The organism is Candidatus Babeliales bacterium (assembly GCA_036260945.1).
Lineage (GTDB): Bacteria > Babelota > Babeliae > Babelales > JACPOV01 > JACPOV01.
This window is the reverse complement of record DATALT010000002.1, coordinates 115,344-173,014: the sequence shown is the minus strand read 5'-3', so window position 1 is coordinate 173,014 and position 57,671 is coordinate 115,344. Positions and strand designations below refer to the sequence as shown.

Sequence of the window (57,671 nt, the reverse complement as noted above, 5' to 3'; positions counted from 1 at the left end):
CTCAAGCTGATAGTAAACCTGGTTTATTAAAAGATGCGTATTCAGCCGCGATGGAAAAAAAAGTATCGACAAGAAAAGGCACCCAGGAACGTACAGCGATCAATGAACAGCTCCGATTTCTTAATAAAGAAATCGAAAAAATGCCTTGTGATCAATATGCCTTGATAGCAGCAACAATGGATGCCTATAAAGGCATGGAGGTTAGTGGCGATGAATCTATCGGAAGCTATGACCCTTTTAACATTAAGAGACAACAAGAAAAGAAAGTAAAAAGTTTACAAGATAGTAAACAAACAGAGCTCAAGCTTCTTGAGGACCAATCGACTGAGCTTGATAAGCAAATTGTAGCTCTTCAGAAAGAACAAACTGAGTTAAACAAGCTTTATAAATCGAAAAATGCGGAAGCTGATTTTCTCGGCCGCGCTATTGTCACTTTACACGCTCTCCAGCTCAAAGATCGCGAACAATTACTTGAACTAAAAAACCAAAAAATTAAACGACTGAGTAAAATAGAAGAAGAAACCAAAATTCAGTCTGAAGCACTCAAAAAAGCTGACAAAATTGCAGATTTAACGCAAAGAACACAGGACGTGAGAAAGATTAATGAACAAATAGAAGCACTGACGCAAGAAAAAACAACTCTAAATAATGATCTTGCAACTCATACAGCAGATTTACTTAAAATGAATCAACGCTTACATCCAGAGAAATATCCAACCTTTACTACCAAAGTAACAACTGCTATTTCTTCTACGCCAAGCGCGGTAACGTCTGCCGTTTGGGGAACCATGTCTGTTCTTAAAAATGCGGTGGGCTTAGGAGCAAGCGTAGAACAACCATCTGATGAAAAACCAGACAATAAAGCATAATTTATTTAATTAATTTTCAAAGCGGTCACAATTTTTTGTGGCCGCTTTTTTTTTCACCGGTATACTACTTTGTATGAATCACGAAACAAATCCAACTCATCAACCATTTTCGCATCAATTAAATGAACGCCAATTACAAGCGGTGCTTCATAAAGATGGGCCGCTTCTTGTTATTGCAGGCGCAGGCTCTGGAAAGACACGCGTCATTACTTCGCGCATCGTACATTTGCTCACCGAGCGAAACGTACCGCCACATGAAATCGTTGCGCTCACGTTCACTAATAAAGCAGCGGGCGAAATGAAAGAGCGGATTGCCAAATCGATCGGCAAAGGAATGCATGGACTATTTATTGGCACATTCCATTCCTATTGTTTATTTTTACTCAAAATTCATGGCCATCGATTGGGATATGAAACGTTTAGCATCATCGATGCGGATGATCAACAACAACTGGTGAGCTCAATACTAAAAAGAAGCGGCAGCGATAAACGTTACTCACCAAAACAATTAATGTATCAAATCAGTATGCTTAAAAATAAAAGCGCTGATGATGTTTATATCGATCCGTTTGTAAAAAATGTATGGCAAGCGTACGAGCATGAAAAGAAATTAAGCAAATGTTTCGATTTTGACGATCTTTTGATCGAAATTTTGCACCTTTTCAAAACTAATCCAGAATTCAAACAAGCCCATCAAGAACGCATTCGGCATTTACTTGTTGATGAATATCAAGATACGAATAAAGTACAGCATGAATTGCTTAAATCGATGGCGCTTAAAGATGATGGTACTTTTGCGGTCGATTCACTTTGCGCGGTTGGTGATGAAGATCAATCGATCTATTCATGGCGGGGTGCAACGGTCGCCAACATTTTAGAATTTAAAAACGATTTTCCTGCGACGATAATAGTCACCATCGATCAGAATTATCGCTCTGCAGAACCTATTTTAAATGTTGCCAACCAAGTTATTAGAAATAACACGCAGCGCAATCCTAAAAAATTATGGTCTTCAAAAGAAGGCAGCGATCGCGTGCGCATTGTGCACTGCGCTTCTGGTTACCAAGAAGGTGAATTGATTGCGCTTGGCATCAAACAGCTGCGCAGTTTGCCAAACTATAATTCAATAGCTCTCCTTTACCGTGCACATTATCAATCACGAACACTTGAAGAAGCACTTATACGCCATTCGATTCCGTACGTTATTATTGGCGGCATTCAGTTCTATGAACGAAAAGAGATTAAAGATCTTCTTGCGTATCTCCGTTTAGCAGTTAACCCGTTCGATCGAGTGTCTTTTATGCGCGTCGTCAATTGCCCGAGTCGAGGCCTTGGCGATGTTTTCATTGAGCAATTTTTGACCGAATGGGATAAGCAACCATTTTTAGATTGCCACGGAATCGCGCAGCATCTGATTAATGAACAAGCTATTCCAAACGCAAAGCGATCTGCACTTGAACGATTTATGAAAACAATTGCTGCCGTTGCCCAAATGCAAAAACCTCACGAAGCGCTTGAAAAAATTATTACGCAGATTCATTACTTTGAATATTTAAAGCATGCATACGATCTTGAAGAAGCACAGGAAAAGATCGAAAACTGCAAAGAGCTTTTACGCGCGACTAAGCATTTTGATGAAATTGGTGTTTCTACACTGATGGATTTCTTGGCAGAAGTAGCGCTCATGCAAGAAAAATCGCAAAACAAAGAAACGGAGCATCATGTCTATTTGATGACGCTTCATGCAGCAAAAGGATTAGAGTTTGATGCTGCCATGCTTACTGGCCTTGAAGAAGGAATTTTTCCAAGTAATCATTCGCTCCAAAATCCTGATGGGGTTGAAGAAGAGCGGCGACTTTTATACGTAGGCATCACGCGCGCTCGAGAACGACTCTTGATGACCCACGCTCGGTATCGTTCTACATTTGGCACAATGACCGATCAAACTCCGTCCCGCTTTTTGCATGAGATTCCTGAGCGGCTTGCGCATCGCACCGATGCTTCTTTTTTTCAAGAACACCAACTCTTACAGTTCTTCCATGAATGGCTCGGCACAAAATCGCAACGCGCTGCAGTGCAAACCTTTGGTACCGCAAGCAAGAAACCTTCGTTTGATATTGGTTCTGCAACAATAAAAGAAACAATCAAACCGACGCCATCAACTGCCAAATTTAAACTTAATCAACCGGTAAAACACGCTCAGTTTGGCATCGGCATAATCAAAAATATTGAAGAACGGGGCGAGGAAAAAATTATAACCGCCCAATTTAAAAACGGCCTCAAGAAGGTAAAATCCTCCTTCATTCAAGGGATTTAGTCGTCTTAATCCCTTTTTTTCCGACTGGGTAGATAATTTGAAATCTAATGATTCCTACGGTATTTCTTTAGGAATTTCCATCGCATTAAGCTGTACCATCCTGAAAGCAATAAGGATAAGTAGGCTTTTTTTATTGTTCACTCTTGTGCTCATTCTTTTTTTTCTCTTCAATTAATTTTTGAAATATTTGTGTATCAATCTTGTAGCATTTACCGTCGCCACTTTTGAGCATAATTGATTCCTCGCTCCAGAAAATCTTTCCTAATCCATTTTGACCCTGGATTTTGAAGGGATCAGTTATCTGGCTTGTCCAAAGCTTCGTATTTTTTTTAATATCCCATAAATGAACATAACCATTATTCGTTTGGGTCATAAGATGTTTTTTATTTGGGGAAATTCCAATCGCCGCAACAATTTGTGGTGATTGATCGCCACTTTTATGCTCAAACTTTTTGGAATCTTGATCATTTGATTCAAAATCAATAACTATAACAGTATCCCGATCTTTTTCACCACTCCCCCTACTTATATCTACCCCAGCAACCATTGAGCCATCTGGTGTAACTACTTTCGACCACCCAATTCTGTGCGGGTAGTTTTTCTCTACAGCGCCCAAACAATAAGTTAATGAAATATCACCCTTATAACCTTGGCATATCGATAATCCTTTTGAAAGATAGATGCCAAGTAAACCCGGCAAAGAAAAGAATTGGCCACCAACGCCTTCCATCTGCTTTAGTGATCCATCAGCAGATAAAGCAAATTCCAGCTCTGTGGAACACGTTGAAAACATTGAATCTTTTTTGTTTGTGAATCCTAACATGAGATTAACGATTTTCGCATTCCCTGTGGCATATATTTTCTTGTTATCTTGCAAATCATAAATGATAAATTGCTCTCCATTAATAAATCCCAAATATTTGCTGTCTACAGAAAAAGAGACATTCCAAATTGAACCCAAACTGATCGGCTCTTTATCCCTGATATAGAGATCAAAACCTTCATCTGTTGTTCGCTTTATTATCGTTTCATGGTTGGGCGAAATGTATTTAAACGCTTCTATCTGCTTAAATAGTTCTTCTTTTTTTTCTTGGCGCTCAATTTCCATCGCATTTAAACACAATGAAAAAATCGGAAGAAAAGCGGCTACATACTTATTTATCATATAAGCACCAAAAAAACGATCTATTATCCCACATCCAATGCATCGCTGTTCCATTCCTGAAATAAAACTTTTTTGGCAACTTTACTCATTGAAACTGGCGCAGCAAGAGCTTTTCCTTTGAAATTGAGCATCTTTTCATCTGCCATCATTGCAGGAATATCTGCATTTTCATCGAGAACTATATCTTTGCCAATAACTTTTCCATTGCTGAGTTTTACGCCATTGCCCGGAACTATGAAGAATCCTTTTTTAGTGCGTACAACTTGATAATTTTGTTCTTGCACCGTCGGATTTTCTTTAAGATAAGGCCCTTGCCATTTATCTGGATACGCCAAATTCATAGAGCCAACTTCTGATCCAGAAAACGATTTTACATTGAGAAAATCGATATAGTTTTTCTGATGATCAAAATCCATAATACCCGCATCGTCATTGATCTTTGTAAAAATAGCGCTCAATTGAGAAATGTGATTTACAATAACAATATCGGTCGCCGCCTTGGTTTGATACCAAGTTGTTAACGAACTTATCAATACGAGCAAAATTAATGCAGCAACGATCGCTATTGATGCAATCGCGATATGTTTTTTATGCTTTACCATTTTTTCTCCTTAAATAATAATGCGTTAGCATTATATAAAATAGTCTAGGTGCATTGCTTTCTTTACATGCGCAAGTGTTTGCGCTGCAACTTCACGCGTTTCTTCCGTACCTTTTTTGAGGATTTGCATCACCGCGTTTTTATCTCCAGCAAGCTCTGCGCGACGACGGCGTACCGGTTCTAAAAATGCTTGCATTACTTCAAGCAAGCGACGCTTAACGACCACATCGCCAAGCCCACCTTTGCGATAATGCTCTTTCATTTTCTCTACGCTCACTACATCCGGATCGAACGCATCGAGATATTCAAAAACAGTGTTTCCCTCTATCTGGCCCGGATCTTCAACGCGTAAATGATTTGCATCGGTGTACATGCTCATCACTTTCTTTTGCACAACGTCTGCAGGATCTGAAAGATAAATAGCATTGCCAAGCGATTTACTCATTTTTGCCTTCCCATCAATTCCTGGCAACCGCGCAAATTTTGGCACCATCGCTTCTACTTCTACAAGTGCTTCGCTGCGATAAATGCGATTAAATGTGCGTACAATTTCATTTGTTTGCTCAATCATCGGCAGTTGATCTTCGCCAACGGGCACGATATTTGCTCGCACGCACGTGATATCTGCAGCTTGGCTGACCGGGTACATTAAAAATCCAGCAGTAACATTTTCGCCATACCCTTTTTGCTGAATTTCAGCTTTCACCGTCGGGTTTCTTCGCAATCGATTAACCGTTACCAAGTTAAGATAATAAATCGTCAGATCCGCAATTTCAGGAATCATCGATTGAATAAATATAGTTGTTTTCTCAGGATCGATACCGACAGCTAAATAATCGAGAGCTACTTCAACGACATTTTCGCGCACTTTTTGCGGCGTTTCAAAATTATCGGTGAGTGCCTGCACATCAGCAATCATTACATATTGCTTGTATTTTTGCTGCAAGATGAGCCGATTTGCGAGTGAGCCAACATAATGGCCAATATGCAGCGGCCCCGATGGGCGATCACCCGTCAGAACAATTTTCTCTTTACTCATTAATATCCTTTCAGCGCACAATTTTATTAAAAAGTTTTATATGAGCTAAAGTATATCGCGCCCCGAAATCGTTGGCACTAAAAATTGAACTCATTTAATTCTTGAATGAGCATATTTGAAAAAAGACTTTGCTAATTTTGTTTGAAAGAGCGATTAATCAAGCCATCCAACTTCCTTGAGCCAGGTTTCGCACTGAGCAGACCATTCTTGTGCCGTTTCATCAGTTATTTCTTGAATTAAGATTGGTTTATAATTTTTCGCAAATTCTTCGTATGAAATAAAATCGGTATCAGAATCCTTTCGCTCTCGACTATGCCATTTATAGATATATCCAATCTCCAAGTATATTTTGCCATTTCGCGTATATACGAACGATTGCGCCCCACCAGCCGTCGACCACAGCCAAAAATTGCTGAAATCTATATCTTTATATTTTTGCTCTGCTCCATCCTCATGCGATTCGTTTAAACAACGAACCAAATCTCCAATCTCAATCCAACAAGGAAGTTCGCAAGTTTTTTGCTGCACACTTTGCAAAGTTAAATATAAAGCATTTGGCCCATCATCGAGAACATCATGATAAAGATTAATGGAACCCCCATTCCGATAATCGATCGTTATTTCATCAAATCTATGGAATCTCTCTGTCGGTTCATAATAATAGTTAAACTTGTTTTCCATATCTGGAAAATATATCTCAATAAATTTGTTTTCATCAATTTCCAAAGTAATCAATACTTGTTTCATTCTCAGCGTTACCTTATACAAACCACCTAGTCCCGTTTCAAGATTTCTTCAACACAGCCAATCCAATCATTCCAGGCAGCGGGGTCAGCAGTTTTACCATCTTTTAGAATTTGTAAATCGCCGAGCAATGAGCCCACTTCATCTGAGCTTGTTTGTGTATAATATAGCTCTAAGAATTTTCGCATTGCATTAAATGCCTGTAAGCTTGTCAATTTATTTTGCATTGCTTTAGCATGTTTATTTTCAGTTCTCAATTTTGGTTTTTCTGTCTTTTTAAACGATCGGCAACCTTTAATACATCCTGGGCCCAGCCCTGTTGCAGTTCCATTATATATTCGCCCAAAGCTCCTTTGTTACTCAATTGCTTTTTGATTGGAGAATTAACACTCAATACCATCTTTGCGTATGAGATAAGCTCATCGCTTTCGGGATTTTTACTTTCAAGATCATAAAAGCATGATTCTTGATAAAGAGGATTTTGAGGCTCTATATCATGCGCTTTTTCTAACATTCTACGATAGTCATCATCGGTTATTCCAAAGAACCATTCGCTCATGACCGCAGTTTTTGCTGTCAAATACAAAAATTCGGCGTTTTCACAAAACTTTGAATATGCTTCATCAAAATACCATTTTGCTAAAGTCTTATAATACTTCTGCTTGCTTTTATCATATTCTTCTTCAACTAATAAATTTATTAATAAGTAATTTATAAAGAGATATTTATCAATAATGTTTGGGTCTTCGCTAATTGCACCTTGCATAAATTGAATTGCAGCGTCCCAATTTTTAGCAAATTCCATTTTTTTTAAATGATCTTTCCAACTCATTCTATACCTACAAGAGAACGATTAACAAAGATCATTTGCGCTGATGAGTACTTAATTTAGAAGCGTTATATAATACTCCCTCACACCATCCTTCTTTTAATCCAATAATATATTTACCAAGTGAGCCTTTGTCTTGAAATTGTTCTTTGATGGGAGAATTTTCACTTAATATCATCTTGCAATATGCAATAAGTTCAGGGTGTTGGGCATTTTGTGATCGTAGATCATAATAATACAAATCTTTATAAACGAGGTTATTAGAGGCGAGTATATTTGCTTTTCTAAACATTTTATCAATGTCTTTTAGATCAAGCTTCCAAAAGAAATCTCCGATTACCCCAATAGTTGCGGTAATGTACAAATATTCGGCATTTTCAGAAAATTTTGCGTATGATTCATCAAAATACCATTTCGCCAGCGGCGCATATTTAGCAACGTATGAAATATCCCGATCTGGATCTTCAACGAGTAAATTTATAAGTAAATAGTTCATAAACATATATGCATCCATATTATCTGGATTTTTATCTATAACTTTTTGCATAAAAGCTATCGCTTCATCCCACTCTCTTGCATCTTCTAGTTTTTTTAGTTCCTCTTTCCAATTCATTTCATGTTACCTTGTTTATTCGAGGCTTAAATTTTGTCTTAATAAACATCGTGCTAATTTTCAATACCTGATCCCCACTGAAGCATCGCACTGTAATTTTTTCACCATACAAATTTACTTCGACTTCATTCCAACTACCTTCGAACGGAAGACTCCCTATTCTCATTCTTTCCAGTATAACTTCTTCAACCAATTTTGTTTGAGCTGCAATATCATTTCGTCCACCTAATTTATCTAACATTTCATCGAATCCGTGGTCGTGTTGACTATTTTCAAAATAATGCCTTAATTTATTTGGATTCCTGGCATATTCTAATGCTTTCTTAAATTTTTCAGTTTCTGATTCATCAAATTTTTTTTTCTTTTTCTTATTTTTCCAATTATTAGGATCATTAGGATCTGGCGGCATGCCACCATCGCAAGCGGCACTAACGACACGGGAATCGCTATCGCTATCCTCATTTCTTGGGGGATCCATTTTCTTTTTGGCAGGATTTTGATGCCCCATTGTTGTGTGCACCAAAATCTTCATCTTCTTGGGTGGCGCATTACTTTCAATTACCTGGAGAGCATTGGCATCTTTCAACTGCTCATTTTCTCCATCTTCATTCGGCTCATTTGATACTTGGCTAACTGGTTCTTTTTCTTTAGCAGGAACACTTTCTTGAGTTGATTCAGAAGCTGAATGATTCGGTGTATCTATTTTTTTCGGCGGCTCAGTTTGTTGAGAAGAAATTTGGTCTCCATACAGAAATGGTTTATTTAAATAGTCAGGTTTAGGAAAAACTGCTTCATATAGATTTCCATCGTTCCTATAAGGCGCTATCAGAGTAAAACCATTTGGGCCGGGATATAATTGGTTCGACCGTTCTAAATCGCTCAACGTCATAGGGACTGGATAGATTGGAGATGATTCATCAAGGATAGGATTACCTTGCGCATCAACTGTCAATATCCGCGAATCAACTCCTTTTACCCGCAGTTCGTAAATTTCCTCTGTGGTATACACCTTATCGACTTTATCAGTGGCCGAAAGGCTTGAATTGGTATAACCGTGATCGCGATTATAGGTATGCAATGCTGCATGCGCAGCACTTTTAACCGATGTGGTGTTGTTATTATAAGAATTATAGGCATGGTCCTGTTTATTCTTGCTCGTACCATAAACTATTGCTGCGCCCGCAGCAGTTGTTTTAATAACTGACCAGTATTTATCTGCTAGCTCAAGCGCTTTATAACCTATTTCGAATGCAGCCTGCGGCGAGATACTGTTATTAACTAGTTCAGATTCAGGTCGCGAGTTCGCGTTGCTATTTCTCGAAGCACTCGCAGCAGCAATATACTTGAAAAAAACATCGCGGTAAGAAGTATTATTTTTGTAGCCCCCATATACATCCTTTGAAAGATTATTTGAGATGCTGCTTTGTCTATTGCTAACCCTCTCGAGAAAATCTTCATATTTCGATTTTGCCGAAGAACTTACCTCAGCTTTGGCAATGTCCGCTGCTTTTTGCGCTGCAATTCTGTCTTCAGCGATTTTCCAATATTTATCCGCAATATAATTATCAATCGCTGTATAATTTGCTTTGGAACTACTACTCTGTGCTTTGCACATCACCATTACGCCTGAGTAGGAATTTCTGCTAGAATTAGCCTTCCCTGATGAAGATGAATCGGAATCATCACTTCCATAGTTTTTATTTTTATCAGTGGACGACTGTTTCGATTGAGCTTCTAGCGCCGCGGCCTGGCTTGATTGAACCGCTGCCGTAGTCGACTGATTTGATTGAGTAGTATTTGATGCTGCTGGACTAAAGTTAGCAGAGCTTCCTTTTTCTTCAGCTCCAAGAGTGCAAATAAAAAATGAGAATACAATAATTATTTTGTTGTAGATATATTTCATTATATTCCATCGCAATATGTTTGCGTCAGAATATTATAAAAGCTTGCTTTTTTTCCGGTCGAATCAATTGATTTTCTTGCATAAGAGCACAGACCCTTATTTTTGCATTCTTCAGGATCTTTCTTACTATCTAAAAATCGCTTTAGAATCGTTGTCGTCGCTATGTATTCCACATCTCGATTAGAAAATTCTTTAGCTGTAACAGCTGCTAAGCATTGCGCAAATTCTTCATCAATTTCCATTCCTCGATCTAAAAAAGCTTTTTGATACAATTTTGCCTTTTCAACTTTATCCAATTCCTTGATCTCACACACCGATCCTGAAAATCTATCTTTAACTGCTGGATCTAGTGCTTCTAAATCGTTGGTTGCGACAATAAAAAAAATATTTTTATTATCTTGCAGCTCCTGTAATTCAGTAAGCAAAGTTATTAACGTAGCTCTGTGCTCTTCATGCGTATTATCTCTTCTTTTAGTGGCAAGAGCATCAATCTCATCAATAAAGACCAGAACGGGACTATATAAATTTTTTGCTGCTTCAAATGCACGTCTGATTTTTCGTGATGATTCACCGATATATTTATCGCCAAAAAATGATGCAGAAAACGATAATAGAGGAATTTGCAATTCTTGAGAAAGAACTTTAACCAGATGCGTTTTGCCCGTGCCCGGCTTGCCATGTAAGAGCAACTTATTATGTATAGAAACGTTTTGCTCTACACATTCTTTATGGTATTTAAAGTACGAAACCAGATCCTCGACATGTGATGGTAATGTACCTATATATTTTCTTGCTATTCGTTTATAGACATCGAGCTTTTTTTCTTCACTTGAAAGTTCGGCCGGGAATTTTGGCGAATAATAATGCGCTTCGCTATCTTCCGGCTTTTGAGTTTCCGTAGTTTTAGCTATAGCTTGGACCGTCTTCCATTTTTGCCTCTCAGCCAACGCCCTCAACAACTCCTCTTGCGGCAAATTTTTCAAAATATGATCAAATCTATTGAGCCATTCATCTGTTTCTAATTTTGGCATCCCAGCCGACTCCGCATTAATAGTGCTTGCAATTAAAAACATAGTAAGTAAAACGTTTTTTTGTGTACTTCTGATGATGCTCATAATTTTCCTGAAGTTTATAAAATCCGTCTAAATAAAATAACAATGTAATGAATCTGCCCTGCAGTATAACGCTTTTGAAAAAAAGTTCACTGAAAAACAAACCCACCATTGCAGGCATCATTTTTTTTAAAATCGATAAGATTGCACTCGGTAAATTCTTCTTGTAGGAATAGAAAAGAAAAGATAGGCTCTCACCAAAAAGCAGGAGTAGCAATGAATATGTGGCATACCATGATCATGATTATTAATCAAAGTAATATCTATTGCCTCAAAGATGTTTTTGAGATTTTCTTCTTTGCAGCCATTATTTTTTCCATCAGCACGTGGCTCAAAAAAGATCGATCGTCCCCTCTTCTTTTTTCCTTTATTGCTTCATGCGTTTTAATGCTCGTTGCTGCGTACGCACAACTCGATACCATCATGACGTTTATTTTATTGTATAGCCCCGGCATCATCATGCTTTTAATGCTCGCGCACCAACAATCATTACAAAAACAACTCATCACGTTCAAAAAAACTCAACCGCTCATGCCCACAGCGCACGATGATTGGATCGATTTAGTAGTACGCGCGGCGCTTCATGCTCGTTCTCTTGGAAAATCTTTTTTATGCATTATTGAGCAGCGAGATGCATTGCATCCGCTTCTTGAATGCGAACTACACATCAATGCGCCGCTGCAACCATCACTCTTACCATTCGTGGTAGAAAGCGGTTTATTTGATCAAAGCTGCGCATTACTCATTTGCCAATCGGGTATACTTTTTGGTATTAATGCATCGTTCAATGCACATACTACACAGCGCACCGGCAATCCCCATGATATTCACCATTTTATTGCAAGCGCTGAAATGCTGACGCAAAAAACCGATGCGCTCGTACTTATTATGCAACCAGCATCGGCAGGATGCACCGTCGTAGCAAATGGATCGGTAATGGAACAATTAACTACTAAACAAGCTCATTTATTTTTGAAGCAACAACTGAGCATTGTTCACACGGCACATAAAGTTCAAGGAGAATCGTATGAAATTCGTTCAGATAAAACAGGCGTTCACGAGCAACCTCGTTCTTAAAACTTTTTCACTGCTCACCGGCTACGCGTTTTGGTATCTTTTAAGCCAATCGCATATGATCGAACAATCAATCACTATGCCAATTGCATGGTTTGATGTTCCTGAAGGACTGTGTATTCAAGCACCGCAATCGATTACACTTACAATCGCAGCAAAACGAAACGTTTTGAAAAAAACGGCGGCGCATTTTGATGCTATTCATTTAAGTGGTCGCGATCTTGTTATCGGCACGCATCATATTGCAATTACACAAGATAATTTTTTTGTACCTGATGAAGTTAAACTGCTACACTGTTCTCCGTCATTAATTTCGGTCAATGTCAGCGCACAGGAACAACCAGCATGAACTCATTTTTTGGCACCGATGGCATTCGCGCGAAAGTAGGAGATGAACCGTTTACGGTCGAAACGTTATTATCGATCGGCTACGCACTCGGCGCATGGGCAATACAACGCTATGGCCCCACACCGACGCTTTTGCTCGCGCACGATACGCGCATTTCTTGTTCGCTTGTTAAATCGGTAATAAAGAGTGGTTTATTTTTGCATCCCATTGCAGTGCACGATGCGCAGGTACTTACAAGCCCTGCAGTCCTGGCGCTGATGCGCAAACAGCAACAGTTTGATGCGGCTATCATGATTTCAGCTTCACACAATCCGTATCACGATAATGGTATTAAAATTATTGATGCAACGACTGGGAAATTAACCGCTGCGGATGAAAAGGCGCTTTCTGAACTCATCATTGCACCAAAAGAATTTAATTACGCAGCGCTTGGCACGCAATACGTGATGGATAATGCTATTCAAGAATATCAATCGATAATTAAGCATCATTTTGATGCATCACTTCTTGCAGGAAAAAAAATTATTCTTGATTGCGCGCACGGTGCAGCTTCAGGGATCGCCCCGGAAATTTTCAGCACTCTTGGTGCGCAAGTAATTACTCTTTTTGATCACCCAAACGGTATAAATATTAATAAACAATGCGGCGCATTGCATACGCAAGCACTGCAAAAAGCGGTTGTTGATCACCAAGCAGATATGGGATTTGCTTTCGATGGGGACGGCGATCGGGTTATGGCGGTTAACATGTACGGCCAATTGAAAAACGGTGATGATATTTTAGCGCTCCTCCTGAGCCATCCGCTTTATAAAAAAACCAAAATGGTTGTCGGCACCGTCATGACCAACCAAGGGTTTGAAGTATACCTTAAAGAGCGATCGATCGAATTATTGCGCACGCCAGTTGGCGATAAATATATTGCGGAACAATTAGCGGCGCGAAAACTTCTTATTGGAGGGGAGCCATCTGGCCATATTATTTTGAACGACTATTTACCAACGGGCGACGGCATATTTACTGCACTGCGCGTCGCGCAAGCAATAATTCATTCCGGCAATTGGGAAATGAATACGTTCACAAAATTTCCGCAAATTATTATTAATATTCCGGTAAAAAATCGGCGCGATTTATCTGAGTCGCCATTGCGAGATATTATTGAACACACGACAAACCAACTTCATAACGGAAGACTATTAGTTCGCTATTCAGGAACTGAACCACTCCTGCGTATTATGATCGAGGATGATGATTGCGATCACGCGCAAACCCTTGGTAGACTATTATCGCAAACGTTGCAAAAAGAAATTTCATAAATTTCTCCAAAATATTTTTTATAGAGAGCGGGTACAGAATCTTAATTTTAGATTTATAGGGGATACAAATGGAAAAATCGTTCATTGCCAACTTATTCGATTTTTTTAAATCGATTTTCTTTAATGGTCTATTAGTTTTACTCCCCATAACGCTCACGATTGGGGTATTTAATGTCGCTTTTAGATTACTTAAGGGATGGCTCGCGCCTATTTATCGCGTTGAGCCTGCGTACCTGCAATCGATTCCGCATTCAGAAATTATTTTGGTACTCTTGCTTATCTTGCTTGTCGGCGCAATTTTTAAAATCTTTTTCTTAAAGAGATTTTTGCTTTTTTTAGAATCGATCGTTGCGCGCGTTCCACTTTTTAATCCGGTCTATTCTGGCATTAAACAGCTTGTTCAAGCGTTCACTGGTCAAGATAAGTTGACGTTTCAAAATGTGGTGATGGTTGAGTTTCCGCGCACAGGGGTCTATAGCATTGGATTTTTAACAAGCGAAGTTCCCACAGAAATTAGCCCAAATAAGGCACAACGTTTTTTCAAAGTATTTATTCCTACAACGCCAAACCCAACCACTGGATTTCTTATTGCGGTTCCGGAGCAAGAAATACGCACCGTAGATCTTTCGCGCCAAGAAGCGATGAGTCTTATTATTTCTGGCGGCATTATTCAGCCAGATCGATTTGCAAAAAAATAAGTGTTTTTATCGCGAAAGCTCGCCTTCTATTTTTTCTATACGCTCCTGAACCTGCCCCGCTTGGCGCTTAAGTTTTTTAATTGCGACCGGGCGTGAACGGCGTTTTATCTGATTGCTCATCTTCTTTATTTGTTCATCGATTGTTTCAAGTTGTTTTTTTAATTGCACTATTTCTTTTTGTAAATCGTTTCGATTAACTCTTTTTGGTAAAAGATCTACCTCAGCGGTATCTTTTGCCTCCTGTATTTTCTGCTCATCTTTTAAAGAGCATTTATTTGTGCACGATAAAATTAGGATTGCTGTAAAAAGTATCTGTTTAGAAAATTTTTTTAATGCGTGCTTCATTTTTTCTCTCATTGTAATTTTTAATCCACATTTTTATACTACACAAGCAAACATTATAATAGTCAAAAGTAAAATCAAACCAAAAGCCGAACTGTTTTATGAAAATTCTGACCTCCTTATTATTCCTTCTTTTCTCTGTAAATATTTTTTCCATGGATAATCAAAGAAAATTACCACAAAAGTCAACCAATAACCAAATACCGCAAAGAAAACAGCTTTTTTCGTTCAACAATCCGGCTGTGCTCGTTGCTCACACGATATACTTAACACAGATCGTAGTACTTAAAGAAAATAACGTAATCAATCCAGATTTAGCGCAAAATATTATCGAAGCTTATGAGAAAGGCTCGAGCGAAGAGTTAACGAAGCCGTACCTTTTTTAGAATATTGATGGTATGCTACGGATCTGGGGGAATGCATCATTAAGGAGCACTCTATGATGAATCGTTCTTTTCGTTCTCTTTTTTTCACATTTATTTTAATAACCCACTCCACTTTGCCACAAAAAGCTTTTATCATTGTGCCGGTTGCTAATGCAGTCGGAGCACCAATTGATGCTGAATCTGCTATTAATGATTATAATTGCATGTGCGCTTCTTGGGGACCATCAGCAGAAGACAAAATCATTTGTCCGCGTATTCATCAATTTCTTTTCAATGAACAAGTCACCATTATAAGAGAACAAGATCAACAAGTGCTCGTTGAATCGCCCGCCGCTATCTATGAAGATAAAAATTCAAATGAATCAAATCAATATTGGACGCTCAAACGATACATTTTGCCACTTACAGAATTAAAACGCCGAAATTTATCAGCATCGTATATTCCAAAGTCTTTTGGGCAAGAAACAAACTCTGCAAACGATTTGATCACGATTACGCTCAAGCTTCCCTTCTATGATGATGCGACCAACCGTACCTATTCGGCTGGAACTCGCTTTATAGCTGTGCCGCATAAATCATCGTTCATCGCCTGGATTTATGATCCGAGCCATCATTTTTTCCAAACGGTGCATATTCCAGACAAGGTGATTGCCCCAATTTCATACGAAAAAAGCTCTGATAAACTAGAAGCATTTGTTTCGCTCCTTTCCGATTGGGCTCATCGGCCAGAGGGAAAAGTCCCTTTTATTTGGGGCGGCGCATCGCTCACGCATTTCTATCCACGCTTTCAATTTTCGCTCAAAGAAAAACTCAGCCCCACAGGAAAAAAAGCATGGTATTGGTCGATCCACCATCAACTTTATCCGCTTGCCGGCTTTGATACATCAGGCCTAATACTGCGCGCAGCGCAGATTTGCCAAATTCCTTACTTTTTCAAAAATACGACAACTGCCCGCACTCATCTAAAAAAGGTGCCCGAATATGAATCGTTAAAGAAAGGTGATTTACTTTGGATCCCAGGCGGATTATTGGTTATCAGTAGTGTCCGGCATAATAAAATCATTGCGATTGCTGGGTATCAATTTGGCTACGGCGCATTGAAAGAGTTTAAGCTCGCTGAGCTTTTTCAAGACGTTTGGACGTACAAAGAATTACAAGAGCTTATGGCAAATAACGGCACGCTCATTATGAAAAAAGCTGATGGATCAATCGGGCGTGAAATAAAAGAATATGAATTTCTCTCGTTGCGACCGCTACTTGAACGTTTTTAATTTATTTAAATTCTTGTAAGAAAAATTTTAAATAAAAAAGTTCGAGTGAAAAAGGCTGGCCGCCTTGCTTGAAAGAACCATCAACGCGATACAAAAAATCGTGCGCTTTTTGCAATTGCGTAACGCTGTATTGTTGCCATGCACCTTTAATAAAGGTAAATGGCAAACGAAATGCGATTTTTTTGGCTTGCACCTGTTCATTTGCTCGCATTAATTCAATAAATGAAGCGGCACGAAAAAGTTGCTCCGACCAAAACGTAATCCAAAAAATATCTGGATACGTTTCACGCAGCAACTGCCATTGAGAAAAAAAAGATTTTTTGGTTTCCTGAAAAAAAATGGCCACTGAGGGTAAAAAGCGAACTTTCTCCGGCGACAAGCTGCGTTAACCATTTTATTTGAAAATCGTGCACCATGGGGCGACTCATAATACTTGCATATTGAATCAGCAAACAGCCAGCTTCAATCGAATACGTTTCATGCTGCGTTAAAAGTGCTTCAAGATGTTTCGTGTCGGTTGAATTCATTACGCAAACAGCAAGTGAGGATAATTCTTCACGCGTAACTTTTTCTTTTAACTCGATAATCAACTGTTGGTTTGATGATGACTCAATCAAATCGCTATAAAAAGCAACCAAATGCGGCCCGCGGTATGCAGAAAAAAATTGAAGAAGTGCTTTGTGCCGCTTATTTTCTAAACGACTCAAATCCCCAAGCCAATAAAGAACACGCTGCCCTAAAAAACCGACTGAAATCTCTGCTTTTAAGCTCGCATCCTCACGCTCTTCAAGATCGAGCATAATGCATTCTAATCCGGTTTGTTGTTTTATTTTTTTGAGCAGTGCGCTAGAAAAAAGAAGTGGGTATTCGGGTGCCTTGATCGCAAGCGTCGCATAATCTTGATAGATCTGCGCCTGCTCGATCGTGCGCATAAAAGTGGTAAGATTCATGCAACATTTCTCTCGTTTAGAAATTGTGCTCGAGAATTTTTTGCCCCAGCGTTTCGGCCGATGGTGCACTAGAAACTGAAGGTTTACACGATTCAAAAAGCGTTTGCGTTCCTTGCCAAGCAAGTTCTCGCATTCTTTCTATCTCATGCCAAGATAGTGGTTCACGCTCAGCAGTTCCTTGAATTTCAATAATTTTACCAGATTTGGTGAACACGAAATTAAAATCTGCAGCAACTTGGCTATCTTCAGCAAAATCTAAATCTACTAAACAGGTACCGTTTTGAACGCCAACCGACAATGCTGCAATCTCATCGCTCATGACCGGCTCTTTAATCACATGCCCCGAAAGCCAACGATCTTGTGCAATGCGCAATGCGATGCTTGCGGCAGTTATACACGCAGCACGCGTACCACCATCAGCTTGCAGCACATCACAATCGACATTGATCGTGCGCTCACCAAGAACGGAGAATTTAATAATAGTGCGCAGCGATCTACCAATCAAACGAGAAATTTCTACCGAACGTTCATTGCGCTTTGCAGCACTTTCACGCTCAATACGATTTTTTGTTGAAGTCGGCAATAGAGAATAAGAAGCAGTGAGCCAACCTTGCTGTTTACCTTTAAGAAAATGAGGAACACCTGAAGATAAGGTGACCCCGCAAATGACACGCGTTTTGCCTATTTCAAGCAAAACTGAGCCATCGGCATAATCAAAAACGTTATAGGTAACTCGAGTAGGGCGAACCTCATGAGAAAGCCGCTGATACGAACGATGCATATGGCGGCCCTCTCTAAGGTTTTTTTATTTTTTATTGATCAAGCAATTTTAGACGAATTCTGCCGGTCGCTGGATCGTAATCAACAACTTCGACTTTAACGTCGCTATCGATCGGATATTCACGTTGCAGATCGCGTTGTTTTTCGCGTGGAATCATAGAAATATGTACCAATCCGTCTTGGCCAGGAACCAACTCAACAAAGAGTCCAAATTCAGCAACACGTCTAACTTTGCCTTCGTGAACACTACCCTTCTCGATCAAGCCGCCAAGCAATTTAACCCAGTTAATTGCTTGCTCAACTTTAGCATCCGGGCCACCGTAGATTTTAACCAAGCCATCATCTTCAATATCAATCGTGGTGCCAGTTTTATCGATAATATCACGAATAACTTTGCCACCTGTACCAATAATCGCACCGATTTTATCAGTTGCAACTTTGAACATAATAACTTTTGGTACTAAATCAGATAATGGATTTGGGGTTGTCATCACTTTTTGCATTTCGCGCAAAATGTGTAAACGCCCTTTTTTAGCTTGCTCAAGAGCAGCTTCAAACACTGAACGGGATAAACCACCTTTGTATTTGATATCCATTTGGATAGCGGTAATACCCTCTTGGGTACCAGCTACTTTAAAATCCATTAATCCGTACGCATCTTCGGTACCGTTAATATCGGTCAATGCTTGGAATTTACCGGTTGGGCTGCCAAGCAATCCCATAGCGATACCACTGACCATTTTGCGAATTGGAACACCAGCATTCATAAGCGCCATTGTTGAACTACAAACAGTTCCCATAGAGGTTGAACCATCTGATTCAAGAACGTCCGCTACAACACGAATCGTATAGGGGAATTGTTCTTTATCTGGAAGCATTGGGCTCAAAGCCGATGCCGCTAGATAACCGTGGCCAACTTCGCGGCGACCTGGCCCGCGATTTGGGCGAACTTCGCCTGCAGAGAATGATGGGAAGTTATAATGAAGCATGAACGATTTTTCTATCGTATTGCCCATGAGATCTTCAACTTTTTGCTCATCTTGACCGCCACCCATCGTCACGCTTGCAAGAACTTGCGTGCGACCACGTTTGAATAAACCTGATCCGTGAGCAAACGGCAAGAGGCCAACTTCTACTGAAATCTGACGAACTTGTTCGAAATCTCGTTCATCAAGACGTTGCCCTTTTTCAAAAATAAGGCGCGTAATTTTTTCTTTAAGAACGTTGTCATAAACATAGTCGACAACTGCCATTGAAACTTTTTTCTCTTGAGCAATTGGCTCAAAATGTGCTTTTGCTTGATCGTAAAGAAGTGACATCACTTGATCGCGTTTAATTTTATCAGCGATGAAGCATGCTGAAACTTTATCAGGCGTTAAGAACACTTCAATTTGCTCTTTCCACTCAGCCCATGCAATACCGTCGGCAATGCTTTCTTTCATCACACCAACTTCACGGCAAATTTCTTCTTGCCATGCAACTTGTTTTTTAATTTTTTCATGCGCTTTGAAAAGAACGTCCAGGAATTGCTCTTCAGAAATCTCGTTGGTGCAACCTTCCACCATACAAATACCTTCTGCAGTTCCCGCGACGATAATTTTCACATCAGATTCTTTTGTTTGCGAATAGGTAGGATTAAAAATCCATTCACCATTCACGCGGGCAACTTCCACCGCTCCAACAGGGCCCATGAAAGGGATTTTGGAAATGGTGAGCGCTAAAGACATCGCAACAAGAGAAATAGTGTGCGGAGAATGTTCTTTATCAACAGAATAAACGGTTGCCAAACTTTGAATTTGGTTAAAATAATTTTCTGGGAAAAGTGGACGAATCGCGCGGTCGATAAGGCGACCGGTCAAAATCTCTTTATCGGTAAATCTTCCTTCGCGCTTATAATAGCCACCCGGAATTTTACCCGCAGCAGCAAACTGCTCACGATAATCAACCGTCAATGGTAAAAAGCCTGGAAACTCCGGTGAAGGAGCGGAAACAACGGTTGCCAATATGACGGTACCACCTTGTGCAAACCACACAGCTCCGTCAGCTTGTTGGGCAAATTTGTTGAGGGTTACTTCGTATCCAAACTCTTCTAACCTAAATTTTTTTACCATTTATTTTGACCTTATATCGTTTATAGTAAAGCGATTGTTGAACTTATTATAATTTATCTGAGATTCAAACGTCCGACCAACGCTTTATATTGTTCTTCATCATTGTGCTTAAGATACTCTAAGAATCTACGTCTTTTGTTAACACTCTTAAGTAAACCACGCTTAGATGAATAATCTTTTTTGTGACTATCAAAGTGCTCTGTCAAACGATTAATATGCTCTGTAAGAAGCGCAATTTGAACTTCTGCAGAACCTGTATCGTTTGCATGTTTACGATTTTTTTCAATTATTGAACTTTTTGTAACTTCCGCCATGGATAACCTTTACTCTAGTTGATCGTTTTACTGGTAGGCGCGAACGGGATTGAACCGTTGACCCTTGCTACGTCAAAGCAATGCTCTGCCACTGAGCTACGCGCCTACACGTTTTATATTACGATTCTCTTATTCTTTGCATTTCATTCATTTCTTCGATGCGGGCCTGACGTTCAAAATCATGTTCATCGGTACCTAAGTACTTATCTTTGAACTGAACGACGCCAGTACCAGCAGGAATTAATTTACCAATGATTACGTTCTCTTTCAATCCATACAAGTAATCAACTTGACCCTCAACTGCCGCAGCAGCTAAGATTTTAGTTGTTTCCTGGAACGAAGCGGCAGAAATAAAGCTTTCAGTATCCAACGATGCAAGGGTCAGACCCATGAGCGTTGGTTTACCTGAAGCAACTTTCTTGCCCTCAGCTTGAAGGAGACTGTTGACCGCTTTAAAGTGAATTCGATCGACGCGATCACCTACCAAGAAGTCTGAATCACCTGGTTCAACAATGCGAATTTTACGCAACATTTGTCGAACAATTAATTCAACGTGTCTATCGTTAATATCAACACCTTGCAGCAAATAAATCTCTTGAATCTGATTTACGAGATATTTTTGCAATACTTCAGGGCCCATGATGCGCAAGATATCGTGAAGAACTGGAGTCCCTGTTGTAAGAGGATCGCCAGCGCTAACTTTATCGCCATTCATGACCATAATCTGCTTACCGCGCGGTACAAAATAGTCATGAGTTTCATAACCATTGCTTACCGTCACTTTACGCAAACCACGATGCAAGCCACCAAATACTACTTCGCCATCGATATCGGAAATAATAGCTGGGTCTTTCGGTACACGAGCTTCAAAGAGCTCAGCAATACGCGGCAAACCACTCGCGATATCCTTGGTTTTTGAAATTTCTCGAGGCATTTTCACAAGCACGTCCGCAACACTCACTCGCTGACCATCTTCAACAACAAGATAAGAAGCCGGTGGTAGATAATACTGTGCTAGTTCATTGCCTTCATCATCAACAATGTTGATTGCAGGTTGATACTTATCATTTTTATGCTCAAGAATAATTTTTGAAGATTTATTCGTTGCATCATCAAAAATATCTTGAACCGTAACATTTTGTACTAAATCAACATATTGTACCTTACCAGCACGCTCTGTCAGAACAACGCGGCTGTTTGGATCCCACTCAGCAAGAACGGTACCAACTTTTACTTCTTGTTTATCTTCAACAAGCAATGTGGTGCCATATTCTAGTTCATGTTGTTGCAATTCACGACCATCTGGCGAAGTAACCACCAATCGCGATTTACGGCTCATATTGACCGCTTTACCATCACGATTTTCAAGGGTACGAACACCGCGTAGTTGAATAATACCAGCGTGTTTTGTAACTATAGATGATTGCTCACCCGCGCCAGAAGCGGTACCACCAAAGTGGAACGTTCTCATGGTCAGCTGGGTACCAGGTTCACCGATCGATTGCGCTGCAATAATACCAACGGTTGTGCCTATGTCCACAAGTCTACCTTTAGAAAGGTCGAGCCCGTAGCACATTGAGCAAATTCCACGTTTTGCTTGGCAAGTAAGCACCGAACGAACCGGTATTTTACTTACTGCAGAATTTGCAATTTTATCAACATCATCTCTTCGTACCAAATCACCTTGTTTGAAAAGAAGTTGGCCACTCACACGGTCTTTGATATCGATTGCAACAATACGTCCATACGTTCTGCTTGCTAGAGAAAGAAGTGTGTCGCCACCTTCTTTAAGATCTTCAAGCTCAACATAGCCAAGTGATTTGCAATCGGACATCGTAACAACCACATCTTGCGCAACGTCAACAAGTCTTCTGGTCAAATAACCAGAGTTTGCTGTTTTGAGCGCCGTATCGGACTGCCCTTTACGAGCTCCGTGGGTAGATACAAAATATTCAAAAACGTTTAATCCATCTTTGAAGTTACTCTTTACCGGTGTTTCCATAATTTCGCCTGTTGGAGTAGACATCAATCCACGCATACCAACAAGCTGCTTAATTTGATCCTTAGAACCACGGGCTCCAGAGTCTAACATCATGAAAATCGGGTTAAATGGCTTAAATTCTTTATCTTTATTCAAGAATGCAGAATCGTTCTCTTGCTCTAGATTACGCGTTACTTCTTTTGCAACATCAGCTGTCGCATGACCCCAAATACTAATAACTTGGTTGTAACGCTCTCTATTGGTGATAACACCATCCATATAAAGATCTTCAATACGCTTAACGCTCTTTTCAGCCTTGCCAACGATCTCATTTTTCTGTTTAGGAACCATGAGGTTTGCAAGAGAGAACGAAACGCCACTTTGAGTCGCGTAATAGAAGCCTAATTTCTTAATTCTATCAAGACATTCAACAGTTGCTTGCGTACCAAACTGATAGTAAATACGCTCAACCATTTTGGTCAAATCACTCTTGGCAATAACTTTATTTACCCAATTAAAATCTGCACCTACAGGAAGCGCGTTATATAGAACAACGCGACCAGTAGTTGTTTCAGCTATTTTGCCAGATGCTAAGCGAACTTTAATTTTCGCATGCAGCGCTACTTGATCATGCTGATAAGCAGTAATCACTTCTTTCACACTTGAGAAAGAAAGGCCTTCGCCTTTAGCATTGCAACGAACCTTAGTAATGTAGTGCAAGCCAAGAACCATGTCCTGACTTGGAACTGCGACCGATTTACCATTAGCAGCAGAAAGAATATTTTTCGTTGAAAGAAGCAATGTTTTTGATTCTTCTTGTGCTTTATCGCTCAATGGAATGTGTACTGCCATTTGGTCACCGTCGAAGTCAGCGTTAAATGCTGCGCAAACGAGCGGGTGAATTTTAATAGCTTTACCATCCACCAAGATCGGATAAAACGCTTGAATACCTAAACGATGCAACGTAGGTGCACGATTGAGAAGAACCGGGCGGTCTTTTACAACCCCTTCCAGAACATCCCAAATCTCTTGTGCTCCCTCTTCAACCATTCTTTTTGCAATGCGAAGGTTTGGCGCCAATTCGCGTTCCATCAAGCCTGCATAAATATAGGGCTTAAAAAGCTCAAGCGCCATAATCTTTGGCAAGCCGCAGTGATCCATTTTCAATTCAGGATCAACAACGATCACAGAACGACCAGAATAGTCAACACGTTTACCAAGTAAGTTCTGACGGAATCGACCTTGTTTACCGCGAAGCATTTCGCTCAACGATTTTAAAGGACGGCGATTAGTACCACGAACTGGTTGTCCACGACGGCCATTATCGATCAACGCATCAACCGATTCTTGAAGCATCCGTTTTTCGTTTTTAATGATAACGGACGGCGCTTCAATCTCCATCAAGCGTTGTAAACGAATGTTTCTGTTGAGCACGCGGCGATAGAGCTCGTTCAAATCTGAACTTGCAAATCTACCACCTTCAAGAGGAACCAATGGGCGCAAATCTGGTGGTAATACTGGCAATACGCCAAATACCATCCATTCAGGTTTAATATCTGCTTGGATCAAACCAGTAAGCACTTTTATTCTGCGCATAATTTTATGACGCAATGCTACTGAGGTCGCCTTTGCATATTCATGCTTTAGTTTTGCAACTTCAATGTTTAAATCAAAGCCAGAAAGGATCTCTTTTATAGCTTCAGCACCCATATCAGCTTTAAACTCAGTGTCTTCTGGATGAGCTTCCATATAGCGCTCATAATCGCCACTGGTTAAAAGCGTCTTAATTGGGTACGGTGATTTTCCCTGCTTAATAACAATATAAGCATCAAAGTATATCACACGCTCAAGATCTTTAACCGACATATCAAAAACAAGGCTCAAATAACTTGGAATCCCTTTAAGGAACCAAATATGAGCAACTGGCGCTACTAATTCGATGTGCCCCATACGCTCACGGCGAACGCGTGATTGAATTACTTCAACACCACATTTTTCGCACGTTACACCACGGTGTTTCATTCTCTTATATTTACCGCAGTTACATTCCCAGTCCTTTACAGGACCGAAAATGCGCGCACAGAAAAGCCCATCGCGTTCAGGCTTTAATGTTCGATAGTTAATCGTTTCTATCTTTTTAACTTCGCCATAAGAAAGCGAGCGTATCTTCTCAGGCGATGCAAGCCCAAGCTTCATCGCATTAAAGTGAGTTCCGCTGATATATTCTCGAAAGCGTTCTAAAACCTGATTACTCACTGATTTCCTCCTTGCCAGTCTTAAACAGATCCACTCGCAACCCTACACTTTGGAGTTCCTTGATCAATACGTTAAACGCTTCTGGCAATCCAGGCTCAGGAATTCTTTCGCCTCGTACAATTGCATCGTACACTTTAGGTCTACCGTTAACGTCATCAGATTTATAGGTCAATAACTCTTGCAAGGTATATGCTGCACCATACGCTTCTAATGCCCACACTTCCATTTCTCCAAGACGCTGACCACCCATTTGCGCTTTACCGCCAAGAGGCTGTTGCGTAACGAGCGAGTATGGCCCGACAGAACGAGCATGCAACTTATCTTCAACCATGTGGTTCAGTTTCATCATATAGATTGAACCGACAGTGACCGGCTGATCAAAATATTCACCAGATCTACCATCAAGCAATCTAAATGAGCCGTTATCAGGCAAGTTTGCATCTTTCAACATTGGTCTAACGTCAAGGTCCAGTGAGGCACCATCAAACACTGGCGTCTTATAGTGAACCCCTTCTTGCGCTGTTTTTTCAGCAAGCTGGGTAATTCCCTCTTTACCATAAAGCTCTTCGTAAGAAGCAACCAATTCCTTGCCGTAGCACGCTTCAAGCTCTTTTTTCAATACAGATTCTTGAGCATCCGCAACAAGCACACTGAACTTCTTACCAATTTCGCGGCCCACAAGCCCTAAAGCTGTTTCAAGAATTTGTCCCACGTTCATACGAGATACGATACCAACCGGGTTTAAAACGATATCTACAGGAGTACCGTCTTCCAAGTAAGGCATATCTTCGCGAGGAACAATAATAGAAACCACACCTTTGTTACCGTGACGACCAGCAAGTTTATCACCCACTGAAACGTGACGTTTGCTTGCGATATAGACCTTCACCATCTTAATAACACCTGATGGCAATGGGTCTCCGCGCTTCAACTTATTAATGCGCTCTTCTTTCAAACCAATTAAAATACGTTTTTGGTTTTCAAAAGAATGCTGCAGATGCTCTATAGCTTCATTGATCTTTTTATCTTCAGCACGAAGAACGATCAATTCGTCAAAAAGCAATCCAGCTAACGCATGTTCATCATATTTCTTATTTTTAACTAACTTAGCAGCAGTTTTATTTGCAGCGTCTACACCAGCAAGCATTGCTCGAATTTTTTCGCTAATCATTAGCTGTAAAAATTCGTTATGCTCACGGAATTCAGCTTCAAGTTTTTCTGTTAACTTCGTAACCATATCTTTGTAGCGCTTATCTTTACGAATACCGCTTCTTGAGAATACTTTTACGTCGATAACAGTACCTTCAACACCAGGTGGTACGCGTAACGAAGTATCACGAACTTCTCGAGATTTCTCACCAAAAATTGCTCGCAATAATTTCTCTTCAGGTGAATATTGAATATCACCTTTGAGTGTTACTTTACCAACTAAGATATCGCCAGCTTTAACGCGAGTACCAACACGTACAATGCCCTCTTCATCCAGACAAGCAAGTGCAGTTTCACTTACGTTTGGAATATCTTTCGTAATTTCTTCAGGCCCAAGCTTGGTGTCTCGTGCATCTACAATGTACTCATCAATATGAACTGATGAAAGTACATCTTGTGCAACTAATCGTTTACTTACAACGATTGCGTCTTCAAAGTTGTATCCGTGCCATGGCATAAATGCTACAAGAAGATTTGTACCTAGCGCTAATTCACCCTCTTTAATCGCTTGCGCGTTGGAGAGAATATCACCCGTTTGAACACGTTGTCCGCGCTTAACGAGTGGCGTATGGTGAATCCAGGTACTATAGCTTGAACGTTGATATTTTCTTAAATAGTAAACATCAACACCGTTTGCTATCCAATCTTCTGTATTTGCAAAGCCGCCTTCGTCTGCACGAACTACTATTTTTTCAGAAGAAACGTAATCAACAAGTCCAGGACGGCGCGCCATTAAGACAGCTCCCGAAGACTTACAGATCTCTTTCTCCATACCAGTACCAACGAGTGGCGATTGGCATCGAATAATAGGAACCGCTTGACGTTGCATGTTTGATCCCATAAGTGCACGTGTTGCGTCGTCGTGCTCTAAGAATGGGATCAAGGCAGTAGAAACAGACACGAGCTGCTTAGGAGATAAATCGGCGTAATCGATTTTTTGCGGTTCTTCATACAAAAAGTTCCCTTCATGACGAGCGACAACTTTTGCACCTTCACCTTTATTAACATGATGGAAGCCGAAATCTGCCTGTGCAATATACTTATTTTGTTCTTGGAACGCATCCAAGAATATAACTTCGTCTTTAACCTTCGCCTTTTGTACAGGACGATACGCCGTTTCGATAAATCCTAAATCGTTAACCAAAGCATACGTAGCTAATGAAGAAATCAAACCGATAGTTTGACCTTCAGGTGTTTCGATAGGACAAATACGGCCGTAGTGGGAAGTATGTACGTCACGAATTTCGTACGTAGCACGATCCTTCATAACGCCACCGGGCCCGAGGGCAGAAAGACGTCGTTTATGCGCAATTTCAGCAAGTGGATTTGTTTGATCCATAAACTGAGAAAGTTGCCCTGTACCAAAGAATTCACGCAATACAGCACCGAGTGGTTTTATATTGAGTAAATCTTGAGGCATTAAGCCTGTATGTGCATCTTGGGTTCTAAAGCGTTCACGAATGATACGCTCAATACGCAAGAATCCAACATAGATTTGGTTTGTGAGTAATTCACCAACAAGACGAACGCGACGATTGCCCAAGTGGTCAATATCATCAAGCTCACCTTCTCCAAGCTCACGTAAATTAATAAGATATTTTACTGTCGCAAAAATATCTTCTTTTGAAAGAACATGAACGTCTTGATTGACGTCAATTCCTAATTTACGATTCATACGAATACGGCCGACGCGAGTCAGATCGTATAAGCGGCTTGAAAAGAGCATAGCTTCTAAGCGCTCTTTAATTTCCTTAATCGAAGAACTATCGCCAGGCCAAATTTTAGAATGAAGCTCTTTAAGAGCATCTTCTTCAGAGTAGCAACGATCTTGCTGCAATGTCATTGCTATTGTTGGCTGCAATACATAACCAGACGCACTAATTAAATCAAATTCTAACTTTTTTAGTCGGCTGAATTTTTCATAATGTTCTTCTGTAAACGATTGGCCTTGTTCAGCTAGAATTTCACCCGTTTCAGGGTCGACAACATCTGCTCCAAAAACGCGATTAATTAAACTCGCTTTTTTGAGTAAAACTTTGTCAATTCCCGCTTTTGTAAGCCGCTCAAGAAGAGATTCAGTAACACGAGCCCCGATAAATTCGTCACCGATTTTATCTGGGATCATCCCTTTTTCAAGTCGCTGACCAATTAAATTGATATCAACAATTCGATAAAACTCATCTTTTGCAAAATAGACATGATCAAAAGGATAAAAAAGTTTGATAACATTCTCGCGAGCAACACCAAGCGCTTGCAAGAAAGTGGTAACCAACATTTTTTTCTTTTTATCAATACGTACATAAAGATGATCATTGCTATCAAATTCGAAATCAAGCCAAGATCCACGCATCGGAATAATTCGCGCTATGTAATAAGGGCGTCCACGTAAGTCTTTTACTTTTTTACTTTGCGTAAACACCACTCCAGGAGAACGATGCAGCTGACTTACAACAACGCGATCAACGCCATTAATAAGGAATGTACCGGTATTACCAACTTTGAAAACACCGTTTTCCTCGTATAAGTCTGCCATTACTGGCACGTCTGCAAAGAAAATATCCTGTTCTTTTATATCGCGAACTACCTTATTTCCAGTTTCATCGACATCCCACGTCATCAACTGAACTTTGATTTTTAATGGCATAGAGAATGTTTGTCCGCTTGAACGGCATTCATCCAAATTCATTGCCATTTGCACGGTAACACGTGCTAAACAGTTCGAGCACGTCTTATAACGTGCAGTTTTCTTTTTGCAGAATGTACAATGTAACTGATCATCAAGGCGTGAACAATCAGATTTCTTACACGAAGAACAGCTCCATGTATAACGATTTGCAATACCTTTAAGTTTGCCGCATGTACATGACCAGTCGCCTAATTCATAGCTTACGTATTCAAGAGACATCTTATCTTCATAATCGATAGGAAAAATATCTCTCAATACTTTTTCAAGCCCAATTAATTGTCTTTCAGCAGGAAGATAATCTAACTGCGCAAAATCATTAAAGGACTTTGATTGTATAGCTATCAAATCGGGAACTGGTACTATATCTTTAATTTTACCAAACGATTTCCGAACGATACCGTTATCCATGCGCATGTTAGACATGCAGCTGTTCCTCCCTATGCAACTCTTTATCAGCTTTTACTGAAAACATGTCCAATAAAATAAACTGATAGCGATTCCAACTTACTACATTTAGAGCGTTTGCTTACGCCAACTCTACTTTAGCGCCAGCTTCTTCTAATGTCTTTTTAGCTTTTTCAGCGTCAGCCTTAGGCATTTCACCTACAGCATATGGCAAAGCTTCAACTGCTGCTTTTGCATCACCCAATCCAAGATTTGGCAATACTTGACGCAACGCTTTAATTGCTTTGATTTTGTCTGTAGCTTCAACGAGCTTAACTTTGTAGCTTGATTTCTCTTCAGCTTTTGCAGCGCCAGCATCAGCTTGTGCAGCAGGTGCAGCAGCAACTGGCATAGCAGCAGAAACACCAAAAGTTGTTTCTAGCGCTTTTACCAACTCGCTCAACTCGAGCACAGACATTTTGCTGATATCTTCTACCAATTTTTCATAAGATTTAGATGCCATAGCATTCCCCAATCTAAGAATAGATTATATAACACACATAATTACACATTAACAAGTTGCCTAAGCAGCAGCTTCTTGTTTTTTCTTATCGGCCGCTTGTTGCAATACATAAACTAAACGCACCATCATCATGTTGAGCAGCATCACCAATTTTTGTGACGGAGCGTTCAATGTACCACACAAGATAGCAAGCAATACTTCGCGAGGAGGCAATGAAGCGACCGCCTTAATACCCGCAGTAGATATCACTTGATTTTCCAGATAACCAGCTATTAGCTGAAGTTTTTCATTTTCCTTTGCATAGGTAGATAAAACTTTGGCGATAGCTGGAGAATTTTTCTCAGCGTAGACAAAGGCTATTTGATTTTGCAGATATTGTTTCAATTGTTCAGCTGAAGATCCTTCAGAGATAGCACGCTCCATAAGCGAAACTTTAGCTACCTGCATCGATCCGCCATCTTTGTGCAATTTGCGTCTCAAATCTGTCAATTGAGCAACGGATAATCCTTTATAACCGACAATAAACGTTGCTTCTTTTTGCAACCCATCTTTCAAAGACTGTATGCTTTGCGCTTTCTCTTGGCGATTCATGGTTTTACCTTAATCCCATCACTATGCGTTTACAATATCATCGGGGTTAACGCGAATACCAAGTCCCATGGTAGACGTTACCGTAACTTTCTGAATAAATTTTCCCTTTGAAGAAGCTGGCTTAGAAGAACTCAATGCTCTTATGAAAGCAACAAGATTTTCTTGAAGTTTAGCAGCGTCGAAAGAAACACGACCTATTGAAAAGTGCACAAGGCCGCTCTTATCGTTTTTGAAAAAGAGACGTCCCTTCTTCAAGTCGTTAATTACCGGAGCCACTTGAAGCGCAACGGTACCTACCTTCTTGTTTGGTAATAAACCACGAGGCCCGAGAACTTTTGCAAGTTTACCAACCATCCCCATTAGATCGGGTGTTGCAACTGCATATTCAAAATCAAGCCACCCGCCTTCAATTTTTTCTACCAAATCATCCGTACCTACAAAGTCGGCGCCAGCTTCTCTTGCAAGATCCGCTTGATCACCTTTTGCAAAAACAACAATGCGAACCTTTTTCCCAACACTATGAGGCAAAACTACTGATCCACGAACGGCTTGCTCGCCTCTTTCAGGGTCAATACCTAGGTTCACATGCACATCAACCGATTCATCAAACTTTGCGTGTGCTAATTCTTTAACTTTTGCAAGACCATCTTTGAAAGGAAATACGGTGTCTGTATTTACTTTTTCGCTTGCAGCTATGTATTTTTTACCATGCGTTGCCATAACAAAAACCCAATCTTAATCAAACAATATCAATTCCCATACTACGAGCTGTACCAGCTACGATCTTCTTTGCCTGCTCTACATCAAGTGCGTTGAGATCCGGCATTTTAACCGTTGCGATATCTTCGACATCTTTCCAGGTTAATTTGCCAACTTTTTCAAGATTTGGCTTAGAAGAACCTTTTTCTAGCTTGAGCTTCTTTTTAATGAGAGCTGAAGTTTCAGGCGTCTTAACAATAAAGTCGAACGTTTTATCTTTATAAACGGTAACAATTACCGGAAGAGTTTCTCCCTTCAAGTGCGCCGTTTTAGCATTAAACTGCTTGCAGAATTCCATAATCGCCACGCCTTGTTGACCAAGAGCGGAACCAACTGGCGGTGCAGGCGTCGCCGCCCCCGCAGGAACTTTTAACTTAACTTGTGCTTTGACTTCTTTTGCCATTGTACCAACCTACGTAATCATCGTTTTACTTGATCAAAACCCAGTTCAATAGGAGTCATTCGACCAAAAATACTTACCATCAACGTGAGACGCTCATTTGCCTCATCAACTTTCTCGACAACACCAACAAACCCTGCGAAGGGCCCTTCGGATATATCGACTTCACTTCCAACAACGAAATCACTCTTCTTAGGAACCAAGGCGACCTCGCCTTTCATTTGAGAAACTATTCGGCCAATCTCTTTTTGAGATAGCGGCATAGGCTCTTTACCACCTAAAAAGCGAATAACGCGCGGTGTCGCTTGCACCAAACGCATTGTCTCCTGAGACAACTCCATCTCAACGAGAAGATATCCAGGAAAAAGCTGCTGCTCATCTTTTGCTTCAGTCGAGAACATACTCTTTACCTTAGCAGAGGGGATTAATACCTCACCAAACACATCTTGTTTGCCCGTTTCTTTAATGCGGCGCTCAAGATCTGTTTTAATCGCCTCTTCGTACCCAGCGTAAATTTGAACAACATACCAACGCTTCATGTATTTCCCGATGCGCTAAAAAATTCGCCCAGCGATTTTGTAAAAAATGACATCAATAGAACCTATATAGAGAGCAAAAACGCAAACCAAGATAAGAACTATAATTACTGAGCCAACAAGTTCATTAAAACTCGGCCATGCAATCTTGGCTAGCTCAAGCTGGACTTCATGCAAAAAACGAACAACACCCTTCATTATACCTCACCTCTTTTGCATGCAAGAGATGCAAAAAAAACCTTATTCATTTTGGACACTTTCAGATCTTTTCGATCGTTTGGCAGGCCAGGAGGGATTCGAACCCCCAACCCGCAGATTTGGAGTCTGCCGCTCTGCCAATTAGAGCTACTGGCCTCCACAAAAACCTATTTGGTTTCTTTGTGCATCGTATGCTTACGACAATGAGAACAATATTTGCTTAATTGCAAAGAGCCAACTGATCTTTTTCCTGAAACTACTTGCGAATAATTACGCTCTCTGCATTGCTCACATGAAAGGGCAGTAATCACTCGTTTCTTCTTTGCCATATGGTTCTCTTACGTTATGAAACAACTACGACTTTTATTATGGAGCCCGCGACCGGGATTGAACCGGTGACCTCTCCCTTACCAAGGAAGTGCTCTACCACTGAGCTACGTGGGCATACATTTCTCAAACATAGTACTAGGTTAAATAAAAAAAAGGAAAAAAACAACTCGATTTTTATCATTCAACCCTGGTTTAGACGCATCCCGTATCGCTTTTTAGCATTCTGGGACTTGTCAGTTCTTATAAGGAAAGCGATTTTATCAATGTCTTCATCGCTTCTTTTTCATTATTGACCTTGCCTAGAGCCGGTTTTCGCTCGTGCTTGATCGGCCACTGTTAGCTTTTTGACCGGTGTGAATTATTTCTACCAATCAATATGTTAGCGAAATTTGGAGCTGGCGACTGGATTCGAACCAGCGACCTACTGATTACAAATCAGTTGCTCTACCGACTGAGCTACGCCAGCATACTCGCAAAAAACAATCCGTATTGGACTGATTTTATACTAAATTTCAATTTCTTTGCCAAGCTAATTTTCAAAATACTTTTAGCTGCGCCAAAGTACTTTGATGAAGAAAAGTTTGGAGCGGGAAACGGGGCTCGAACCCGCAACCTACAGCTTGGAAGGCTGTCGCTCTACCAATTGAGCTATTCCCGCACACTAATTTCAAACTCTATGCATTCAATCGCTTATTGTAGAACGCTAATCTTTTCTAGCGAAGAATGGCCTGCCGGTCGTAGTTTGCCGAGCCTGGGCCCGGATAAACGTAAACTGGTGGCGAGAGAAGGATTCGAACCTTCGAAGACATAAGCCAACGGATTTACAGTCCGTCCCCTTTGACCGCTCGGGAATCTCGCCTCGAGCTGTCAAATAGAGTAGTGATTTTCTTTCCACTTTTCAACTTTTATTTTTTACTTTCCAGCCAGATCATTCTTCCAAACTGAAAAACAGTATCAGAATTCGAAAAAAATCGAGTAAATTGAGTTATTTTTTTATTTCAAGTTGAAATATTGATATATTGCTTGTTTTTAATTCATAATAAGCAGTGATAGCAGACTGCCCATAAGTTAAAGGAGCAAAGTGTATGAATTTGCGCATTTTTTTTCATTATCGCACCTTAAAAGCAATAATTATAGTAATAACCTTGATGTTGAGCTACGAATTAGTAGCTGCACAAAAAGGAGCCATAACTTCTCGTGTTTCTAGTGCTCAAAAAGCTCCCATTATGGTTCGCAGCACAGGTATCCCTGCAAATCTTCCACCTATTGTCAACATTAAGCAGGATATCCCGGTTTACCTGGGCACAATAACTATAGCCAATAGTGCAGGTGCCCCTAGTTATGCATTATCAACGTTTCCAGACATGGGATTATCAACTGGCCCTAATGTTATTCTAAATACAAAAAACCCTGTGGACAATAAACCTGTTTCTGGTCTGCTCAATCCTGCTGATGCGGCTTTTGTAAGTAAAAATCAGATAACTCTACAGTCTACTATTAATCCTTCTAATTATTTTACCATTTCGATGCAATATAATAGCGATAAAAACTCGCTAGGCGAAACGGTCGGAAGACTCCTGACGATTGTTGGTACCATTCCAACCACCGGGGGCTCGGGTACTCCATGCACTATTCAGTTAAATCTTCAGAACTTACTCAATCGGTTCGCATTTTTAATTCCAACATTTTTTTTCCTTGCAATAAATATTAGCTTCGATACTTCTGGAAGTTTTCTAAACGTAGATTCTATCGATGTCTGCTGGGTGGAAAATTCCAACAGCGGTGAGTTTCAGCGCATTGATACTATCTTTGCAAATACCCGCGCGCGATCTCTTGACCTGAGAACAATTATGCTCGATTCCCAAATTATGTATAACGACTGCGCATCGAGTACAAGCAATACACCTAAATAAGCATCATCTAAAATATTATTTAATTATTTCATAGCTCACAATTCGTTGTGAGCTATGAAGCCCGTATTCGATTGAAACATCGCAAACAGCATGTTTGAGCAAAGGCCTAATACTATCGGGCCATTCAATAAGCGCCCAGCTATTTGGTGCATAAATAAATTCGTCAAATCCTGCCTGAATAAACTGATCGACCGATCCTATTCTATACAAATCAAAATGGTAAAAGGTTTCACCCTGCGCATTCCGATAACTATTAACATAATTAAAAGTGGGACTCGTAATTGACTCTTTAACACCCCATGCGCGGAGCAACTCGCGTATGATCGTCGTTTTTCCCGCGCCAAGCGATCCTGAAAAGGTAAAGATCGCGCAATGCTTTTTGCACGCAGCCAACTGTTCAACTAACTTAGGCAATGTTTCTAACGTAAAAGTTTGATTGAATTCCATATAAAACTTCTTATAATTTTTTTAATTTCTGAAAACGCCGTTTTTCGTTTTTCGCTAAATCTTTTCCAGCCGGTTCTCGCATTGCACCATCTTTGTCATCTTTTTTTGACGGGCGCATTAAACTCCCATAATGCATAAGCTGATCCACTTCTGGCTCATCTTTTTTGCCATCGATCTTGATAGCCTTCCCGTTATTTAAATCGTCTTTTGGTTTTACGAAAGCATCTTTTAAATAGTGAAAAAATTCTTGCGCCGAAATTGTTTCAAGGCCAAAGCGGCGAGCCGCATTAATAATCTCTCTATCGGAAGAAACAGTTACGATACCGCCGCCCTTATGGCGCTCACAATAATTTACAATAAATCCATCTGCGGTTTCTGCTTTTCCCGTATAAATGACCCGCACTGGCCCATGCGTTTCTTTGTCGGGCAATCCAAGCGGCCCACCATCGAAAACGAGTACGATCTCTAATTTCTTGAGTGAAGCGTAACGCTTTAAAAGAATAATAAACTGCTCACGCTCATTTTGATCGAGCCGAGATTTTTCCACACAGTACTTTAAAACGTTATAGCCATCGATAATAAGTATCATACGCTTTCAAATTTTATTTTATCGTTTTATCTTATAGTAACAGAGTCGAGCTGCATAATACAAACTCCTTTAGTTGCCGTAAGGAAAATCATGTCTGAGCTTATTCAGATGCGCCAGCGCATTAAAGCGGTAGAAACAATAAAAAAAGTAACCCATGCAATGCGTCTTATTTCTATGGCAAGCCACTCAAAAATGCGCGCACAGCGAGCGATGGTTGAAAATTATAGGCAAGAAATCTCTCGCCTATTGGCTCTTATTTCGCAAGAACACCCAACATGGAATTATCCACTGAAAGGCAACCCCGAAAGCAATCGCGATCTTGCGATCGTCGTCGGTTCTCAAAAAGGATTGTGTGGCAATTTCAATAATGCTATTGTTGCTTTTTTTGCACGGCAATACGAACACATAAATCCTAACGACGTTGATGCGATCGTGATCGGAAAAAAAGCGGTTGAGCTCCTTTCAAAGCGAGAAGGACCGACGGTAATGGAACTGCGTGTGTTCAACTCTGCAACGATTGCGCATATCATTCAAAAAATTTCGCTGTACCTTTCAGCGCATGGAAACGACTATAGATCGATTATCATCTATTATCAGTACCCGAAAACTTTTTTCTCACAAAAGCCGACAGCTCTGAATTTAGCACAACCTTACAATCAGCAAATCAATGAATCGAAACCGCAAGAAGCATACCGATTCGAAGCCGATTCTCAAGAACTGCTTTCTTATCTTTCCGCAAAGCAAATGGAAATCACGCTGCGCGAAATTCTCGTAAATTCCCTCATCGCCGAACAAGCAGCGCGCTTTATAGCGATGGATAGCTCCACTAGAAACGCATCAAATATTTTGGATACGATGCGGCTTGATTATAACAAACTCCGTCAAGCAAAAATTACTCGTGAACTGACCGATTTAACCGCGAGTTTCTAAAAGATCCATCAAATCGAACTCGATACTTGCCACATCTTGCATTATTGCCTTCCAGAACTATAATGGAAATGAGCATATTTTCATCTGATACTTCAAAGGAATGCTATGATGATTCTGCGCAGCGCCCGCTCTTATTTTTCAATCTTATCTTTAAGTCTTTTTTCAATCCCAGCGTCACCTGAATATACGGTGGCACGAGATCTCTACCTTAAGTCGTTCAGCACAAACCAAGACCGCCATGTAGAATCACTCGAAGAAATAAAAAAGAAAAATAAAAAATTAACTCTTCAAGTTACCGAACTCTCAGAGGGAGAAAAACGAAAAATTGCGTTCGATATCTTGAGTAAGAATATGCAGCCAAGCATAATGCAAACAGCGCTGGACGGAACTTTTTTGAAAAAAATGGAAATATTTTGCGGTGGTGAGTTAAGTTCAGCACATCTTATGGAAAAACTTAATCATACACGCACCGTTTTTGGTGAAGCTGCTCTGGCTGCTTTAATTTCGCAGCCAACTTTCGATAAAAATATCCTTACTTCACGCCAAGCAACAATTAAGCAGCTCATACAAGATAAAGAGCTCATAAAAGAAATCGATACGGTTCTTTGCGAAATCAAAAAATCGGAATCGCTTATGTTTTCATATTGGCAAGATGAAAATCCTGTAAACGAAGAACTTTTTAAAAAGGTATATTATCCAGAGACCGTTTCGTGGTTGAATACAAATGCTACAGCGTTAGAGGCAACTGTACAAATGCGGAATGCATTGACCGCAATAATGATAAATATTTTCCCTATTTATGCAGTTGAACTTGCAGCCATTACCAAATATCAGCAAGCGGCCGCACTTGGTGCTCCTATTTCAAAGTTCGAAGCTGTACGCCAAGGAATCGCTTCAATTAACCCTACGAATATCAAATATGCTTTGAATCTATTAGCTGAGTTACCGAACCAAACAAAAGCAACTCTTGCAGGCGTGGGTGGCGCAATGGTCGGCCTACTTGGGTATAGTACCTACAAAACCTTTGATGACACGAGATTAAACAATAACATTGCGCGCCACTTACAGACAAAGCTTATTGATGTCGCAACATACATTAATTCTTTAAGCAAACTCTCAAACATTCTCGAGCAGCATGAAGCATCTGGAAATCCAGTTCTTGGATCAATTCGCAAATCATTATCTACCAAAGACAATTTAAGCGCATACGCAGAAAAGCTTAAATCATTTTTGATGAAAAACACCTTCATAGGCAAAGCATCTTTCTTCTCTTTAACCGGTAGAGTATTAGCTGCGCATCAGCTTATGAAAGAAGTCAAAGAAGAATTTGGACAAGCTATGTCAGCTGCCGGATATTTGGATGCATACCTTTCCATAGCAAAATTGTATCTCGCGCACGAATCGGATCGCGTTCACTATTCGTTTGCAAAATTTGTTGAGGCAGATAAACCATATGTGCATATTACAGATTTTTGGAATCCATTTGTTAATGCAGATATTGTTGTTACCAACGATTTAACGCTGGGCACCGAAACACTACCAAACAATATGATTCTTACTGGTCCAAATACTGGTGGAAAATCGACTATCATTAAAGGTGCTATCATCAATCTTTTGCTCGCGCAAACAATCGGAATTGTTCCAGCCAAGCAATTAATAATGACACCCTTTGTTAATATAAACTGTTATTTAAATATTACCGATGATATTGCAACCGGTACATCGTTGTTTAAAGCAGAAGTAATGCGCGCAAAGACGCTCATCGAATCGATTAGAAAACTTAGCACACAAGAATTTAGCTTCACTATTATGGATGAAGTTTTTAGCGGTACGTCACCAAAAGAAGGCGAAGAAGCTGCCTATCTTTTTGCTAAAGAATTAAGCAAATCCAATAATAGCATCACGTGCATTGCAACTCACTATCACCGACTTACAGAACTTGAAAACGAGAAGTTTAAAAACTACCAAGTGACTGTTCTTAAAACCGAAGATGGTTCATTGGTACGCCCATTCAAACTAGAAGAAGGAAAATCGACTATAAATATAGCATTCGATTTACTTGCACAAGAAGGAATTTTCAGTTCTGGTTTGGAAAACTAAAAAACAAAAACATCATCAAAAAAAACGGGCTAGACAAAAAATCTAGCCCGTTTTTTTTATAAACTATTTAATTATTCTCCACTGCTCATTAACGCAATTTTTGCGCCGAGCGTTACTAATTTTTTCTCAAGAGCCTGATACCCTCTTCGCCAATGGTGAATTCCGGTAATCATGGTTGATCCTTTTGCAGCAAGCCCTGCAACCACCAATGCACACGATGCACGAATATCTGATGCAATAACGCTTGTTCCATAAAGCTCTTCAACGCCTGTGATTAAAGCACGATCGCCATTTACTGCAATTTGCGCGCCCATTTTTTGAAGTTCGCGCACATGAAGAAAACGGTTTTCATAGACTGTTTCATGTACTTCACTTTTACCTTGTGCCAAGCAAAGTGCCGCCATCATTGGCGCTTGCAAATCGGTAGGAAATCCTGGATAAGGAGAAGTTCTAAATGAAACAGCCTGCGGGTGGCGCGTTGCAACCAGCGAGATGCCAATCCCACCTTTGCCAACCTGAATATGATGCCCCATTTCCTGCAATTTGAGTAAAAAGACTTCCATATCGGGAGCAACCGCTTGCGGCAAATTAATTGAGCCGCCCGCAATTGCTGCAGCAAGAAGCAAACTCCCCGCTTCAAGGCGATCAGGAATAACCGTATGTTCAACCGGGCGCAATTGCGAAACACCCTCAATTTCAATAGTTGCAGGCGCATGAACGGTGATACGTGCTCCCATCGAACGCAGAATTGAAATGAGATCGTTTACTTCAGGCTCGAGCGCTGCGTTAATAATGCGCGTTGTTCCAGGAACAAGCGCTGCAAGCATTAAAAGATTTTCTGTCGCGCCAACACTTGGATAATCAAGAACAAGCGTTGCAGCTTTTAGATGAGAAACATGCGCACGCAGATATTCACCTTCAACTTCTAGCTGCACTCCCATTTTTGCGAAATTTTTCAAATGATAATCGATCGGCCGGGCTCCAATTAAGCAGCCTCCAGGAAGCGCAATATCTGCACGGCCAAAACGAGCAAGCAATGGCCCCATCACCAAAACAGAAGCTCTCATTTTTTTCATAATTGCGGCAGGCACTTGAAAAGTGCGAATGAAACTTGTATCAACTTCAAGCACATTTAGTTCAGGGTAAAAAATAACCTCCGCTCCAAGCTCTTCAAGCAAGCTAACCATTTGAATAACATCTGCAGAACACGGAACATTTTTGAGAACCGATTTTCCCTCTGCAAGAATAAGTGAGGCCATAATAACGAGAACCGCATTTTTTGCGCCGACAAGCGGAACTTCACCTTGCAGTTCTAATGATTGCTCAACCGCAATATAATCTGCTTCCGCTTTGCCGGAAAAGTAGCGCGCTTCGATCGTATGCCATTCATGCGAAGCGAATAATTGTTTACCGATCACGATACTCATGCGAGCCCCTTAAATTCAAACTAAAAAAAATTGGTACTTATCTTAACGCAAAAAAAAAATTACTCTAATAAAAAAAGTTAAATTTTTTTCAATACGAAAGCATTATGCTATGACACCATATAAAAGTCACGAAACGAAAGGGACGTTAGAAGTTATTTGCGGCCCAATGTTTTCAGGAAAATCTGAAGAACTCATACGCCGCATCAAGCGCGCGCAGTATGCAAAACTTTCAATAGCGGTTTTTAAACATCAGTTTGACAATCGAACAACCATTGAGCACATCGCATCGCACGATGGCTCGCGTGTACCAGGAACACCGATTGATCATCCCGCAAAAATGTTGGATGTCATTCCTGCATCAACAAAAGTAATTGCTATAGACGAAGTACAATTTTTTCCGATCGAAATGGTTAATGTAGTATGTAAACTTGTTGATGAAGGTAAACGGGTTATTGTTGCGGGTCTCGATCTTGATTTCAAACGTCGTCCCTTTGGATGCATGCCAATTTTGCTTGCAATTGCCGATCATGTGACCAAACTCAAAGCAATTTGCATGGATTGCGGATGCGAAGCACATTTCACTCAACGACTTGTAGATGGAAAACCTGCACAATACAATGATCCTCTTGTCGTCATCGGTGCACAAGAAAATTATCAAGCGCGCTGCCGTGATTGTCATAGCATCGATGAACAGCCGCCGTACTAGAACCCCAAAAAGCTAAAGCTTTTGTGGGGACCCGATAAAACATAAGCTTCTTATCAAAAATAATCGATTGCGAAATAAAAATGGCAAAACAAAAAATAGAATTTAATTGCGCAAGTTGCGGCTACCGCCCTCCCAAATGGGTTGGATGTTGCCCATCGTGCAAAGAATGGGATTCGATTACTGAAATAAAGCCATCTTTTACTGCAAAAGAAGCCCTCTTTGTTAAATCCACAGCAAAACTCACCTCGCTCGATCAAGTTTCACTCGAATTTCAAGAACGCATGAATTCGGGCATTGGCGAATGGGATCGTGTACTTGGCGGCGGGATTATGCCCGGATCGTTTCTTATCCTCACGGGAGATCCTGGCATCGGAAAATCGACCCTCTTGCTACAAATTGCACACGCTCTTGCAAATAAACATCGAGTAATTTACATATCATCAGAAGAATCACTGGAACAAGTTCGTTTGCGTGCAGAGCGCCTTAACTGCCTTAATGCGCAATTAATGTGTTCCGATCATGCGCAGCTAGAATCGATCATTGAGCTCAGCGAGCAACATAAACCCGATATTGTAATTATCGATTCGATTCAAAATTGTTATTCAGCCGATAGCCAAGTGCTTCCGGGAAGTATTGGGCAATTACGCGAATCAGGATTTCGCCTCATGCGTCTGGCAAAAGAAAATAAATGCGCCGTTATTTTGACGGGACACATCACCAAGGAAGGCACAATCGCCGGCCCCAAAATGCTTGAGCATATGGTGGATGCTGTCTTTTATTTGCAAGGAGAAGATCGCTGGCAAACACGCATTTTGCGTGCGGTTAAAAACCGTTTCGGCTCTATCGGCGAGCTAGGGTTTTTTGAAATGCATGAAAATGGACTGCAGGAAGTAACCAATATTAATCAACAATTGCTTGAAGAAGCATCGTATTCTCCTGGTTCTGCGCTGATTAGTTATCTAGAAGGATCACGCCCGTTGCTTCTAGAGCTGCAAGCACTTTTAGTTCCTACTAAATTTGGTATTCCGCAACGCGTTGTTTCTGGAGCAGATCAAAAACAGGTGGTTTTGATGGCTGCGATTTTAGAAAAATATTTGCGCATCAATCTAAATGCGCAAGACATTTTTTTCAAAGTGGGGGGTGGATTTAAAATAAAGGAAAGCGGCATTGATTTAGGAATCGCACTTGCAATTCTTTCTAGTTACTTTCAAAAACCGCTTCCAGAGAAATCTATCATATTAGGCGAAATAAATTTAACCGGACAAATCAAACCGATCAACCAAATTGCTATGCACCTTAACGAGGCGCATAAGTTTGGAATCCAAACCCTCATAGTTGCCCGCAGTCAAAAAGTTGATATACCTTTCAAATCGATAATACGATTAGATTCAGTTTACCAATTAGTAGAACTGTTCAACGATTGAAAAAATTTTAACAATTGCGAGCATACCCATAAATATACTGCGCAACACATGTCTCTTTTTTACAAACCGCGCCGCCAAGCACTGATAATGTGAATTGACAAAAGCATTTTAAATAATAAATTAGAAATAAAAAAATAATAATTTTTGTAAAAATAGCTTTGCAATAAATGAAAAAGATCTCATATAGAGAAATATTTACCTGCGTGAACATCCATAAGAACCTTAGAACCAATAGCACAATCTTCAGATAGGACCATATGTTTTATTTATCGAATTTTTTTTTAATTCTTTGCGCTCTATTCATAGAAACAAGCATTCTGGGTATGGGGGGAAAAAAGGTTGATGAACTCACAGGAAAATTCGCGACAATAGGCATTCATAGTACGCCCCGTTGCAAAAAAAAATATAAAAAAAATCCTAAGGAACTATTTTTAAAAAAAATAGTACAAGCAAAAGAGATGGACGGTACGGACGGTATAACCCCAATTAAAAAGCAATTACAAGACCTTGCGCAATTCGCCCAAAAAAATCACTGCAAACGCGAGAAACTGAGAGCACGTTTCCTGTTAGGAAAACTAGCGATCACCGGAAACATTTCGGATTCGAATTAATAAATACAAAAATGCGTCTTTTTTATGGTCAACTTTGATATACTTCTTTGGGAAGTTTATCAATAATAAAAACAGTTCCCAAAAAATGGTTCGCTGGTGTGCAATGGTTAATGCTTTAAAAAAAAGAATTCTAATTCTCTCATTTCACTTTCTACCCATAAGTGGATTTCCTCTGCTTGCTCTAAACCATTCGCACTTAATTCAACATCTTGCAAACCTGAAGCTGGAGCAAGAAGCTATACTTCAGAAAATCGATTTTTACGGCCGCTCTTTGCCAAAAAACACCAAAGAGCAAATCAAGAGATTCAATGATGCATGCATAGAGCTGCGCAATAAGGGATTGCTGGCCCAAAACCCAGAAGTAATCCGGGCAGCCCGCTCTCTGAAAAACACAGTCTTTTTGGAACAAAGAAGATATATAAAAAAAAATAAACGTCGCAAATAAAATCTTTCTATTCTATTGATTATAATACTTTTATACTGATAGATCATTCTGTAACTCAAAAAAAGGAAGTTATGAGCTCAATTCGTGTTTGGTCACGCACACCATTATTTTGGATAGCTTTAAGCTCAATTTGTTTTAGCGGCTTATTTTTCACCTATAATTTTTTCCCTAAAGCGTTTGCGATTCTCAACATTCGCATCACGATGAATCGAGAACAAGCACTTGAAAAAGCGGCAGCACTTGGTCACATTCATCAATGGGGGCCGGAAAATTATCAAGCGGCAGCTGCGTTTCGAACCGATGAAGAGACAAAAAACTTTATTGAGCTGGAAGGCGGGGGCACCCAAAGGTTGAATGAAATTATTAAAGAAAAATGGTATAGCCCTTACTATTGGATCGTGCGCCACTTCAAAGAATTTGATGCACACGAAACTGAAATTCTTTTTACACCTGAAGGAACTTTCTACGGTGTTTCTGAAAAACTCCCGGAAGATGCTCCGGGAGCCGCACTCACCCCACAGCAAGCATTAGCAATCGCACGAGAAAATGCACTTAATTGGCAGATAGATCTCAGTTCGTATACGTTCGCGCAATCTTCACAAGAAATTCGGCCAAGTGGACGAATCGATCATGAGTTTGTTTACGATCGCACTGGGCATTCGGTTAATGGCGCCCCTTTTCAGCTTCATCTTGGCATGAGTGGCGATCGATTAACAGAAATTAAATATGAAATTAAAGTTCCGGAAAGCTTTAAGCGCCGTTATGAGCATATGCGTTCAGCCAATAATATTATTGCATTCGGCGCGCTCTTTTTAATCTGCATTCTTTATTTAGGAATCGGGTGCTTGGCAGGACTCGCCTTTCTTCTTGCTCGCCATTCACTTCTTTGGAAGCCGGCACTTGTTGCTGGTTTTCTTGTCGCCCTTCTGCAATCCCTTAACACGCTCAATGAACTTCCCCTTGCCTGGATGGAATATGAGACAGCTTTAAGCAAAACCTCATTTTTCATTCATCTTTTCACAGCTCTTTTTGCAAGTCTTTTGGTGTATACGGGAGCACTGACTCTCGTTTTTTCAATCGCAGAAGGATTAACGCGCTACGCTTTTGGCAATCACTTAAAACTATGGTCGATTTGGCGCACTGAAAATGCTTCATCTTTGCAAGTACTAGGTAGAACTCTTGGCGGGTATCTTATAATTGGCGCAGATATTGCTTATGTTACTGCAGCATATGCGTTCACTACTCGTTTTCTGGGTTGGTGGACTCCCGCTGAAACATTATTCAATCCAAATATTTTAGCCACCTATTTTCCCTGGTTTAGCGCACTTTCACAATCGCTCATGGCAGGATTCATGGAAGAATGTCTTTTTCGGGCAATACCTCTTGCAGGAGCCGCGCTTCTTGGCTCGTACTTTCGAAGACGAAATCTTTTCATCTCACTTGGTTTTATTATCCAAGTGTTGATTTTTGGTGCAGGACATGCGAATTATCCGCAACAACCCGCATATGCACGCGTTGTTGAACTGATATTTTCATCTTCGCTTTTTGGCGGGATTTATCTCATTTACGGCTTGCTTCCTAGTATTTTATCGCATGTTATCTTTGATGTTTTCTGGATGGGCTTACCCCTTTTTATTTCCACCGGGGCCGGAACATTCATCAATAAAGCGCTGGTTGTCCTTATTTCATCGATTCCATTACTGATCGTTTTGTATGCTCGTCTTAAAAATGGCGCATTTACTCAAGCACCAGTAACTGCTTATAATAAATCTCTTCAACCCGAGCCAAAACAAAAAGATGATGAATTTTTTATCCCAGAAGACGAACTGCCTCGCGGGATTTCTGGCAAAGAAATTCGCTTACTTGCCGCATCGGGCGTTATTGCAGCTTTTGGTTGGCTTTTCTTTACTCCTTTTAAACAACAGAATCTACCTTTGCATGTTGGAAAAACCGAGGCATTGAGCACCGCATCAGCGATGTTAACGCACCGCGGATTTTCGCTTTCAAATCCACCTTGGCAGACTCTTATCAATACGCATGGAGAAACGGATGAGCATGATAGATTTGTAATCCAAAAAAATGGAAAAGAAGTGTACACGAATTTACTTGGCTCTTATATCACTCCAGCTTCATGGAAATTGCGTTTTGCACAATTTGAAGGAGATATTGCAGAGCGTTCCGAAGAGTTCGGCATTCTCCTTGAAGGCTCAGGAAAAATAAGAGAAGTTGACCACGCTTTACCAGAAGCGCGCCCTGGGGCATCACTGAGCGAAGCGGTTGCACGAAAAAAAGCGCATGAAATCATTAGAAATGAGTTTAATCTTGATCCTTCGGGATTACAGGAAATATCCGCGGTCTCAAAAAAACGCCCGGAGCGCATAGATTGGGTATTTACGTTTAAAGATCCTCATGTTTCATTAAACGAGGGTGAAGCGCGCATTAAAATCTCTCTGGCTGGCGATCAATTCTCAAATGCGGAACGTTTTATATTTATCCCTGAACAATGGACACGCGCCGAAAAACAATCTACCACGATAATAAGAATTATCGGCATGATTTGCAGCTTGCTTGCCCTTATTGGGTTAAGTTTCTTTATGATCTTGCTTTTAAAAAATTGGCGACGCTTTGCATTTTCACCAACGATATTTTTTATTTTTGCTGCGCTCCTTGCGCTCAAAGCTCTGATACAATCAATAAATATCTGGCCATTAATTATCGCTTGCTTTCAGACCAGCGAGCCATATTCTCATCAAGCAATCAAGTCTGTCGGTTGGCTTATGCTGCAAATTATTTCACAAGGATTGTATTATGGCGCGGGTGCTGCTCTTGCAACCACCAAAATGCACAATAAACATGTGCAAAAATCAATCACCATTTTTACTGGCATCTGCTGCGGCTTGATATTAAGTGCGATGGGATCACTTTCATTTGCTCTCGCTCCTATCTTTAAACCACTATGGGCAGATTATACTCACGCCGCTTCCTTGATCCCTTCAGTAGGATTTGCACTTACAATGTTCACAGGATACGTTTCAGCCACGATAGTATTTTTACTTATTACCCGTTTTGCCGATTTAGTCACAGCTCAGTGGAAGCAACGTTCTCTTGCAGGATTCTTTTTAATCATACTACTTGTTTTCTGCATTAACGGTTTATCGATCGAATCAATCGGCACATGGCTTTTGCCAAGCTTGATGGTTGGCGGAGCAACTGCCGTTCTTTATTACCTGATCGTTCGGCATATACGCAGCTCGATCCCAGTCATAACGGCAACGATAACAATTTTAGCGATAGCACAACAAGCTGCATTTCATGCATACCCAGGAGTTTTCCTTGGCTCGGTCCTCGGTATAGTTCTTATCGGAATGCTTGCTTACTGGTGGGAAGAAAAATTATAATTAATTACACATAGAATAAGTTAAATTAATTGTAAAAAGGCTGAATCATGAAAAACTTAGTAAAATATATGATTTTCCTGGCGGCATTCGTTTTCTCAAATTCAAGCCACTCAATGGTGAACCCACCTGCAGGACAAGAAGACGAAAAAAAAGTAGTTCAAGATGCAAAAGAATTCATTGCAATGGTTCCTCAGGAAGAAGTTTTTCCCTATTCACGCTATAAAAAAACGGTAATCTCTCTCAATGCATTTTGGCCAACTTCAGCGCAAGAACTTATTGATCTGCATGCGGCTCTGCTTGGCAAATTAGCTGAGATGGGCCCCGATATGGATGCAAAAACGGCAAAAGAGATCATTGTAAATGCTCAACAAACACTTGCTGAATTGAAAGCCCCAAAAGCGCCGTATACGCCAGAATTAGATGAAGCGCAAGAGCTTGTAAAAGAAAGAATTGAGATCGTCAATGCCTCTATTATTCTCTTTTCGAAAAATACAAATTCTAGTGAATTGAATGATATTATCAATACGCTGACAAAGATGGCCGAAAAGTCACCAAGATTGAGAGATATTAAACTTATTAATAAGCGATTAGCATATGCATATAATCGATTAATCAAAGTATATGAAAAAGAGGGCCGTAAAAATTTCGCACAAGCTAAAGCTAAAGATGCCAAAGAAGCTATCAACGCAATGGGTAATAATGTAGATACAAAAAGCGGCGGTTATCAAGCGCTCTTAAAAACATTAAGTGAGTACGGTATAAAATAATTTTTCTACCACTGAGCTATTTTTAAAAAAGGATAGATTTATGAGAAAATTAATGAGCGTCTTCATTTTATCAGTTTGGACTGTAGCGCTGTCTGCAATGCACGATCAGCCCGAATCTCAAAAAGAATCGGTCGCTATATCAACAAAACATTTCGATAAAAAATCTAATAGAACAGTTGTTCCGAAACATACCAGCTTGACTCCTATAAACAAATGTTGGGACAGCACGAATGCTTTGCGTCCTGATGTAGACCCTCAACTTATTATTCTCGCGCGAGCAGAACTGGGCGAAGAAGAATTTAATAACCGTTTTGGCGCAACATTAAAAAAACTAGACGAATAATTAGCACGAAGTTTCACGCTCATTTTTTGAATCCGTTCACTGATTCAATTATTAAAATAAAAGCGGCTGCCTTGCGGGATAGCATAGGGCGCATTTGTTGAGCTAGGCTGAGGACCATTTTGTATATCTGCCGGAGATTGTTGTGGGGTGGAAGCTATTGGTCCTTGAGTATTCGATGTATTTCCTGGTTGCGTCTGCACTTGTACGTTTTGTGGACTTTGCGACTGAGGCAAAGCCAGACTATTCATTGAAAAAATCCTTGGGCAATAAAGCAAAAGAACTAGAATTAATGAGCGCATATATAATCTCTAAACATTTATTATTCTTAATAAAATCGGTAGCGATATACTAACGACTAATAAGCTATTTGTCGATCATCATTAAAGTTTATGACGCATTCGTCTTTGAACTCGATTCTTTCTAAAAAACGATTCTTTTTCAGATGCATTAACAGGAACCGGCACAACAGCGCTACTTTCTTTTTCGTAAGTTTCGTCTGTTCTTGTATTTTTTCTCTCTTCTTTTCTTTCATTCTCTATCGTTGTTTGCATTCCGATAGCAAAACCAATCATTGTTTTTGGAACGTTCATCGCCTCCAGGGAAAATGAACAGATCATAAATACCAGGCCATATTTTTTCATATACTTCCTCTTTTTCCTTAAGTATAAGAAAATGGTGCATCAACTGAGAACAAAAAGAATAATTCTTTAAATCAGTTTGTCTTTATTGCTTCGTTTAGCAATTTGAGATAATGGTTTTTTCGTTCATCGGAAATAAAAGCTGAAACAAAAGAGTTTCTAGCGCAGGTGATCAGATCTTCTTGCGACAGGCCGCCTTCGTTACTCGCAACTTGGTAGTTATCCAGTAACTCTCCACCAAAAAAAACAGGATCATCCGAATTAATTGAGACCAAAAGGCCAGCATCGAGCATTCGTTTGAGTGGATGCTCTCTAGCTGTTTTAAAGAGGCCTGTTTTAATATTTGAAATAGGGCAAACGGTGATAGGCATTTTGCGTTTAATTAACTCATTGACTAATTTTTCATCTTCAAAGCATCGGACTCCATGATCAATACGATCAACTTTGAGCAAATCAAGTGCCCTCCAGATATTTTCAGGCCCGGCATTTTCTCCGACATGCGCGGTTGTTCTATAGCCAAGTTCACGCGCATAACTAAATGCTTTTTTAAATTTAGATGGGGGATTGCTCGGTTCATCCGAAGCTAAACCGATCGCAATAATTTTGTCTTTATAAGGAATTGAAAGCTTTAACGTATTTAAAGCAACCGTTTCATCAAGATGGCGCAAAAGGCACAAAATCATTCGAGTCGAAATACCAAAATCGCGCCGTGCATCAACGAACGCTTCATAAATACCGTTAACAATAATGCCAGGATTAATTGCGCGGGGTAAATAAGTATCAAAATCGAATGTCATCTCAAGATGAAGAACGCCTTGAGCATGGGCTCGTTTTGCATAAGCGCGTGCAACATCATAAAAATCTTGCTCCGTTCGCATAATGGAAGTTAGCATCCTATACGCTCGCGCAAACTCATCATAATTTTTAAAATTATATGCATTACGAACTTCATTTTCTGTCTTATATGACAGCTTCACCTTATTGCGGTCAGCAATAATAAACATTAATTCGGGGGCAATTGTTCCCTCCAGGTGAACATGAAGCTCAGCTTTTGGTAATTTCTTTAAAAAAGAATTCATTCTTACCTTATTTTAGCCGTAACCTTTTACTCATAGATACCTCTTTTCTAGCCTCGATAACACATTCTACTAATAGCTCGGGAGCACGCTTTTCTGAGTCGCCCAAAATCTGATGCTCAATTAAAATCCCTATCGACTCTTGTGGTATTTCATAATCTTGATTGTAGCATGATGCGATAAGATGCTGAAACGCATTTTTTTCAATACTATTTTTGCTTGCGCGCCAACCTTTTATTTTACCCAAGCAATTTTTATAATGCTTTTTCATTTCTGTTTTGATAAATGAACCGGGATCTTCCATCGAAAATGTCGTTAATGGCAGCAGTAAAAAAAACAAAAATAAAAATTTCATAATGATTCTCATATTTAAACATTTGTAGCATAGATAGCACGCTCTGATTAATTTTAACAGATATTATATCGAATAAACAAAAAAAAGAGCCGAGTTATAATAACTCAGCTCTTAACAGAAAATTATAATAAGAAATTATTAATTGTGTTTTTGTGGAATAGCAGGCTTCAATGCGTTGATAATAAAGCGCATATCATTTGAAACTTTTGTTTCACCAGTTTTAAGAATTCCCTTTTCTTGCAAGATTTCTGCCGACCCTTGGGGAATAACAAAACTCTCATTATTAACAGATATATTAAAATGATTAGTTGCCGCTACATTTTCTGGCAAACCCGTTTGTTCTAATTTCAAAGTTTGTTTTTTTATAACCATATACTCCGCTGCTAAATCGAGCGCTTCCGCGACAGAATGAGTAGCAGCCTGCTCATTTCCTTCTTCATCAGAATTTTCCATTGCCGTTACGTTCATTGCAATAAAATAAATTAATCCCAAAAAAAATAACTTTTTCATAAAAACCCCTAATCAAAAATAAAATATTGCTTGGCATTCACTGCCAAATATCCATACTAATGCACAATTATAACTAAAGAAAAAAATCTGCAAACGATTATATGATCCCATGCAGAAAGACGTACAACGCTTTTTTTAACTACTCTGATCATCCAAAATAGTCGCTTGAACGATTGTCGCAACTTCAGCAGTAACTTTTTTCTCACCTGCTGGAATTAAACAGTTCGCTGTTAAGATATTTAAAATGTTTGGATCCTCAATTTCTGCGCCTGGATGACGACACACATCGTAAAAAGTATTAACTGCAGACAGATTGAGCGGATTGGAACCGTCTTCTTGAATAGTATGTATCGCAGCTGAAACGGCGATAATTTGCTCAAGATCCATACCGTCAACTTTAATTACCTGCATGCACTTTAACTGATTTGCAACTAAGATCGCCAGCAAAGAAAACAGAATTTTTTCCATTAAAGTGCTCCTTGATGGTCAATTTAAAAAAATAATTATACCAAGAAAATAATTTAGATATTTACGTAAATTTAAGAAGTCACAGAGATAAATAATTAAAAAAACGCAGTAATATAATGCCTAAATTAGTGCATGTGATCACAAAATAAATAAAAAAAGACCATTAAAAAAAGAAAACCCCGATTTTTACATCGAGGTTTTTCTAAAATTTACCCTGGCAGTATCTACTTTCCCAGGCCGTTACCAGCCAAGTATCATCGACGTTGCAATCTTAACTTCCGTGTTCGGGATGGGAACGGGTGTGACCCTGCAACTATCCCCACCAGGAAACTTTTACAATCTATCAAAATTTTTTCTTGTGCATTGCTATAAGTGATCTAAGCTTATCGGTAGAATTTACAGAACATTATTACCGAGATTATTTGAGCGTGATTAAAACATTCGATCTATTAGTACTGGTTAGCTGAACGCATTACTGCGCTTACACACCCAGCCTATCAACCTTGTAGTCTTCAAGGGATCTTATGACTAACCGAAGTTAGTCGGGGTATCTTATCTTGAGGCGAGTTTCCCACTTAGATGCTTTCAGCGGTTATCTCTTACAAACCTAGCTACCCAACGTTGCTTTTGTTAAACAATTGGAACACCAGAGGTTCGCCCATCCCGGTCCTCTCGTACTAGGGACAGCTCCTCTCAAATACCCTACGCCCACGACGGATAAGGACCGACCTGTCTTACGACGGTCTGAACCCAGATCACGTACCGCTTTAATTGGCGAACAGCCAAACCCTTGGGACCTTCTCCAGCCCCAGGATGCGATGATCCGACATCGAGGTGCCAAACCTCCTCGTCGATGAGGACTCTCAGAGGAGATCAGCCTGTTATCCCCGGCGTACCTTTTATCCGTTTAGCAATGGCCCTTCCATTCGGAACCACTGGCTCACTAAGTCCTGCTTTCGCACCTGCTCGACTTGTTTGTCTCGCAGTCAAGCTCCCTTATGCCTTTACGCTCTACCAACGATTTCTATTCGTTTTGAGGGAACCTTCGAACGCCTCCGTTACATTTTGGGAGGCGACCACCCCAGTCAAACTACCCGCCTGACATTGTCTTTCACCCGGATTACGGAATGAAGTTAGATCTTCAAACTAATCAGGGCGGTATTTCAACGACGACTCCGCTAAAGCTAGCGCCTTAGCATCAAAGTCTCCCGCCTATCCTACACAAATCAATCCAAAAATCAATGTCAAGTTATAGTAAAGGTGCACGGGGTCTTTCCGTCCTGTCGCGGGAAGCAGGCATTTTCACCTGCACTACAAATTCACTGAGTATATCATTAAGACAGCGCCCAACTCGTTACGCCATTCATGCGGGTCAGAATTTACCTGACAAGGGATTTCGCTACCTTAGGACCGTTATAGTTACGGCCGCCGTTTACTGGGGCTTCAATTCAACGCTTCACGCTTACGCGTTAACATCTCTTATTAACCGTCCAGCACTGGGCAGGCGTCAGACAATATACTTCCTCTTACGAGTTTGCATTGCCCTGTGTTTTTGTTAAACAGTCGGCTGGGCCTCTTTGTTGAAACCTGCTCTTGCCTCTTAAATCAGTGATTTAATAACAAGAGAGGCACTCCTTATCCCGAAGTTACGGAGCCATTTTGCCGAGTTCCTTAATGATACTTATCTCAACGCCTGAGCATTTTCAGCCCGTCTACCTGTGTCGGTTTGCGGTACGATCGCGTAGTTAGCTCGCTAGAGGTTTTTCTAGTCAGTGTGGGATCAGTCGAATACATTTCTTCCTAAGAATTAATGCACCCATAACACCTCAGAGATTTTAGTACTGCGGATTTACCTACAATACACTCCTAAATGCTTAGCTTGGCAATCCTTAATCCAAGTCAACCTGCCCTACTGCGTCACCCCATCGCTCAAACGCTATTACGCGGTGCAGGAATATTTAACCTGCTTTCCATCGCCTACTCCAACTGGCCTCGGCTTAGGTATCGACTAACCCTGAGTGGATGAACCGTTCTCACGGAAACCTTAGACTTACGGCGAACAGGAATTTCACCTATTTTTTCGTTACTTATACCAACATTCTCACTTCTTTGATCAACGACACCTGTCCTTACGGTCAAGCTTGTATCTATCAAAGAACGCTCCCCTACCCCACATAAATAAACCGGAGTTTATTTATGAGCCATAGCTTCGGTAGTTCGTTTAGCCCCGATCGTTTTTCAGCGCAAAAACACTTGACCAGTGAGCTGTTACGCTTTCTTTAAATGATGGCTGCTTCTAAGCCAACATCCTGGCTGTCTGTGTATTTTCACTTCTTTTACCACTTAACGAACATTTTGGGACCTTAGCTGATGGTCTGGGCTGTTTCCCTCTCGACTATGAAGCTTATCCCCCACAGTCTGTCTCCTGTCTTCTACGTCACACGGCATTCAGAGTTAGTAAAATCCCGGTACGCTTGCGCGCCCAAAGATTAAACTGTGCTTTACCACCATGTAACATTCAACAAGGCTATACCTAAATATATTTCGGGGAGAACCAGCTATTTCCCAGCTTGATTAGCCTTTCACTCCTACCCACACCTCATCCGAGAAGTTTTCAACCTTCACCGGTTCGGCCCTCCATCTCATTTTACTGAGATTTCAGCCTGGACATAGGTAGCTCGCTAGGTTTCGGGTCTATCCCACGTTACTAACGCCCTATTAAGACTCGCTTTCGCTACGGCTCCGCTCTTAAAAGCTTAACCTTGCAACGTAAGAATAACTCGTTGGCTCATTATGCAAAAGGTACGTAGTTGCGCGTACGTATACATCGCTTCTACCGATTGTAGACAATTGGTTTCAGATTCTATTTCACTCCCCTTCCGGGGTTCTTTTCACCTTTCCCTCGCGGTACTTGTTCACTATCGGTCATTAGGTAGTATTTAGCCTTACCCCATGGTCGGGGCAGATTCCTACAGAATTTCACGTGCTCTGCAGTACTTGGGAATATAAACTACTATGTTTGTAAATTTCTGTTTACGAGGCTTTCACTCTCTGTGGCTGCCCTTTCCAAGACAATTCAACTAAGTTTACAAACTCTAGCTTGAAGACTGTACTCTTCAAACATTTATACCCCGCTACTCCTTTATCGCAACGCGCACAGGCTATTACACGATAAAAGTTTAGGCTCTTCCCATTTCGCTCACCACTACTAAGGGAATCACGTTGTTTTCTTTTCCTAGCACTACTTAGATGTTTCAGTTCATGCCGTTCGCTTTTTTGTCCTATATATTCAGACAAAAATACTTTGGTTTTACCAAAGTGGGTTTCCCCATTCGGATACCTCCGGATCAACATTTGATTGACAACTCCCCGGAGCTTATGGCAGCCTTCCGCCTCCTTCATCGCCTCCTAATACCAAGGCATCCACCAATTGCCCTATTTCAATTAATCACAAATTTAATTACTCGATAAGTAAAATTCCTGTTGTGAATTCTATCAATAAGCTTAGATCACGTATATTTCAAAGAACACAAGAAACTTTTATTTTATTCAGTCAAAACCCAAATTTTATGGTGGAGATGAGCGGATTCGAACCGCTGACCTTCCGCGTGCAAAACGGACGCTCTACCAACTGAGCTACATCCCCAAACTGGTGCCGTTTACGCTCACAATAGAATAACTATTTTTAAATAATTTACTAGAACTATTTAACTTTTTTTCTATCGTATCAGGGGTTTTCACTCCCAGCAGAATTAATTACTGGTGGGCCTAAGTCGAGTTGAACGACTGACCTCCCCGTTATCAGCAGGGCGCTCTAACCACCTGAGCTATAGGCCCGCTTCCTATAGTAAGATTATTTTTAGTGCTTACAAGTTTTTGCGACACCTTAAATTGCACACCTAAATGCATATATAAAATGTCGGAGTTGCATAACAAAACCGACAGGTATTTAATCTCCCTCGAAAGGAGGTGATCCAGCCGCAGGTTCTCCTACAGCTACCTTGTTACGACTTCACCCCAATCACTCCTCATACCTTAAACATCCGCCTCCCTTACGGGTTAGCTAAGATGGCTTTGGGTACAAACAGCTTTCGTGGTGTGACGGGCGGTGTGTACAAGGCCCGAGAACGTATTCACCGCGCCGTTCTGATGCGCGATTACTAGCGATTTCAACTTCATGAGGTCGAGTTGCAGACCTCAATCTGAACTTAGACCAGTTTTATGGGATTTGCTCCACCTTGCGGTATCGCTGCCCTTTGTACTGGCCATTGTAACACGTGTGTCGCCCTAGACATAAGGGCCATGAGGACTTGACGTCATTCCCACCTTCCTCCTGGTTTCCCAGGCAGTCCCACCAGAGTGCTTTCTTTCGAAGTGGCAACTGGCGGCAAGAGTTGCGCTCGTTAGAGGACTTAACCAAACATCTCACGACACGAGCTGACGACAGCCATGCAGCACCTGTGTAATTGTCTTGACCGAAGCCAAGAAGATCGTATTTCTACGACTGTCAAAAACATGTCAAGCCTAGGTAAGGTTCCTCGCGTAGTGTCGAATTAAACCACATGTTCCACCGCTTGTGCGGACCCCCGTCAATTCCTTTGAGTTTTAGTCTTGCGACCGTAATCCCCAGGCGGATCACTTATCGCGTTAGCTACGACACTAATATTGCAAAGCAACATTAACGTCCAGTGATCATCGTTTACGGCGTGGACTACCAGGGTATCTAATCCTGTTTGCTCCCCACGCTTTCGTGCCTCAACGTCAGGTATGAGCCAAGAAGCTGCCTTCGCCATCGGTGTTCCTCTCGAGATCTACGCATTTTACCGCTACTCCGAGAATTCCACTTCTCTCTCTCACCCTCAAGCGCGCCAGTTTCTACCGCTGATCCTCAGTTAGGCCGAGGAATTTAACAGTTGACTTAGCATGCCGTCTACGCACCCTTTACGCCCAATAATTCCGAATAACGCTTGCACCCCTCGTATTACCGCGGCTGCTGGCACGAGATTAGCCAGTGCTTTCTCTAATGGTACCGTCATCCTCTATCTGTATTAGAAATAGAGATTTCTTCCCACTTAACAGAAGTTTACAATCCGAAGACCGTCATCCTTCACGCGGCGTCGCTGCTTCAGGCTTTCGCCCATTGAGCAAGATTCCTCACTGCTGCCTCCCGTAGGAGTCTGGACCGTGTCTAAGTTCCAGTGTGGCCGTACACCCTCTCAGGCCGGCTAACCATCATCGCCTTGGTAGGCCATTACCCTACCAACTAGCTAATAGTACGCAGGCTCATCTTTCAGCGACAGCAAAGAGGCCGCCTTTCTCCCCGTAGGGACGTATGCAGTATTAACCTCGATTTCTCGAGGGTATTCCTCACTGAAAGGTAGATTCCCACGCGTTACTCACCCGTTTGCCGCTTTACTCACTCCCGAAGGAGCTTTCTCGCTCGACTTGCATGTGTTAGGCACGCCGCCAGCGTTTATTCTGAGCCAGGATCAAACTCTCCATCACAAAAATTGTGTATGAAAAGAGCGTCGCAAAAACTTGTAAGCAAATTTTTGGGTTTCTCGTGAATTTCAAAGAAATTATGATTTTTTGTTTTTTCGCTTTAGCTACGACGTTTTGTTGTCGTTGCTTGCTACTTGTTATTTCAAATACAAGAGAAATTATACCGGTATTACGTCATAAGTCAACACTTTTTCCGAAACTTTTTACAAATTTTTTATATATTTATTCGATAAATTTCAAAACGACGTCTCAGAGCGGATTATTGATGGTGTAAAATTATAATATCTTTTAGCTCTTTTAGTGCTTTTTCAAAAAAATCGTTGAGAATATGGTGATTATAGAGCCTGTTTTCTTGTTCTTCTGCTAACTCTTTTTTCGCCAAGGCCAAACGGCGCTCAATCTCTTCCTGGGTTTCGGTGTTTCGAACCCGAAGTCGGTCTTCAAGTACTTGAACATTTACCGTATGTACCCAGATCATAACCGCCTGAGGAATCTCTTGCTTTAAACGCTTGGCCCCAGATCTGTCCACGACCGCAATAAACGAGTTACCTGACGCTAACTGATCAAGAAGAAAGCGTGCCGTTCCATAATAGGAGCCGTAGGCTCCGCTCCATTCCAAAAAGAACTGTTCAGCTATCTTCTGCTCAAACTCTTGATTTGATATAAAATGATAATCGATGCCATGGAGTTCATTAATACGAGGCGTCTTGCTCGTATAGGTAACGAGCCGTGTAATTGCGTGCTCAATGGGAAGTTCTTTAATCAGTGCATTAACGAGCGTCGTTTTACCCGCGCCCGATGGAGCCGAAACAATAAAAAGCTTCCCGCATTTTTTTTCTGATCTCAAAACAGAACCTCTTATATAGAAAAAGTGCCTATATAGGTAATTATATCATTAATAGATAGTGCCGACAAACAAAAGTCCATCACGCTGTGGGGCTATGAGAATTTTCTGTTATAATAATATCTATACCATAAGGATACCCATGCTCATTGATGAACTACGCGAGAAACTTAAATCTATTGAACCTGATCTTGAAACGATTAAGACGTACTGGAAAAACTCAACTATCGAGAATGAGTTCCAAAAACTCACTACTCAAACTGAGCAAACTGATTTTTGGCAAAATCCGGATCAAACAACTATCTTGAAAAGCCTACAACGGCTAAAAACGCAACGAGAACTCTATCATTCCATAATAAATAGCCATAAAGATCTTTTGGAAATGATCGAACTTTTTGCAAATGATGAATCTGAATTAGCAAGTATTTCGCGAGATGTTGGTGCGCTCGTAAAATCGGTTGGTAAATTCAAAATAGATCTCCTTCTTAATAATCCAGAAGATTCGTCTAACACTTTCTTAAATATTAACGCAGGAGCAGGGGGTA

52 protein-coding genes, 8 tRNA genes and 3 rRNA genes (2 of these 63 cut by a window edge) are annotated in these 57,671 nt (G+C 40.6%); 18 read left to right on the top strand and 45 right to left on the bottom strand.

Annotation, left to right across the window (positions count from 1 at the left end; genetic code table 11):
* Positions 1-869: the 3' portion of a hypothetical protein gene (locus VHO47_01375; protein HEX2977749.1), read on the top strand. It extends 97 nt beyond the left edge of the window; 869 of the gene's 966 nt are visible here — the last part of the coding sequence; its start codon lies off the left edge, out of view; the stop codon is at positions 867-869.
* 73 nt (positions 870-942) lie between these two features.
* Entirely contained in the window at positions 943-3,186 is a 2,244-nt protein-coding gene (locus VHO47_01370) for a UvrD-helicase domain-containing protein (GenBank protein HEX2977748.1), read from the top strand.
* A 130-nt stretch (positions 3,187-3,316) separates the two neighbouring features.
* Here the strand turns inward: VHO47_01370 and VHO47_01365 are convergent, their stop codons facing one another.
* The 9 genes from VHO47_01365 to VHO47_01325 all read right to left on the bottom strand — a co-directional run bounded on the left by VHO47_01365 (position 3,317) and on the right by VHO47_01325 (position 11,195).
* Positions 3,317-4,351 carry a hypothetical protein gene (locus VHO47_01365; GenBank protein ID HEX2977747.1) on the bottom strand — a complete coding sequence of 345 codons (1,035 nt, stop codon included), beginning with the start codon at positions 4,349-4,351 and terminating at the stop codon, positions 3,317-3,319.
* Between the two features lie 23 nt (positions 4,352-4,374).
* On the bottom strand, positions 4,375-4,953 hold the full coding sequence (locus VHO47_01360) for a hypothetical protein (GenBank protein HEX2977746.1): 579 nt from the start codon (positions 4,951-4,953) through the stop codon (positions 4,375-4,377).
* 30 nt (positions 4,954-4,983) lie between these two features.
* Positions 4,984-5,991, bottom strand: coding sequence for a tryptophan--tRNA ligase (gene trpS / locus VHO47_01355; protein ID HEX2977745.1), 1,008 nt, complete (start codon positions 5,989-5,991; stop codon positions 4,984-4,986).
* A gap of 153 nt (positions 5,992-6,144) precedes the next feature.
* On the bottom strand, positions 6,145-6,738 hold the full coding sequence (locus VHO47_01350) for a hypothetical protein (GenBank protein HEX2977744.1): 594 nt from the start codon (positions 6,736-6,738) through the stop codon (positions 6,145-6,147).
* A gap of 26 nt (positions 6,739-6,764) precedes the next feature.
* Positions 6,765-6,962 carry a hypothetical protein gene (locus tag VHO47_01345; protein ID HEX2977743.1) on the bottom strand — a complete coding sequence of 66 codons (198 nt, stop codon included), beginning with the start codon at positions 6,960-6,962 and terminating at the stop codon, positions 6,765-6,767.
* Between the two features lie 26 nt (positions 6,963-6,988).
* Positions 6,989-7,567: a hypothetical protein gene (locus VHO47_01340; protein HEX2977742.1), complete on the bottom strand. Its 579-nt coding sequence runs from the start codon at positions 7,565-7,567 to the stop codon at positions 6,989-6,991.
* 31 nt (positions 7,568-7,598) lie between these two features.
* Positions 7,599-8,177 (bottom strand): hypothetical protein, encoded by a 579-nt coding sequence (locus VHO47_01335; GenBank protein ID HEX2977741.1) that lies wholly within the window; start codon positions 8,175-8,177, stop codon positions 7,599-7,601.
* Position 8,178: 1 nt separating this feature from the next.
* Positions 8,179-10,080 (bottom strand): hypothetical protein, encoded by a 1,902-nt coding sequence (locus VHO47_01330; protein HEX2977740.1) that lies wholly within the window; start codon positions 10,078-10,080, stop codon positions 8,179-8,181.
* Positions 10,080-11,195, bottom strand: coding sequence for an ATP-binding protein (locus VHO47_01325; GenBank protein ID HEX2977739.1), 1,116 nt, complete (start codon positions 11,193-11,195; stop codon positions 10,080-10,082). The genes VHO47_01330 and VHO47_01325 overlap by 1 nt, the downstream gene beginning before the upstream one ends.
* A gap of 213 nt (positions 11,196-11,408) precedes the next feature.
* Here VHO47_01325 and VHO47_01320 point away from each other — a divergent pair, with 213 nt between their 5' ends.
* The 4 genes from VHO47_01320 to VHO47_01305 all read left to right on the top strand — a co-directional run bounded on the left by VHO47_01320 (position 11,409) and on the right by VHO47_01305 (position 14,626).
* Positions 11,409-12,269, top strand: a complete 861-nt coding sequence (locus tag VHO47_01320; protein ID HEX2977738.1) for a hypothetical protein — start codon at positions 11,409-11,411, stop codon at positions 12,267-12,269.
* Complete coding sequence (locus VHO47_01315) at positions 12,220-12,615, top strand: hypothetical protein (protein ID HEX2977737.1); 396 nt, start codon at positions 12,220-12,222, stop codon at positions 12,613-12,615. Before VHO47_01320 ends, VHO47_01315 begins: the two co-directional genes overlap by 50 nt.
* Entirely contained in the window at positions 12,612-13,928 is a 1,317-nt protein-coding gene (locus tag VHO47_01310) for a hypothetical protein (protein ID HEX2977736.1), read from the top strand. The genes VHO47_01315 and VHO47_01310 overlap by 4 nt, the downstream gene beginning before the upstream one ends.
* A 68-nt stretch (positions 13,929-13,996) precedes the next feature.
* Complete coding sequence (locus tag VHO47_01305; protein ID HEX2977735.1) at positions 13,997-14,626, top strand: DUF502 domain-containing protein; 630 nt, start codon at positions 13,997-13,999, stop codon at positions 14,624-14,626.
* Between the two features lie 6 nt (positions 14,627-14,632).
* Here the strand turns inward: VHO47_01305 and VHO47_01300 are convergent, their stop codons facing one another.
* On the bottom strand, positions 14,633-14,971 hold the full coding sequence (locus tag VHO47_01300; protein ID HEX2977734.1) for a hypothetical protein: 339 nt from the start codon (positions 14,969-14,971) through the stop codon (positions 14,633-14,635).
* 152 nt (positions 14,972-15,123) lie between these two features.
* On the opposite strand from VHO47_01300, the gene VHO47_01295 reads away from it, so the two are divergent.
* Positions 15,124-15,354: a hypothetical protein gene (locus tag VHO47_01295; protein HEX2977733.1), complete on the top strand. Its 231-nt coding sequence runs from the start codon at positions 15,124-15,126 to the stop codon at positions 15,352-15,354.
* 53 nt (positions 15,355-15,407) lie between these two features.
* Positions 15,408-16,625: a hypothetical protein gene (locus VHO47_01290; GenBank protein ID HEX2977732.1), complete on the top strand. Its 1,218-nt coding sequence runs from the start codon at positions 15,408-15,410 to the stop codon at positions 16,623-16,625.
* Position 16,626: 1 nt separating this feature from the next.
* On the opposite strand, the gene VHO47_01285 is transcribed toward VHO47_01290, so the two are convergent.
* From VHO47_01285 to VHO47_01190, 20 genes are all read right to left on the bottom strand, one after another.
* Entirely contained in the window at positions 16,627-16,920 is a 294-nt protein-coding gene (locus VHO47_01285; protein HEX2977731.1) for a hypothetical protein, read from the bottom strand.
* On the bottom strand, positions 16,910-17,575 hold the full coding sequence (locus VHO47_01280; GenBank protein ID HEX2977730.1) for a hypothetical protein: 666 nt from the start codon (positions 17,573-17,575) through the stop codon (positions 16,910-16,912). Before VHO47_01280 ends, VHO47_01285 begins: the two co-directional genes overlap by 11 nt.
* Before the next feature lie 16 nt (positions 17,576-17,591).
* The gene (rph, locus tag VHO47_01275; GenBank protein HEX2977729.1) at positions 17,592-18,356 is read right to left on the bottom strand and encodes a ribonuclease PH; all 765 of its coding nucleotides are present in this window, start codon (positions 18,354-18,356) and stop codon (positions 17,592-17,594) included.
* Positions 18,357-18,387: 31 nt separating this feature from the next.
* Entirely contained in the window at positions 18,388-20,466 is a 2,079-nt protein-coding gene (locus tag VHO47_01270) for a polyribonucleotide nucleotidyltransferase (protein ID HEX2977728.1), read from the bottom strand.
* A 53-nt stretch (positions 20,467-20,519) separates the two neighbouring features.
* Positions 20,520-20,780: a 30S ribosomal protein S15 gene (gene rpsO / locus VHO47_01265; GenBank protein ID HEX2977727.1), complete on the bottom strand. Its 261-nt coding sequence runs from the start codon at positions 20,778-20,780 to the stop codon at positions 20,520-20,522.
* 31 nt (positions 20,781-20,811) lie between these two features.
* Positions 20,812-20,886, bottom strand: a tRNA-Val gene (locus tag VHO47_01260).
* A 12-nt stretch (positions 20,887-20,898) separates the two neighbouring features.
* Positions 20,899-25,017 (bottom strand): DNA-directed RNA polymerase subunit beta', encoded by a 4,119-nt coding sequence (rpoC, locus tag VHO47_01255; protein HEX2977726.1) that lies wholly within the window; start codon positions 25,015-25,017, stop codon positions 20,899-20,901.
* On the bottom strand, positions 25,010-29,335 hold the full coding sequence (gene rpoB, locus VHO47_01250; GenBank protein ID HEX2977725.1) for a DNA-directed RNA polymerase subunit beta: 4,326 nt from the start codon (positions 29,333-29,335) through the stop codon (positions 25,010-25,012). The genes rpoC and rpoB overlap by 8 nt, the downstream gene beginning before the upstream one ends.
* A gap of 103 nt (positions 29,336-29,438) precedes the next feature.
* Positions 29,439-29,819 (bottom strand): 50S ribosomal protein L7/L12, encoded by a 381-nt coding sequence (rplL, locus tag VHO47_01245; GenBank protein HEX2977724.1) that lies wholly within the window; start codon positions 29,817-29,819, stop codon positions 29,439-29,441.
* A 60-nt stretch (positions 29,820-29,879) separates the two neighbouring features.
* Positions 29,880-30,410, bottom strand: coding sequence for a 50S ribosomal protein L10 (rplJ, locus tag VHO47_01240; GenBank protein ID HEX2977723.1), 531 nt, complete (start codon positions 30,408-30,410; stop codon positions 29,880-29,882).
* Between the two features lie 21 nt (positions 30,411-30,431).
* Positions 30,432-31,130, bottom strand: a complete 699-nt coding sequence (gene rplA / locus VHO47_01235; protein HEX2977722.1) for a 50S ribosomal protein L1 — start codon at positions 31,128-31,130, stop codon at positions 30,432-30,434.
* Between the two features lie 19 nt (positions 31,131-31,149).
* Positions 31,150-31,572, bottom strand: coding sequence for a 50S ribosomal protein L11 (gene rplK / locus VHO47_01230; protein ID HEX2977721.1), 423 nt, complete (start codon positions 31,570-31,572; stop codon positions 31,150-31,152).
* Positions 31,573-31,589: 17 nt separating this feature from the next.
* Positions 31,590-32,108, bottom strand: coding sequence for a transcription termination/antitermination protein NusG (gene nusG / locus VHO47_01225; GenBank protein HEX2977720.1), 519 nt, complete (start codon positions 32,106-32,108; stop codon positions 31,590-31,592).
* A 15-nt stretch (positions 32,109-32,123) separates the two neighbouring features.
* On the bottom strand, positions 32,124-32,303 hold the full coding sequence (gene secE, locus VHO47_01220; GenBank protein HEX2977719.1) for a preprotein translocase subunit SecE: 180 nt from the start codon (positions 32,301-32,303) through the stop codon (positions 32,124-32,126).
* Positions 32,304-32,383: 80 nt separating this feature from the next.
* Positions 32,384-32,460: transfer RNA gene (locus tag VHO47_01215), tRNA-Trp, on the bottom strand.
* Positions 32,461-32,470: 10 nt separating this feature from the next.
* Positions 32,471-32,632 (bottom strand): 50S ribosomal protein L33, encoded by a 162-nt coding sequence (rpmG, locus tag VHO47_01210; GenBank protein ID HEX2977718.1) that lies wholly within the window; start codon positions 32,630-32,632, stop codon positions 32,471-32,473.
* A 40-nt stretch (positions 32,633-32,672) separates the two neighbouring features.
* Positions 32,673-32,747 (bottom strand) — tRNA-Thr (locus VHO47_01205).
* Between the two features lie 276 nt (positions 32,748-33,023).
* Positions 33,024-33,099, bottom strand: a tRNA-Thr gene (locus VHO47_01200).
* A gap of 116 nt (positions 33,100-33,215) precedes the next feature.
* Positions 33,216-33,291: transfer RNA gene (locus VHO47_01195), tRNA-Gly, on the bottom strand.
* Between the two features lie 115 nt (positions 33,292-33,406).
* Positions 33,407-33,492 (bottom strand) — tRNA-Tyr (locus VHO47_01190).
* A gap of 226 nt (positions 33,493-33,718) precedes the next feature.
* On the opposite strand from VHO47_01190, the gene VHO47_01185 reads away from it, so the two are divergent.
* Positions 33,719-34,546, top strand: a complete 828-nt coding sequence (locus VHO47_01185) for a hypothetical protein (GenBank protein ID HEX2977717.1) — start codon at positions 33,719-33,721, stop codon at positions 34,544-34,546.
* Positions 34,547-34,561: 15 nt separating this feature from the next.
* Here the strand turns inward: VHO47_01185 and tsaE are convergent, their stop codons facing one another.
* Both tsaE and VHO47_01175 read right to left on the bottom strand, forming a co-directional pair.
* Entirely contained in the window at positions 34,562-34,993 is a 432-nt protein-coding gene (tsaE, locus tag VHO47_01180; GenBank protein HEX2977716.1) for a tRNA (adenosine(37)-N6)-threonylcarbamoyltransferase complex ATPase subunit type 1 TsaE, read from the bottom strand.
* A 10-nt stretch (positions 34,994-35,003) separates the two neighbouring features.
* On the bottom strand, positions 35,004-35,582 hold the full coding sequence (locus VHO47_01175; protein ID HEX2977715.1) for an NYN domain-containing protein: 579 nt from the start codon (positions 35,580-35,582) through the stop codon (positions 35,004-35,006).
* Between the two features lie 90 nt (positions 35,583-35,672).
* Here VHO47_01175 and VHO47_01170 point away from each other — a divergent pair, with 90 nt between their 5' ends.
* Positions 35,673-36,512, top strand: coding sequence for a FoF1 ATP synthase subunit gamma (locus VHO47_01170; GenBank protein ID HEX2977714.1), 840 nt, complete (start codon positions 35,673-35,675; stop codon positions 36,510-36,512).
* Positions 36,513-36,617: 105 nt separating this feature from the next.
* Positions 36,618-38,612 carry a hypothetical protein gene (locus VHO47_01165; GenBank protein ID HEX2977713.1) on the top strand — a complete coding sequence of 665 codons (1,995 nt, stop codon included), beginning with the start codon at positions 36,618-36,620 and terminating at the stop codon, positions 38,610-38,612.
* 71 nt (positions 38,613-38,683) lie between these two features.
* On the opposite strand, the gene murA is transcribed toward VHO47_01165, so the two are convergent.
* Complete coding sequence (murA, locus tag VHO47_01160; GenBank protein ID HEX2977712.1) at positions 38,684-40,039, bottom strand: UDP-N-acetylglucosamine 1-carboxyvinyltransferase; 1,356 nt, start codon at positions 40,037-40,039, stop codon at positions 38,684-38,686.
* Positions 40,040-40,148: 109 nt separating this feature from the next.
* Between murA and VHO47_01155 the strand changes: the two genes are divergently transcribed.
* From VHO47_01155 to VHO47_01130, 6 genes are all read left to right on the top strand, one after another.
* Entirely contained in the window at positions 40,149-40,745 is a 597-nt protein-coding gene (locus VHO47_01155; protein HEX2977711.1) for a thymidine kinase, read from the top strand.
* A gap of 80 nt (positions 40,746-40,825) precedes the next feature.
* Positions 40,826-42,169 (top strand): DNA repair protein RadA, encoded by a 1,344-nt coding sequence (gene radA, locus VHO47_01150; protein ID HEX2977710.1) that lies wholly within the window; start codon positions 40,826-40,828, stop codon positions 42,167-42,169.
* Positions 42,170-42,492: 323 nt separating this feature from the next.
* Positions 42,493-42,780, top strand: a complete 288-nt coding sequence (locus VHO47_01145; GenBank protein ID HEX2977709.1) for a hypothetical protein — start codon at positions 42,493-42,495, stop codon at positions 42,778-42,780.
* 516 nt (positions 42,781-43,296) lie between these two features.
* Positions 43,297-46,623 (top strand): CPBP family intramembrane glutamic endopeptidase, encoded by a 3,327-nt coding sequence (locus VHO47_01140; protein HEX2977708.1) that lies wholly within the window; start codon positions 43,297-43,299, stop codon positions 46,621-46,623.
* A 47-nt stretch (positions 46,624-46,670) separates the two neighbouring features.
* Complete coding sequence (locus tag VHO47_01135) at positions 46,671-47,390, top strand: hypothetical protein (protein ID HEX2977707.1); 720 nt, start codon at positions 46,671-46,673, stop codon at positions 47,388-47,390.
* Positions 47,391-47,430: 40 nt separating this feature from the next.
* Positions 47,431-47,733, top strand: a complete 303-nt coding sequence (locus VHO47_01130; protein HEX2977706.1) for a hypothetical protein — start codon at positions 47,431-47,433, stop codon at positions 47,731-47,733.
* A 44-nt stretch (positions 47,734-47,777) separates the two neighbouring features.
* Here VHO47_01130 and VHO47_01125 read toward each other — a convergent pair whose 3' ends face one another.
* The 12 genes from VHO47_01125 to gmk form a co-directional block, all read right to left on the bottom strand.
* Complete coding sequence (locus VHO47_01125) at positions 47,778-47,981, bottom strand: hypothetical protein (GenBank protein ID HEX2977705.1); 204 nt, start codon at positions 47,979-47,981, stop codon at positions 47,778-47,780.
* A 132-nt stretch (positions 47,982-48,113) separates the two neighbouring features.
* Positions 48,114-48,374: a hypothetical protein gene (locus VHO47_01120; protein HEX2977704.1), complete on the bottom strand. Its 261-nt coding sequence runs from the start codon at positions 48,372-48,374 to the stop codon at positions 48,114-48,116.
* A 71-nt stretch (positions 48,375-48,445) separates the two neighbouring features.
* Entirely contained in the window at positions 48,446-49,450 is a 1,005-nt protein-coding gene (add, locus tag VHO47_01115) for an adenosine deaminase (protein ID HEX2977703.1), read from the bottom strand.
* 7 nt (positions 49,451-49,457) lie between these two features.
* On the bottom strand, positions 49,458-49,802 hold the full coding sequence (locus tag VHO47_01110) for a hypothetical protein (GenBank protein HEX2977702.1): 345 nt from the start codon (positions 49,800-49,802) through the stop codon (positions 49,458-49,460).
* Between the two features lie 138 nt (positions 49,803-49,940).
* The gene (locus VHO47_01105) at positions 49,941-50,312 is read right to left on the bottom strand and encodes a hypothetical protein (GenBank protein ID HEX2977701.1); all 372 of its coding nucleotides are present in this window, start codon (positions 50,310-50,312) and stop codon (positions 49,941-49,943) included.
* Between the two features lie 135 nt (positions 50,313-50,447).
* On the bottom strand, positions 50,448-50,780 hold the full coding sequence (locus VHO47_01100; GenBank protein HEX2977700.1) for a hypothetical protein: 333 nt from the start codon (positions 50,778-50,780) through the stop codon (positions 50,448-50,450).
* A gap of 212 nt (positions 50,781-50,992) precedes the next feature.
* A 5S ribosomal RNA gene (gene rrf / locus VHO47_01095) occupies positions 50,993-51,107 on the bottom strand.
* Between the two features lie 101 nt (positions 51,108-51,208).
* A 23S ribosomal RNA gene (locus tag VHO47_01090) occupies positions 51,209-54,230 on the bottom strand.
* 120 nt (positions 54,231-54,350) lie between these two features.
* Positions 54,351-54,426, bottom strand: a tRNA-Ala gene (locus tag VHO47_01085).
* Positions 54,427-54,540: 114 nt separating this feature from the next.
* Positions 54,541-54,617: transfer RNA gene (locus VHO47_01080), tRNA-Ile, on the bottom strand.
* A gap of 125 nt (positions 54,618-54,742) precedes the next feature.
* Positions 54,743-56,285: ribosomal RNA gene (locus tag VHO47_01075) — 16S ribosomal RNA — on the bottom strand.
* The 16S, 23S and 5S rRNA genes sit together here with 2 tRNA genes alongside, the layout of an rRNA operon.
* Before the next feature lie 256 nt (positions 56,286-56,541).
* Positions 56,542-57,129 carry a guanylate kinase gene (gene gmk / locus VHO47_01070; GenBank protein ID HEX2977699.1) on the bottom strand — a complete coding sequence of 196 codons (588 nt, stop codon included), beginning with the start codon at positions 57,127-57,129 and terminating at the stop codon, positions 56,542-56,544.
* Positions 57,130-57,268: 139 nt separating this feature from the next.
* On the opposite strand from gmk, the gene prfB reads away from it, so the two are divergent.
* A protein-coding gene (gene prfB, locus VHO47_01065; protein HEX2977698.1) for a peptide chain release factor 2 crosses the window boundary here: on the top strand, positions 57,269-57,671 show its start. The gene runs 680 nt beyond the window's last position; only the first 403 of its 1,083 coding nucleotides appear in the window; the start codon lies at positions 57,269-57,271; the stop codon falls past the right edge of the window.

Coding starts and splice junctions, on each gene's coding strand:
- radA (HEX2977710.1), top strand. CDS start 40,826: ATGGCAAAACAAAAAATAGAATTTAATTGCGCAAGTTGCGGCTACCGC.
- VHO47_01100 (HEX2977700.1), bottom strand. CDS start 50,780: ATGGAAAAAATTCTGTTTTCTTTGCTGGCGATCTTAGTTGCAAATCAG.
- VHO47_01335 (HEX2977741.1), bottom strand. CDS start 8,177: ATGAATTGGAAAGAGGAACTAAAAAAACTAGAAGATGCAAGAGAGTGG.
- VHO47_01270 (HEX2977728.1), bottom strand. CDS start 20,466: ATGGTAAAAAAATTTAGGTTAGAAGAGTTTGGATACGAAGTAACCCTC.
- VHO47_01330 (HEX2977740.1), bottom strand. CDS start 10,080: ATGAAATATATCTACAACAAAATAATTATTGTATTCTCATTTTTTATT.
- VHO47_01110 (HEX2977702.1), bottom strand. CDS start 49,802: ATGAAATTTTTATTTTTGTTTTTTTTACTGCTGCCATTAACGACATTT.
- VHO47_01350 (HEX2977744.1), bottom strand. CDS start 6,738: ATGAAACAAGTATTGATTACTTTGGAAATTGATGAAAACAAATTTATT.
- rplL (HEX2977724.1), bottom strand. CDS start 29,819: ATGGCATCTAAATCTTATGAAAAATTGGTAGAAGATATCAGCAAAATG.
- VHO47_01170 (HEX2977714.1), top strand. CDS start 35,673: ATGTCTGAGCTTATTCAGATGCGCCAGCGCATTAAAGCGGTAGAAACA.
- VHO47_01360 (HEX2977746.1), bottom strand. CDS start 4,953: ATGGTAAAGCATAAAAAACATATCGCGATTGCATCAATAGCGATCGTT.
- VHO47_01120 (HEX2977704.1), bottom strand. CDS start 48,374: ATGAAAAAATATGGCCTGGTATTTATGATCTGTTCATTTTCCCTGGAG.
- VHO47_01135 (HEX2977707.1), top strand. CDS start 46,671: ATGAAAAACTTAGTAAAATATATGATTTTCCTGGCGGCATTCGTTTTC.
- VHO47_01325 (HEX2977739.1), bottom strand. CDS start 11,195: ATGAGCATCATCAGAAGTACACAAAAAAACGTTTTACTTACTATGTTT.
- VHO47_01125 (HEX2977705.1), bottom strand. CDS start 47,981: ATGAATAGTCTGGCTTTGCCTCAGTCGCAAAGTCCACAAAACGTACAA.
- VHO47_01155 (HEX2977711.1), top strand. CDS start 40,149: ATGACACCATATAAAAGTCACGAAACGAAAGGGACGTTAGAAGTTATT.
- VHO47_01130 (HEX2977706.1), top strand. CDS start 47,431: ATGAGAAAATTAATGAGCGTCTTCATTTTATCAGTTTGGACTGTAGCG.
- VHO47_01290 (HEX2977732.1), top strand. CDS start 15,408: ATGATGAATCGTTCTTTTCGTTCTCTTTTTTTCACATTTATTTTAATA.
- VHO47_01175 (HEX2977715.1), bottom strand. CDS start 35,582: ATGATACTTATTATCGATGGCTATAACGTTTTAAAGTACTGTGTGGAA.
- VHO47_01300 (HEX2977734.1), bottom strand. CDS start 14,971: ATGAAGCACGCATTAAAAAAATTTTCTAAACAGATACTTTTTACAGCA.
- tsaE (HEX2977716.1), bottom strand. CDS start 34,993: ATGGAATTCAATCAAACTTTTACGTTAGAAACATTGCCTAAGTTAGTT.
- VHO47_01305 (HEX2977735.1), top strand. CDS start 13,997: ATGGAAAAATCGTTCATTGCCAACTTATTCGATTTTTTTAAATCGATT.
- rpmG (HEX2977718.1), bottom strand. CDS start 32,632: ATGGCAAAGAAGAAACGAGTGATTACTGCCCTTTCATGTGAGCAATGC.
- secE (HEX2977719.1), bottom strand. CDS start 32,303: ATGAAGGGTGTTGTTCGTTTTTTGCATGAAGTCCAGCTTGAGCTAGCC.
- VHO47_01315 (HEX2977737.1), top strand. CDS start 12,220: ATGAAATTCGTTCAGATAAAACAGGCGTTCACGAGCAACCTCGTTCTT.
- rph (HEX2977729.1), bottom strand. CDS start 18,356: ATGCATCGTTCGTATCAGCGGCTTTCTCATGAGGTTCGCCCTACTCGA.
- VHO47_01295 (HEX2977733.1), top strand. CDS start 15,124: ATGGATAATCAAAGAAAATTACCACAAAAGTCAACCAATAACCAAATA.
- VHO47_01320 (HEX2977738.1), top strand. CDS start 11,409: ATGAATATGTGGCATACCATGATCATGATTATTAATCAAAGTAATATC.
- VHO47_01370 (HEX2977748.1), top strand. CDS start 943: ATGAATCACGAAACAAATCCAACTCATCAACCATTTTCGCATCAATTA.
- VHO47_01345 (HEX2977743.1), bottom strand. CDS start 6,962: ATGCAAAATAAATTGACAAGCTTACAGGCATTTAATGCAATGCGAAAA.
- rplK (HEX2977721.1), bottom strand. CDS start 31,572: ATGGCAAAAGAAGTCAAAGCACAAGTTAAGTTAAAAGTTCCTGCGGGG.
- VHO47_01280 (HEX2977730.1), bottom strand. CDS start 17,575: ATGAATCTTACCACTTTTATGCGCACGATCGAGCAGGCGCAGATCTAT.
- rplA (HEX2977722.1), bottom strand. CDS start 31,130: ATGGCAACGCATGGTAAAAAATACATAGCTGCAAGCGAAAAAGTAAAT.
- rplJ (HEX2977723.1), bottom strand. CDS start 30,410: ATGAATCGCCAAGAGAAAGCGCAAAGCATACAGTCTTTGAAAGATGGG.
- nusG (HEX2977720.1), bottom strand. CDS start 32,108: ATGAAGCGTTGGTATGTTGTTCAAATTTACGCTGGGTACGAAGAGGCG.
- VHO47_01145 (HEX2977709.1), top strand. CDS start 42,493: ATGGGGGGAAAAAAGGTTGATGAACTCACAGGAAAATTCGCGACAATA.
- VHO47_01365 (HEX2977747.1), bottom strand. CDS start 4,351: ATGATAAATAAGTATGTAGCCGCTTTTCTTCCGATTTTTTCATTGTGT.
- trpS (HEX2977745.1), bottom strand. CDS start 5,991: ATGAGTAAAGAGAAAATTGTTCTGACGGGTGATCGCCCATCGGGGCCG.
- rpoB (HEX2977725.1), bottom strand. CDS start 29,335: ATGTCTAACATGCGCATGGATAACGGTATCGTTCGGAAATCGTTTGGT.
- rpsO (HEX2977727.1), bottom strand. CDS start 20,780: ATGGCGGAAGTTACAAAAAGTTCAATAATTGAAAAAAATCGTAAACAT.
- VHO47_01310 (HEX2977736.1), top strand. CDS start 12,612: ATGAACTCATTTTTTGGCACCGATGGCATTCGCGCGAAAGTAGGAGAT.
- VHO47_01140 (HEX2977708.1), top strand. CDS start 43,297: ATGAGCTCAATTCGTGTTTGGTCACGCACACCATTATTTTGGATAGCT.
- VHO47_01340 (HEX2977742.1), bottom strand. CDS start 7,567: ATGAGTTGGAAAGATCATTTAAAAAAAATGGAATTTGCTAAAAATTGG.
- VHO47_01185 (HEX2977717.1), top strand. CDS start 33,719: ATGAATTTGCGCATTTTTTTTCATTATCGCACCTTAAAAGCAATAATT.
- VHO47_01105 (HEX2977701.1), bottom strand. CDS start 50,312: ATGAAAAAGTTATTTTTTTTGGGATTAATTTATTTTATTGCAATGAAC.
- VHO47_01165 (HEX2977713.1), top strand. CDS start 36,618: ATGATGATTCTGCGCAGCGCCCGCTCTTATTTTTCAATCTTATCTTTA.
- add (HEX2977703.1), bottom strand. CDS start 49,450: ATGAATTCTTTTTTAAAGAAATTACCAAAAGCTGAGCTTCATGTTCAC.
- murA (HEX2977712.1), bottom strand. CDS start 40,039: ATGAGTATCGTGATCGGTAAACAATTATTCGCTTCGCATGAATGGCAT.